Source organism: Gemmiger formicilis, assembly GCF_024462815.1.
Classification (GTDB): domain Bacteria; phylum Bacillota; class Clostridia; order Oscillospirales; family Ruminococcaceae; genus Gemmiger.
The window spans coordinates 57,672-103,201 of the sequence record NZ_JANGCG010000010.1 but is presented as its reverse complement, the minus strand read 5'-3'; the positions used below and the strand labels follow the sequence as shown (position 1 = coordinate 103,201).

Annotated in this window: 40 protein-coding genes and 1 pseudogene (1 of these 41 only partly in view); 31 read left to right on the top strand and 10 right to left on the bottom strand. The window is 56.5% G+C overall.

What is annotated here, in order from left to right; all coding sequences use genetic code 11:
• The 11 genes from NE623_RS09890 to trxB all read left to right on the top strand — a co-directional run.
• Window positions 1–442: helix-turn-helix transcriptional regulator (locus NE623_RS09890; RefSeq protein ID WP_256273007.1), on the top strand; the 442-nt coding region annotated here is incomplete at its 5' end.
• Window positions 429–614, top strand: a complete 186-nt coding sequence (locus tag NE623_RS09885; RefSeq protein ID WP_256273006.1) for a helix-turn-helix domain-containing protein — start codon at window positions 429–431, stop codon at window positions 612–614. The genes NE623_RS09890 and NE623_RS09885, both read left to right, overlap by 14 nt.
• Window positions 615–944: 330 nt before the next feature.
• Window positions 945–1,724: a DUF134 domain-containing protein gene (locus NE623_RS09880; protein WP_256273005.1), complete on the top strand. Its 780-nt coding sequence runs from the start codon at window positions 945–947 to the stop codon at window positions 1,722–1,724.
• Window positions 1,636–2,382, top strand: coding sequence for a Crp/Fnr family transcriptional regulator (locus NE623_RS09875; protein WP_370866730.1), 747 nt, complete (start codon window positions 1,636–1,638; stop codon window positions 2,380–2,382). Before NE623_RS09880 ends, NE623_RS09875 begins: the two co-directional genes overlap by 89 nt.
• A gap of 79 nt (window positions 2,383–2,461) precedes the next feature.
• Window positions 2,462–3,004, top strand: a complete 543-nt coding sequence (rbr, locus tag NE623_RS09870; RefSeq protein ID WP_147609331.1) for a rubrerythrin — start codon at window positions 2,462–2,464, stop codon at window positions 3,002–3,004.
• Between the two features lie 22 nt (window positions 3,005–3,026).
• The gene (locus tag NE623_RS09865) at window positions 3,027–3,401 is read left to right on the top strand and encodes a desulfoferrodoxin family protein (RefSeq protein ID WP_256273004.1); all 375 of its coding nucleotides are present in this window, start codon (window positions 3,027–3,029) and stop codon (window positions 3,399–3,401) included.
• Window positions 3,402–3,524: 123 nt separating this feature from the next.
• Window positions 3,525–3,728: a ferredoxin thioredoxin reductase catalytic beta chain gene (locus NE623_RS09860; protein WP_256273003.1), complete on the top strand. Its 204-nt coding sequence runs from the start codon at window positions 3,525–3,527 to the stop codon at window positions 3,726–3,728.
• 35 nt (window positions 3,729–3,763) lie between these two features.
• Complete coding sequence (locus tag NE623_RS09855; protein ID WP_256273002.1) at window positions 3,764–6,280, top strand: ribonucleoside-diphosphate reductase subunit alpha; 2,517 nt, start codon at window positions 3,764–3,766, stop codon at window positions 6,278–6,280.
• 10 nt (window positions 6,281–6,290) lie between these two features.
• A complete protein-coding gene (locus tag NE623_RS09850) occupies window positions 6,291–7,334 on the top strand; it encodes a ribonucleotide-diphosphate reductase subunit beta (RefSeq protein ID WP_098924544.1) in 1,044 nt (347 codons plus the stop codon).
• 27 nt (window positions 7,335–7,361) lie between these two features.
• Entirely contained in the window at window positions 7,362–7,685 is a 324-nt protein-coding gene (gene trxA, locus NE623_RS09845; protein WP_147609328.1) for a thioredoxin, read from the top strand.
• A 14-nt stretch (window positions 7,686–7,699) separates the two neighbouring features.
• Window positions 7,700–8,629, top strand: a complete 930-nt coding sequence (gene trxB, locus NE623_RS09840) for a thioredoxin-disulfide reductase (RefSeq protein WP_256273001.1) — start codon at window positions 7,700–7,702, stop codon at window positions 8,627–8,629.
• Between the two features lie 514 nt (window positions 8,630–9,143).
• Here the strand turns inward: trxB and NE623_RS09835 are convergent.
• A complete protein-coding gene (locus NE623_RS09835) occupies window positions 9,144–9,839 on the bottom strand; it encodes a Crp/Fnr family transcriptional regulator (RefSeq protein WP_256273000.1) in 696 nt (231 codons plus the stop codon).
• A gap of 87 nt (window positions 9,840–9,926) precedes the next feature.
• On the opposite strand from NE623_RS09835, the pseudogene NE623_RS09830 reads away from it, so the two are divergent.
• Window positions 9,927–10,070: pseudogene (locus NE623_RS09830) on the top strand (ATP-binding protein); the annotation flags it as partial.
• A gap of 211 nt (window positions 10,071–10,281) precedes the next feature.
• On the top strand, window positions 10,282–11,463 hold the full coding sequence (locus tag NE623_RS09825) for an FprA family A-type flavoprotein (RefSeq protein WP_256272999.1): 1,182 nt from the start codon (window positions 10,282–10,284) through the stop codon (window positions 11,461–11,463).
• 299 nt (window positions 11,464–11,762) lie between these two features.
• Here the strand turns inward: NE623_RS09825 and NE623_RS09820 are convergent, their stop codons facing one another.
• The 6 genes from NE623_RS09820 to trpS form a co-directional block, all read right to left on the bottom strand.
• On the bottom strand, window positions 11,763–13,892 hold the full coding sequence (locus NE623_RS09820) for a relaxase/mobilization nuclease domain-containing protein (protein WP_256272997.1): 2,130 nt from the start codon (window positions 13,890–13,892) through the stop codon (window positions 11,763–11,765).
• Window positions 13,893–13,956: 64 nt separating this feature from the next.
• Entirely contained in the window at window positions 13,957–14,976 is a 1,020-nt protein-coding gene (locus NE623_RS09815; protein WP_256272996.1) for a virulence RhuM family protein, read from the bottom strand.
• Window positions 14,977–15,071: 95 nt separating this feature from the next.
• Entirely contained in the window at window positions 15,072–15,332 is a 261-nt protein-coding gene (locus tag NE623_RS15005) for a DUF3846 domain-containing protein (RefSeq protein ID WP_442490236.1), read from the bottom strand.
• A 170-nt stretch (window positions 15,333–15,502) separates the two neighbouring features.
• Window positions 15,503–17,011: a lysine--tRNA ligase gene (gene lysS / locus NE623_RS09810; protein WP_256272995.1), complete on the bottom strand. Its 1,509-nt coding sequence runs from the start codon at window positions 17,009–17,011 to the stop codon at window positions 15,503–15,505.
• Between the two features lie 45 nt (window positions 17,012–17,056).
• Window positions 17,057–17,545, bottom strand: a complete 489-nt coding sequence (gene greA, locus NE623_RS09805; RefSeq protein WP_256272994.1) for a transcription elongation factor GreA — start codon at window positions 17,543–17,545, stop codon at window positions 17,057–17,059.
• Between the two features lie 111 nt (window positions 17,546–17,656).
• The gene (gene trpS / locus NE623_RS09800; protein ID WP_256272993.1) at window positions 17,657–18,664 is read right to left on the bottom strand and encodes a tryptophan--tRNA ligase; all 1,008 of its coding nucleotides are present in this window, start codon (window positions 18,662–18,664) and stop codon (window positions 17,657–17,659) included.
• 820 nt (window positions 18,665–19,484) lie between these two features.
• On the opposite strand from trpS, the gene NE623_RS09795 reads away from it, so the two are divergent.
• The 5 genes from NE623_RS09795 (at window position 19,485) to NE623_RS09775 (ending at window position 25,288) form a co-directional block, all read left to right on the top strand.
• A complete protein-coding gene (locus NE623_RS09795; protein ID WP_256272992.1) occupies window positions 19,485–20,951 on the top strand; it encodes an aminotransferase class I/II-fold pyridoxal phosphate-dependent enzyme in 1,467 nt (488 codons plus the stop codon).
• Window positions 20,952–20,967: 16 nt separating this feature from the next.
• Entirely contained in the window at window positions 20,968–21,825 is an 858-nt protein-coding gene (gene speE, locus NE623_RS09790) for a polyamine aminopropyltransferase (protein ID WP_256272991.1), read from the top strand.
• Complete coding sequence (speB, locus tag NE623_RS09785) at window positions 21,825–22,682, top strand: agmatinase (protein ID WP_256272990.1); 858 nt, start codon at window positions 21,825–21,827, stop codon at window positions 22,680–22,682. The genes speE and speB overlap by 1 nt, the downstream gene beginning before the upstream one ends.
• Window positions 22,683–22,814: 132 nt before the next feature.
• A complete protein-coding gene (locus NE623_RS09780) occupies window positions 22,815–24,074 on the top strand; it encodes a saccharopine dehydrogenase family protein (protein WP_256272989.1) in 1,260 nt (419 codons plus the stop codon).
• Window positions 24,074–25,288, top strand: coding sequence for a carboxynorspermidine decarboxylase (locus tag NE623_RS09775; RefSeq protein WP_256272988.1), 1,215 nt, complete (start codon window positions 24,074–24,076; stop codon window positions 25,286–25,288). The genes NE623_RS09780 and NE623_RS09775 overlap by 1 nt, the downstream gene beginning before the upstream one ends.
• Before the next feature lie 43 nt (window positions 25,289–25,331).
• On the opposite strand, the gene NE623_RS09770 is transcribed toward NE623_RS09775, so the two are convergent.
• Window positions 25,332–26,264 (bottom strand): helix-turn-helix transcriptional regulator, encoded by a 933-nt coding sequence (locus NE623_RS09770; RefSeq protein WP_256272987.1) that lies wholly within the window; start codon window positions 26,262–26,264, stop codon window positions 25,332–25,334.
• A 415-nt stretch (window positions 26,265–26,679) separates the two neighbouring features.
• On the opposite strand from NE623_RS09770, the gene NE623_RS09765 reads away from it, so the two are divergent.
• From NE623_RS09765 to NE623_RS09730, 8 genes are all read left to right on the top strand, one after another.
• The gene (locus tag NE623_RS09765; protein ID WP_256272986.1) at window positions 26,680–27,633 is read left to right on the top strand and encodes an ABC transporter permease; all 954 of its coding nucleotides are present in this window, start codon (window positions 26,680–26,682) and stop codon (window positions 27,631–27,633) included.
• 15 nt (window positions 27,634–27,648) lie between these two features.
• Entirely contained in the window at window positions 27,649–28,581 is a 933-nt protein-coding gene (locus NE623_RS09760; RefSeq protein ID WP_256272985.1) for a carbohydrate ABC transporter permease, read from the top strand.
• A 52-nt stretch (window positions 28,582–28,633) separates the two neighbouring features.
• Window positions 28,634–30,292: an extracellular solute-binding protein gene (locus NE623_RS09755; RefSeq protein ID WP_256272984.1), complete on the top strand. Its 1,659-nt coding sequence runs from the start codon at window positions 28,634–28,636 to the stop codon at window positions 30,290–30,292.
• Between the two features lie 98 nt (window positions 30,293–30,390).
• Complete coding sequence (locus NE623_RS09750) at window positions 30,391–32,064, top strand: rhamnogalacturonan acetylesterase (protein ID WP_256272983.1); 1,674 nt, start codon at window positions 30,391–30,393, stop codon at window positions 32,062–32,064.
• A gap of 14 nt (window positions 32,065–32,078) precedes the next feature.
• Window positions 32,079–34,241, top strand: a complete 2,163-nt coding sequence (gnpA, locus tag NE623_RS09745; protein ID WP_256272981.1) for a 1,3-beta-galactosyl-N-acetylhexosamine phosphorylase — start codon at window positions 32,079–32,081, stop codon at window positions 34,239–34,241.
• Window positions 34,242–34,257: 16 nt separating this feature from the next.
• On the top strand, window positions 34,258–35,739 hold the full coding sequence (locus tag NE623_RS09740; protein WP_256272980.1) for an alpha-N-arabinofuranosidase: 1,482 nt from the start codon (window positions 34,258–34,260) through the stop codon (window positions 35,737–35,739).
• Window positions 35,736–35,993, top strand: coding sequence for a DUF6171 family protein (locus NE623_RS09735; protein ID WP_256272979.1), 258 nt, complete (start codon window positions 35,736–35,738; stop codon window positions 35,991–35,993). Before NE623_RS09740 ends, NE623_RS09735 begins: the two co-directional genes overlap by 4 nt.
• A gap of 4 nt (window positions 35,994–35,997) precedes the next feature.
• Window positions 35,998–37,362 (top strand): MATE family efflux transporter, encoded by a 1,365-nt coding sequence (locus NE623_RS09730; RefSeq protein WP_256272978.1) that lies wholly within the window; start codon window positions 35,998–36,000, stop codon window positions 37,360–37,362.
• A gap of 45 nt (window positions 37,363–37,407) precedes the next feature.
• On the opposite strand, the gene NE623_RS09725 is transcribed toward NE623_RS09730, so the two are convergent.
• On the bottom strand, window positions 37,408–38,760 hold the full coding sequence (locus NE623_RS09725) for a glycoside hydrolase family 28 protein (RefSeq protein WP_256272977.1): 1,353 nt from the start codon (window positions 38,758–38,760) through the stop codon (window positions 37,408–37,410).
• Window positions 38,761–38,874: 114 nt separating this feature from the next.
• Between NE623_RS09725 and NE623_RS09720 the strand changes: the two genes are divergently transcribed.
• From NE623_RS09720 to NE623_RS09700, 5 genes are all read left to right on the top strand, one after another.
• Window positions 38,875–39,579, top strand: a complete 705-nt coding sequence (locus tag NE623_RS09720) for a hypothetical protein (protein ID WP_256272976.1) — start codon at window positions 38,875–38,877, stop codon at window positions 39,577–39,579.
• A gap of 12 nt (window positions 39,580–39,591) precedes the next feature.
• Entirely contained in the window at window positions 39,592–40,434 is an 843-nt protein-coding gene (locus NE623_RS09715; RefSeq protein WP_256272975.1) for a sugar phosphate isomerase/epimerase family protein, read from the top strand.
• Between the two features lie 30 nt (window positions 40,435–40,464).
• Window positions 40,465–41,514 carry a glycoside hydrolase family 88/105 protein gene (locus tag NE623_RS09710; protein ID WP_256272974.1) on the top strand — a complete coding sequence of 350 codons (1,050 nt, stop codon included), beginning with the start codon at window positions 40,465–40,467 and terminating at the stop codon, window positions 41,512–41,514.
• 171 nt (window positions 41,515–41,685) lie between these two features.
• A complete protein-coding gene (locus tag NE623_RS09705) occupies window positions 41,686–42,285 on the top strand; it encodes a recombinase family protein (RefSeq protein ID WP_256272973.1) in 600 nt (199 codons plus the stop codon).
• A gap of 277 nt (window positions 42,286–42,562) precedes the next feature.
• Window positions 42,563–44,608 (top strand): InlB B-repeat-containing protein, encoded by a 2,046-nt coding sequence (locus tag NE623_RS09700; RefSeq protein WP_256272972.1) that lies wholly within the window; start codon window positions 42,563–42,565, stop codon window positions 44,606–44,608.
• Between the two features lie 251 nt (window positions 44,609–44,859).
• Here the strand turns inward: NE623_RS09700 and NE623_RS09695 are convergent, their stop codons facing one another.
• Window positions 44,860–45,530: the 3' portion of a rhamnogalacturonan acetylesterase gene (locus NE623_RS09695; RefSeq protein WP_256272832.1), read on the bottom strand. The gene runs 37 nt beyond the window's last position; the window shows 671 of its 708 coding nt (coding positions 38–708); the start codon falls outside the window, past its right edge; it ends in the stop codon at window positions 44,860–44,862.

Here is a 45,530-nt window from a genome sequence, read left to right as displayed (position 1 = left end):
GCGCTCCGATATGGCGGCTTTGCCGCAACAAGGGGCTGCACCCCTTGCGCCGCTTTGCGGCTATCCCTGCACACCCACAAAAACAGTACACCCGCCGTTGGCGTCTGTACCATTTTTGCGGGTTTTATTATCCTATCCGGGAGGTGATGAGATTTCCATTGAGGAATGCCGCGACGAGGTGGACACAGTGTACAGGCGGCTGATGAACCCGATTGAGGAAAGCGTCGAGTCCAAGCTGATGTGGGAAGGAATCAAAAAGTATCTGCACAAGCTGACGCCGAAAGAGTGCGAGGTTATGATCTCTTTATATGTAGAGCATCTTTCTGTGCGAGAAACCGCAGTCAAGCTGAAAGTAGAAGATAGTACCGTAAGCACGCATCGCAAGAATGCTTGCGACAAGATCCGCAATGCAATGGAGGAACAATACTATGGAGAGTTTTAAGGATTTGCTTCTGCGCGCAAAGCGCGGTGATGAGGACGCTGTGGAAAAGTTGTTTGTTCGGTATGAATCGCTCCTGAACAAATGCAGCCGCGTGAACGGTCGCGTGGATGAAGATCTCTATCAGGTCTTGCTGATTGAGTTCTGGAGAGCAATTTCAGAATTCAAGGTCTAAGCATTTTGGGCGGTGGAGCTTGTTCTCCACCGCTTTTTTGCACCATTCCAAAAGAATTGCGCTTTGGTTATTGCTAACCAGCAAGTGACGCAGAGATGACGGAGGCAAGATGAATTGAGGGAGACAATCTTTGGAGTGTTAATGAACCACTGTCTCCGCAACAGATATTAATCTGACAATACGAACATGCCTCACATGTAGTCTTTGACACCGAATATCAGCCAGTACACATATGAGGACGGAAAATGCAGCAGCTTTTGAAAAAATTGTTTTTTTCTGCTCAAAGTGCTATAATCGGAATATACCGAATACAAAGGGAGGAAAGCTCCCATGCCAAGACCGCCACGGTGCCGTCGAATTTGTGGCGTACCACAGGTCGATGCATTCTGTCCCAACGAGTGCGAGAATACCGAGCCGATCCTGCTGACGCTGGACGAATACGAGGTCATTCGGCTGGTTGACTTGGAGCAGCAAAACCACGAGCAGTGTGCCGCGCAGATGGACATTTCCCGCTCTACCGTGCAGGAGATTTACGAAAGCGCACGGAGCAAGATCGCAGCGTGTCTTGTCCACGGGAAATCGCTGCACATCACCGGGGGAAACTACCGCATCTGCGGAGGACAGGAGGCAGCTCACTGCGGCCGTTGCTGCCGGATGCAGAGAGCCAACATGGAAAAATCAGGCAAAACTTGCAAAGGAGATTCCATTATGAAAATTGCAGTTACCTATGAAAACGGTCAAATCTTTCAGCATTTCGGTCACACCGAGCAGTTCAAGCTTTATGAAGTTACGGACGGCAAAATCGTCCATGCGGAAATTGTTGACACCAACGGCAGCGGTCACGGCGCACTGGCAGGTTTCCTAATGCAGCACGGTGTGGACACTTTGGTTTGCGGAGGCATCGGCGGCGGTGCGCAGGCAGCACTCGCCGAAGCGGGCATCAAGCTCTATGGCGGTGTCAGCGGGGACGCTGATGCGGCGGTGAGCGCATTGCTCAACGGAAGTTTGGGCTACGATCCCCATGTTCACTGTGACCACCATGACCATGAGCGCGGCGAGGCTGGTCGCTCCTGCGGTGACCACGGCTGCGGCAAGCACAGTTGCCATTGATATGGAACGCACACTGACACAACTTCCGTTCTGGTCATCCTTGACCGAACAGGAGCAAGAAACGCTACGCCGAAGTGCCTTTGTCCGTCATTATAAAAAGGGTGCGTTCGTTCACAGCAGCGACAATGAATGTCTCGGAATGCTGCTTATTCTTTCCGGCGAGATCCGCACCTATCTTCTCTCTGATGAGGGGCGGGAGGTAACGCTGTTCCGCCTGTATCCGGGCGAACTATGCGTGCTTTCCGCCTCCTGCGTGATCAGTCAGATCACCTTTGATACGCAAATGACTGCCGGAATGGATACGGACGTTCTGATTATCCCTGCAATTGTCATTGCTGCACTCAAGGAGAAAAATCTCCATGTCCGCTGTTTTCTCTATGAACTGGCAACGAAACGGTTTTCTGATGTGATGTGGGCGATGCAGCAGATTATGTTCAAGGGATTGGATCAGCGGCTGGCAGAATTTCTCCTTGCCGAAGCGGAACGTACCGGCTCCGACACGATACGCATGACCCATGAGCAGATCGCCCAGCACATCAGCTCGGCACGGGAGGCAGTGGCACGGATGCTCAAAAGCTTCTCGGAGGACGGGCTGGTGGAGCTGAAGCGTGGTGCAATCACGCTGCGGGATAAGAACAGACTAAATCGTCTAAAATAAAAAGAAATGTGACTTCGTTACAGAAGAAAATCATAGATTTGCTACAATAAAGGCAGAAAAACAGGAAGGAGTATCCACCATGAAAGAAACGAAATACGCAGGAACTCAAACCGAAAAAAACCTGATGGCTGCCTTTGCCGGTGAGTCCGAGGCGCGCAACAAGTACACCTATTTTGCATCCAAGGCCAAGAAGGAAGGCTACGAGCAGATTGCGGCACTGTTCCTCAAAACCGCTGATAATGAGAAGGAACACGCCAAGCTGTGGTTCAAAGAGCTGAACGGCATTGGCGACACCGCCGAAAACCTTCTCTCTGCCGCTGAGGGCGAGAACTACGAGTGGACGGATATGTACGACGGCTTTGCCAAAACTGCCGATGAGGAAGGTTTCCATGAGCTGGCGCAGCGTTTCCGCCTGGTCGCCGCCATTGAAAAGCACCACGAGGAGCGCTACCGTGCCCTGCTGCACAATGTGGAGATGGCGGAGGTCTTCGCTAAGAGCGAGGTCAAGGTGTGGGAGTGCCGCAACTGCGGTCACATTGTGATCGGTGAGAAAGCGCCGGAGGTCTGCCCTGCCTGCAACCATCCCCAGAGCTATTTTGAAATTCACGCAGAAAACTATTAAAGTAAAGAAAAGGAGAATTATCATGGATCAGAAGTTTTACATTTGCAAGCATTGCGGTAACATCATTGCCAAAGTTAAGGACGTAGGCGTCCCTGTCGTCTGCTGCGGCAAGCCGATGAGCGAGATCGTTCCCGGCACCACCGACGCCGCCGTGGAGAAGCACGTCCCTGTCTGGACGGTGGAAAACGGCATCGTCCATGTCAAGGTCGGCTCCGTGGAGCACCCCATGCTGCCGGAGCACTACATCGAATGGGTATCTCTCCAGACCAAGCAGGGCAATCAGCGTAAGGAACTGCATCCCGGCGAAAAGCCGGAGGTCTGCTTCGCGCTCTGCGAGGGCGACGAGGTCGAGGCGGTCTACGCCTACTGCAACCTCCACAGTCTGTGGAAAGCGTAATTCATCTTTCAAAAATCCGGTGCTTTTTTGAGCACCGGATTTTTTTATTAATGTGACCTCGTCACAGAAAAAGACTTTGTCCTGCGGTATGATAAAGCCACAATCAAGAAAGGGGTGGCGAACATGAAAATCAAGCTCAATCCCGATCAGGAGTTTGTCAGCACCATCAGAGAAGGACTCAAGCGCACCGGCGAGTACAGCCCCTGCCGCAGGGAGCGCACAGAGGCAACCAAATGTATGTGCCAGGAGTTTAAGGTTCAAATTGCAGATCCGGGCTTCGAGGGATTCTGCCACTGTATGCTCTATTACAAATCCTTACAGGATTAAGAGAGGAAGTGACCGGAGAAGAGGAGAGAATCGAAATGGAGATCAGAAAACGAAACGGGGAGTCTGTTCCCTTTCAACAGGAGAAAATTTTCAACGCCATGAAAAAAGCGTTTGACGGACAGGGCAAGGAGATCGGGAGCAGAGAGCTGGATGAGATCCTCGCCACCGTTCTCGACAATCTCTCCGTCACAGTGCCGCTCACCGTGGAACGTGTGCAGGACGAGGTGGAGCGAACGCTCATGGAGCGCGGACACTATGAGGTGGCCAAGGCGTACATCCTCTACCGCGAAAAGCGGTCTGCGCTGCGCCGTGTCCGGCATACCATCGCTCGGACGGTGGGGGATGACTCGCTTGACGAGGTGCTGCGCCGCATCCAGATGGATTTTACCGAGGAAGTCTACTCCCTCGCGGCGCTTCAAATGAAGTTTGAGAGTTTCTGTCGCCCGGGCATGACGGAGGATGAGCGGGCTGAGGCACTGACCAAGGCGGCGGTAGAGCTGACTACGGCAGAGGCACCCAAGTGGGAGTTCATCGCGGCGCGGCTTCTGAACCACTCCTTTCGCTGTCGCAACGCACAGGAATGGGAGGGGCGCGGCGTCGGCGACCTCTATGGCAGGCTTCGCTATCTGACGGATAAGGGACTCTACGGTGACTATATCCTTGCCCACTATACCCACGAGGAGATTGCCATGGCGGAGGACTTTCTCTGCCCGGAACGGGACGAGCTGTTCACCTACTCCGGCCTTGACCTGCTGCTCAAACGCTATGTGATCCAGTCACGCAGCCGCGTGCCGCTGGAAACACCGCAGGAGATGTTTTTGGGCATCGCGCTGCATCTTGCTATGAACGAAGGCTCTGACCGCATGGGGTGGGTAAAACGCTTTTACGATATGCTCAGCCGTATGGAGGTCACGATGGCGACACCTACCATGTCCAACGCACGAAAGCCCTACCATCAGCTTTCAAGCTGCTTTGTGGACACTGTGCCGGACAGTCTGGACGGCATCTACCGCTCGCTGGACAACTTCGCAAAGGTCTCTAAATTCGGCGGTGGAATGGGGATGTACTTCGGCAAGGTGCGCGCTGCAGGCAGCACCATCCGCGGCTTTCAAGGGGCGGCGGGTGGTGTTATCCGCTGGATTCGGCTGGTCAACGACACCGCCGTGGCGGTGGATCAGTTGGGGATGCGGCAGGGCGCTGTGGCGGTTTACTTAGACGCATGGCACCGGGATCTACCGGAATTCCTTCAACTGCGCACCAACAACGGCGACGACCGCATGAAGGCGCATGATGTGTTTCCCGCCGTGTGCTATCCGGATCTCTTCTGGCGACTGGCGGAGGAGAACATAGACGCGCCGTGGCATCTCATGTGTCCGTATGAGATCCTCACGGTCAAGGGCTACGCTCTGGAGGATTACTGGGGTACGGAATGGGAGAAGCGGTATCTGGACTGCGTCAATGACCCGCGCATCGAAAAGCGCAGCGTCACCGTCAAGGACATCGTGCGGCTGGTGCTTCGCTCGGCAGTGGAGACCGGCACACCCTTCGCCTTCAACCGTGACAGCGTAAATCGTATGAACCCAAACGGCCACACGGGAATGATCTATTGCTCCAATCTCTGCACGGAGATCGCACAGAACATGGCGCCCATCGAGCATATCAGCACTGAGGTGCACACGGAGAACGGCGACACAGTGGTGGTGACGGCCACACGCCCCGGTGAGTTTGTGGTCTGCAATCTGGCGAGTCTGTCTCTCGGTAATCTGCCGGTGGAGGACGAGGCCTATATGGAACGCACGGTGGAAACGGCCATCCGCGCACTGGATAATGTGATCGACCTCAACTTCTACCCGTTGGAATGCGCGCGGCTTACCAATCAGAAGTACCGCAGCATCGGTCTGGGCGTCAGCGGCTACCACCACCTGCTGGCAAAGCGCGGCATCCGATGGGAGAGCGATGAGCACCTTGCCTTCACCGATGCGGTATTCGAGCATATCAACTACGCCGCCGTCAAGGCGGACACAGCACTGGCACAGGAAAAGGGCCGCTACGCGCTCTTTGAGGGCAGCGACTGGCAGACAGGCGCGTATTTTGAAAAGCGAGGTTATACCTCAGAAAAGTGGCGGGCGCTTGCGGAAACGGTGGCCGTGCAGGGAATGCGCAACGCCTATCTGCTGGCGGTCGCACCGACCTCCAGCACATCTATCCTCTCCGGCACGTCGGCGGGCATCGATCCAATTATGAAGAAATTCTTCTTAGAGGAGAAAAAAGGCAGCATGCTGCCCCGCGTTGCCCCGGAGCTTTCTATGGATACATGGTGGTACTATAAGGCGGCGCATCTGATCGACCAAACCTGGTCGGTGCGCGCCGCGGGCCTTCGCCAGAGACATATTGACCAGGCGCAGAGCATGAATCTCTATATCACCAATGACTATTCCATGCGTCAGGTGCTCAGACTGTATTTAGAGGCGTGGAGGGCCGGCGTCAAGACAATTTACTATGTCCGCAGCAAGGCCCTTGAGGTCGAGGACTGCGAAAGCTGCTCGTCATAAGGAGGATAGCATGATGGAACTCAAGAAAAAGCCCCTCTTTAACCCGGAGGGCGACCCTGATGTGCGCCTGCGGCGCATGATCGGCGGCAATACCACCAACCTCAACGACTTCAACAATATGAAGTACGCTTGGGTCAGCGACTGGTACCGGCAGGCCATGAACAACTTTTGGATTCCTGAGGAGATCAATCTCTCGCAGGATGTGAAGGACTATCCCCGCCTGCTGTCAGCCGAGCGCAGCGCCTACGATAAAATTTTGAGTTTCCTTGTCTTTTTGGATTCCATTCAGACAGCGAACCTGCCTAATATCGGCGCCTACATTACCGCCAACGAGGTCAATCTCTGCCTGTCCATTCAGGCGTTTCAGGAGTGTGTCCACTCACAGAGCTACAGCTATATGCTCGACACCATCTGTTCCCCCGTGGAGCGCAATGACATCCTCTACCAATGGAAAACGGACGAGCATCTGCTGCGCCGCAACACCTTCATTGGGGACTGCTACAACGAGTTTCAGGAGCGGAAGGATGCTCCCACGCTGCTGCGCGTGATGATGGCGAACTATATTTTGGAGGGCATCTATTTTTACAGCGGCTTTATGTTCTTCTACAATCTCTCCCGAAACGGGAAGATGCCCGGCTCGGCGCAGGAGATCCGCTATATCAACCGCGACGAGAACACGCACTTGTGGCTGTTCCGCAATATAATCACGGAGCTGCAAAAGGAGCAGCCGGAGTTGTTCACCGCCGAGAGCGTACAAGCGCTGCGCGAGATGATGCGTGAGGGCGTGGAGCAGGAGATCGCATGGGGGCATTATGTGATCGGCGACGACATCCCGGGACTGAACCGGCAGATGATCAGCGATTACATCCGCTATCTCGGCAATCTTCGCTGGACGAGCCTTGGCTATCCGGCATTGTATCCGGGCTTTGAGAGCGAACCGGAGAGCATGGAATGGGTCAGCCAGTATGCCGACGCCAACATGGTCAAGACCGATTTCTTTGAGGCACGCAGTACCGCCTACGCCAAGAGTACCGCACTAATAGACGATTTATAAGAAAACAAAGGAAAGGAGCTGGCAGATATGGCAGCTATGAACATGAATCAGGAGCAGTTTAAGCAGTTGATCCGGGAGGAAAAGCCTGTTTTGGTGGATTTCTGGGCGCCCTGGTGCAGCTATTGCCGGAGGATCGGCCCTGCGTATGAGAAGATTGGAGAGGAATACGCGGACAGCCTTGCCGTCGGCAAGATCAATATTGACGAGGAGCCGCAGTTGGCGGGGGCCGAGGGGATCAAGGTCATCCCAACTCTGGTGCTGTTCCGGAACGGAAAGGCCGTGGGTTCCATCACCGCGCCCGGCTCAAAGGCAGAGATCGACCGTTTCATTCAGGAAACCTTGGCGAAATAACGGAGGGTTCAGATATGAACAACAATCATGTTTATGCTATGATTGTGGTGGGCGGCGGACCGGGCGGCTACACCGCCGCCCTGTACGCCGCACGGGCGGGGCTGGACACCATCGTGCTGGAAAAACTGTCCGCTGGTGGGCAGATTGCCCTGACCGAGCAGATCGACAACTACCCCGGCTTTGAGAACGGGATCGACGGCTTCTCTCTGGCGGAGAAGATGCAAAAGCAGGCGGAGCGTTTTGGGGCACGCAGCGAATACGCAGAAGTCCTCCGCATGGATCTGACGGCGGTTCCCAAGCTCGTGGAGACCAGCGAGGGGATCTTCCGGGGGAAAACCGTGGTGCTGGCCACCGGTGCGGAACCCAGAACGCTGGGCGTGGCCGGAGAGTCGGAACTGGTGGGCCGGGGCGTGGCCTACTGCGCCGCCTGCGACGGGATGTTTTACAAGGGCAAAACGGTGGTCGTGGTGGGCGGCGGCAATTCCGCCGCGGCAGATGCCCTCCTTCTCAGCCGCGTGGCAAAAAAAGTGATCCTCGTCCACCGCAGAGACACCCTGCGGGCCACCAAGATCTATCACGAGCCGCTGGCACAGGCCGAAAACGTGGAATTCCGTTGGAACAGCGTCGTTTCCGCACTGCTTTCCGGGGACAGGCTGACCGGCGTCCGCCTGCGGGACACCGTCACCGGTGAGGAAAGCGTGGTGGACTGCGACGGCGTATTTGTCAGCGTGGGCCGACAGCCCGCCACGGCGCTGGCGGTGGGTCAACTGGCGCTGGACGACGGCGGCTATATCGTGGCCGGAGAGACCACGGAAACCAGTATTCCCGGCGTTTACGCCGTGGGCGATGTGCGGACGAAGCCCCTCCGTCAGGTGGTCACCGCCGTGGCGGACGGCGCGGTGGCAGTCCACATGGCGGAGAAATATATCGCGGAAAACCGATAAGGGAGGTGGATTGAAAAAGCCATGTTTAAGGTCAGGCCGGATACGACCGCAGTGGGGATGCCGACATATCTGCAAGGCAAACTGCCAGAGTGATGGCAGATAAGATAACCCATGTAAGATCGGGAGATATGTTGTCTCTCCATATCCAGTCCACGCAACAGTGAGCAACTGAACACAAAACACAGCCACAGATGTACTCTGCGGCTGTGTTTTTATGCGTAGTATACCGCGTGACAAGCGGTTTTACTGTGATGGCGTCACATAATTTGAGAAAATCGGCGCGGCGCTGCTCCGGTTGTACGATTAGGCTCCTTGAGCTCTGCATAGCTTTTGGAGTTCAAACAGAAAATACCCACAGCCAAAGCGGCTGTGGGTATGATCAAATCAGATTGTACGAGCTGACGCTGTCCTGCCGATCTCTACAGACCGTAGCTGCTTCTTCCATCTGCAAAACCCCGACGCTCCGTGGCTGACGGGGTTATCCGCACTTGCTAATACGCCCAAAGGGGGCTCCTTAACGCGCAGAAGGAAAGGGACGGTCAGCCTCCGGCGTTTTGAGAAGGAAATGGCTTTTGTGAAAGTCGAGCAGGCCCTCATCCCGCATTTTTCCAAGCTCCACGGACAGCCCGCTGCGCTCCACACCGAGGTAATCCGCAAGCTGCTGCCTTGAAAACGGAATGTCGAACTCATAGACCCCGCGCCGCAGTGCCTCAGCGGAAAAATAGGACATCAGCTTTGCACGCGTCGTGCGCTGGCCCATGTGGGTGAGCTTTTCGTTGAGCCGCAGGTTCTTCTCCGCTAACTCGCCCAGCAGATTGCGGATGAACCGGCTATGGTGGGAGCAGGCGGAGGGGCACACGCTCAAAACGCGCCTTATGTGTAGAAACATCACCGTCATCGTGCTCTCCGCCTCCACGCTCACGTTCAGCACCGCTCCCGGCGCGCAGGCAAACACATCCGCGAAGGTCTGCCCCGGCCCGGTCTTGGAGAGGATGTTGCGGTTTCCCCAGATATCCTCCTGCATAATGAGGGCGCTGCCCGCCAACACAAGACCCACCTCCTCCACCTGCTCCCCGGCGCGGAGCAGGCGTGTGCCTTTGGGGAAGGTGTCGATCCTCGCCCCAAGGCAGGAGAGCATGACGGCAAGCTCGTCGTCGGAAATACCGGAGAAAAGCGCCGCGGCGTGGAGCACTGGGAAAAATTCTTTCATAAAAAGTTCTCTTTCGTTGAAAATTCAACCGACTTGTTGCTTTTAGTATAGTACAATGAACGCACAAAAGCAACAAGAGAATCGAACATGAAACGACGGATCATTGAAATCAATCAGGATAAATGCAACGGCTGCGGCGCCTGCGCCGAGGCGTGTCATGAGGATGCCATCGCCATGGTGGACGGCAAGGCGCAGCTCATGCGGGACGATTACTGCGACGGTTTGGGCGACGTGTTCGAGCTGCTGGCATGGAATCAGGACATCGGTTTTTTCAGCAGCGAGATCGGCCCCTCGGCGCTGTTTCAGGCGTACAAGCTCATTAAAAACGGTGAGAAGCAGGGCAAGTCCCGGGAGGATATCTGCAGTGCGCTGCGCGAGAAATTTGGGGAGAAGAACCCGGAGATGCAGGTCCTGAACAAATGATAAGGAGTTGTTTTGTATTATGACCATTCAAACGGTAACAGATGCCATCCGCTATGTAGGGGTGGATGATAACACATTGGCACTCTTTGAAAACCAGTACCCCGTCCAGCCTATGGGAGTGAGCTACAACTCCTATGTTATTCTGGATGAGAAGATCGCCGTGATGGACAGCGTGGACGCACGGGCGGCGGAAGAATGGCTTTCCAATGTGGCGCGGGTGTTGGAGGGGCGCAGCCCCCACTATCTTGTGGTCACACACATGGAGCCGGATCATTCCGGCAGCCTCATGCGGCTGGCACAAAAGTACCCGGAGATGAAGATCGTGGGAAACGCGAAAACATTTACCATGATCCAGCAGTTCTTCGGCACAGGTGCATTGTCGGAAGACCGTATGCTGGAGGTTGGCGAAAGAGATACGCTTTCCTTGGGTTTGCACCGGCTGCGCTTTCTGCTGGCGCCGATGGTACACTGGCCGGAGGTGATGGCAGCGTATGAAGAGGAGGAAAAGATCCTGTTCTCGGCGGATGCCTTCGGCCGCTTCGGCTCACTGGAACGGACTGCCCGTGCCCCCTGGGCGCCGCAGGCCCGGCGGTATTATTACAACATCGTCGGAAAGTATGGCGCACAGGTGCAGGCGCTGCTGAAAAAAATCTCCGCGCTGGAGATCAAAACGATCTGCCCGCTCCATGGCCCCATGCTCACAGAAGACTTGGGGGAGTATCTGCGGCTCTATGATCTCTGGTCACAATGGAAACCAGAAAAACCGGAGGGCATCCTGATCGCTCACGCATCCATCCATGGAAATACCGCATATGCATCGGAGGCCCTCAAGAGCAAGCTGAAGGGAAAAGGTGCGCAAGTCACCATGTGCGATCTGACGGCAACAGACCTTTCCTATGCCGTGACCAGCGCATTCTACTGTGGGAAACTGGTGTTGGCCTGCTCCACTTATGACGGAGGACTGTTCCCGCCCATGAAGGCCTTTTTGGATCATTTACAGACAAAGGGATTCCGAAACCGCCGAATCGGCCTCATGGAAAACGGCTCATGGGCCCCTGCTGCCGCGCGGCTGATGCGCGCCGAGTTGGAAAAGATGAAGGAACTCCGACTGTGTGAAACAGATGTATCGCTGCGCGGCGCACTGAACCAAACCAGCGAAGCGCAGATGGACGCTCTGGTGGCGGAGCTCTGCGCGGAGTAGGCGGCGAGTCTGGCTTCGTCTGTCCGCCCGATGCCTCAAAAGCAAAACATCGTCGCTGATTTATTTAGACAACAATATGGCGTTGAGTGATGCCGAAGCTTTGAAAATGGATCGAAGCGCAGCCGCAGATGTTCTCTGCGGCTGCGCTTTTTGCATTTTGACCACGGTGTAAACGGATGGCTTTGACCGTTGCCCTCGGTTTCTACAAGCGCATAGTATCGCCAACTCTATTATAAATCCTCGCTTGTCCGATAATTTGTACTTTGAACTTTCTATAAGAATTTGTACAAGTCAGGTATTCATTCAACCAAATCCGATCGGATTTCAGCAAGAGTTTGCCGTTCCTGACGGACTTTCTGTTCCTGCAAATTTACGTCTCTTAATTGTTCCACTAATTCATCCATCCGATGCCCCATTTCTTGTGCGAGGACATTTACCTTATCAATCTCTACCGATTGGTCGATGCCCTCTTTTTCGAGGTATGCTGCTACATTGCGGTATGCTTGAAGTTCCGTACTATGTTGATTGAAATATTCCATCTTTTGATTTAAGGGTTTTGCTGCATACTCCATCCATACAGGCTTATAAGTCTTGCATATCTGCAAATGTTTTGCAGCAGCTGCGTAGGTAGTTCGCTTCTGCTTCACCTCTGCCAGTTCATTTGTAAGTCCAATCTGCGTTTTTCCAAGATTATGTATAACTTTATCGTAATCGCCGGTGGTATGGATTCGACTATCGGTCATGCCTTGCAGCATTTTGCCGAGGAACTTCGCATTTTCAATTCCTGCGCGCCGTTCTACCGCAGCAATTTTACGCTTTAGTCCAGTGCTTTCCGTTATAGGATTAATTGAACTTCCCAGAAATTCAGAGAGACGGTCGCCTTGTATGTTCAGCCTTTTCTTTGAATCTCCGATGGGGACATAACTATATTGCTGGTTGGGATATAAAAGCACTGTACACTGCCCGGCATCCAAATCACGAAGCACATATTTTTCAGGTATGAATAGTCGTTCAATGCCATTCTGCGGTAGATGGAGCGTCACGCCTCGAATAGACATAGCTTTTATCTGATTTTCCGAAAGGATGACTTGCACAGGCTCTACATGGTTTTCCTCGTCAATCTGCTGGATCAGCTTCGCGCCTCGGATCGTGCCGTGGGTTCCGTCCTCATAAACCAAGTCATAAGAGAAGTCGTTTCCGACGTTGAAAGTGATTTTGCCATCCGGCGAAGTCGTCACTTCGCTTTTGTTGACCATTAGTTTGGCGGGGTTTCCATTGTCATCGTGAGCCTGAAGAACCAAACCATTTTTTCCCGCAGACAGAATTTGGCGGCTGCTTAACTTCACCGCTGCCGTACAAACTTCTGGATACTGAATCGTCAATTTTTGATAGCGGTCGAGCAGCGAATTCTCTGCCCCATCAGAAAGCTGCATTTTTCCATTCTTCAGCGCATACTCAATTCCTGCACTGGTGAATTCGGAACCGAGGGCATCTTCGGGAATCCATGCACCATCCAACGCCGTGGACCGGTACAGTACCTGCCCGGTCGATTTTTTCACTTTGGTTTCGATGCCTGCAGTTTTCAGTTTATCTGCAAAGTCCGCCATACCAGTTGCCGAACGGAGGATACCTGTAATTGTCTTTCTCAGGTATTTCTGCTCTTGTGCATTGTCAGACAGTCTGGCGCAGATACCGGCATAAGTAAATGTATCAGTATCAGATAAGCTATTATCCCGGACTGCTCGACCCGCACCCTCCAGCAAATAGCTCATATGCTTACCGCAAATTGTAGGTGTGATTTCCAGTCCCTCTACCATAGAAAGAAACTGACTATAATCTGTTGCTCGCTCCAAGCAAAAATCCAGCCTCTTTCGGATTTCCGTCCGGTTGGATACAGATTTCTTTTTCCCTGCGTTTTCAGGGTACAGTTGCCCAATCTTTTGTGGATCATCAATTACGGATAAATGCGCTTCCATGCACAAGCGATCGGAAATATCCCGTATCTGACGTGCCGTGCGGTAAGGCACCGTCCTCAGTTTCTTATAGTCGTAAAAGGAAACTGCATTGAGCATGATGTGGTTATGGATATGACCTTTATCAATGTGGGTTGCCACCACATACTCGTACTTGCCGCCTGTGTATTCAAATGCCAGTTTCTTCCCCAGCTCATGTGCCTGCTCAGGCGTGACAGCATCTTCTGGAGAAAAAGACTGTATCAGGTGATAGGCAAGATTTGTGGAACGCTTTCTTTTCAGATTTCGTGCCTTGTGTGCAAGTACCGCAGTCATTTCAAAGTCGATTGAAGCCGTCTGCGGTTCACAGTTGTAACCCGATACCAGCATCTGTCCATCGGTCTTGTCCGGGTTTTCAATATAAGCCAGTGCCTTGCCGAGAGTAGATTTTATCGCGTGGATTTTTGTTATAGCCATAGAAGCTCCCTAAAAGAAAAATGCCCTATGTGAAATGAATCTCACATAGGGCATCTGCCTGTAATTATTGTTTTGTTGATTCCGCCTCCATCATAAGGCGGTCAAAATCGCTTTGGTACTGCCTGTCCTGTATAACGCGGTACTTTTCAAATTCACTTTCTGCGAAAGCCTTTGCGATTGCTGCTGTAACCTTTCCTTTATCTTTTAGAATTTCGGCATCGTTGAATTGCAGGAAAGCGTCCAGTTTCTCTGCCCAGTCCTGCATCGTCATAGGAATATGCCGCCGTGCTTGGCGCGTTGCATAATCAAGGTACATTGTTACAATCTCATTCAGTTCTTGTAACTCATCTTGCTGCAAATAGTTCTTTGCAACAGAAACATCGGCTTTGACTATCTTCCCGTTTGGGGCATTCTTCCATGAGGTCAACCCCATGTGGTCTTTTGTGTGGTCTGCCCGTTGCACAATGACCTCTGCGGCAGTACTGCCGTGAACAGCGTAGTGCATTTTATTCTGAACGGTTGCAAAGAAGTCTTTGGTCGTTTTGCTGTCTACCGAGTAATCTACGGCAGTAGCATAAATATCCGTAATTTTCTGGTAAAAGCGACGCTCGCTGGCGCGGATTTCCTGTATTTCGGAAACCAAATGGTCGAAGTAATCTTCATCAAAGATTTGCCCATTAATAAGCCGATCCTTATCCAGAACATATCCCTGCCGGGTAAATGTATCCAGCACTTTGGTTGCCCATTGACGGAATTGTGTGGCACGGGTGGAATTGGTGCGGTAGCCAACAGCAATAATGGCGGGCAGGGAGTAGAATTTGTAGTGATAGGTCTTGCCATTATCTGCAACTTGTGCAAATTTTGCACAAGTTGTACTTTCGGATAATTCATTTTCCGCAAAAATATTCCGCAGATGTTTGGCAACAACACTGCGGTCAACATCAAACAGTTGTCCAATGCCTTTTTGCGTCAGCCAGACCTCGTGATCCTGAACGCGAACTTCTATGCCATCTGTCTCTGAATCTTTCGTGAACACAAGAAAATCTGCTGTGCTGTTACGAACATACCGTTCTGTGCCTGCCATCGCTGCTCTCCTTACATCAGTACAATGTAAGAATAGTATATCATGCTTTTCAATAAGAGCAAAGCCCATTTTCACGATTTTCCATACAAATGGACTTATCTCTCATCATGTTCATTTTCTTGTGTATCATGCTGATGTTCCTCTCCCATGCATTTAGCATACAATTCTGGCGTGCATTTGAGAGTAATCGGCTTCGGATATAGCTCAAGGAAAATCAGGGGTGAGTGATATTTTTTCTCATATTTTGTAATTTGATTATCCGTCAAACTTATCAGATCTTCACCACCGTCTCCGCATATCAGAAACGGACCTGCGAAGAAATCCGTTGGACCATATAAGCGGTTCGGTGGTATCACCTCATTGCTTCCGCGCAGAAATGCACAACTACATAAACAAAAAAGCAGAGAGTCATCCGTAAGAGGATAACTCTCTGCTTTCTTGTAAAGCCTTTTCTGCACAAGTTTGGTGTCAATGTGGTGTCAAATCATCCAAACGCGGTTGATAAAAGGCGTGGAATCAATGCTTTTTAGTCGATGGGCTTCATCGTGGGGAACAAAATCACATCGCGGATGGAGTCGGAGTTGGTCAGCATCATGACACAGCGGTCGATGCCGATGCCCATGCCGCCTGTGGGAGGCATGCCATACTCCATAGCGGTCAGGAAATCCTCATCAATCATCTCGGCCTCGTCATCGCCGCGGTCGCGCTGCTCGGCCTGCTTCACAAAGCGCTCGCGCTGGTCCAGAGGGTCATTCAGTTCGCTGTAGGCGTTGCCCATCTCGGCGTGGTTGATGAAGAACTCAAAGCGCTCGGTCAGGCGCGGGTCCTCGGGGCTGCGCTTGGTCAGCGGGCTGACCTCGACCGGATACATCGTGATGAAGGTGGGCTGAATCAGGTGCTCTTCCACCTTCTGGTCAAAACAGGCGTACAGCGCGTTGCCCCAGGTCGGCTCGGCGGCGGGGTTCAACTCCACGCCCTTCGCCTTGGCGGCGGCAACAGCCTCGGCGTCATCGCTGATGGCGTCAAAGTCAATGCCCACGTACTCACGCACAGCCTCAATCATCGTCATGCGCTTCCAGCCGGGGGTCAGGTCAATCTTGTTGCCCAGCCACTCAATCTCGTAGGTGCCCAGAATCTCCTTGGCGGCGCTGGAAAGCAGACCCTCGGCAATGTCCATCATGCCGTGGAAATCGGTGTAGGCTTGGTACAGCTCAACGGTGGTGAACTCGGGGTTGTGCTTGGGATCCATGCCCTCGTTGCGGAAGATACGGCCCACCTCGTACACGCGGTCAATGCCGCCGATAATCAGTCGCTTCAAGGGCAGCTCGGTGGCAATGCGCAGGTACATATCAATGTCCAGCGTGTTGTGGTGGGTGATGAACGGGCGGGCTGCGGCGCCGCCGGCAATCGTGTTCAGCACGGGGGTCTCGACCTCCATGTAGCCCATGCTGTCGAGGTAGTTGCGCAGGTGCTTGATGAACTGGCTGCGCACCTCAAAGGCGCGGCGGACGCCGGGGTTCATAATCAAGTCAACATAGCGCTGACGGTAGCGGGCCTCGCGGTCGGTCAGGCCGTGGAACTTCTCCGGCAGGGGCAGCAGGCTCTTGGAGAGCAGCGTCAACTCGGACACGCGAACGGAAATCTCGCCCATCTTGGTGCGGAAAACCTCGCCCTTGACGCCGATAATGTCGCCGATGTCCAGCTTCTTGAAGGCGGCATAGGCCTCATCGCCCAGCAAATCGCGCTTGACGAAAATCTGGATGTCACCCTTCTGGTCGCGCAGATGGGCAAAGCTGGCCTTGCCCATGACGCGCTTGGACATCATACGGCCGGCCAGAGAGACGATCTTGCCGGTCTCGGCTTCGGCAGGCAGCTCGGCAAATTCCTGTTTGAGGTCGGCCGAGTACGCGTCCTGCGCATATTTGGTGATGACAAAGGGGTTATGACCGGCTTCGCACAGGTCTGCCAGCTTCTGGCGGCGCACAGCGGCCTGCTGGGTCAGCTCCTGCTCGGTCTGGGGCTTATTCTGCTCCATGTGAGATCGTCCTTTCGTGGTTTTTGATTCTACAGCGTGTTTTTCTTACTTGGAACGGGAGACTTCCAGCAGCTTGTAGGTGATGATGTTGCCGTTGGGCAGGGTGACGTCAAAGCTGTCGCCCACCTTGCAGCCAATCAGGGCAGCGCCCACAGGGCTCTCGTCGCTGATGCGGTTCAGATCCATATCGGCCTCGGTGGAGCCGGTCAGGTCATACTCCTCGGCGTCCTCCAAATCATCGCCCTCGGCCAGAATCTTGACGTGCATACCGATGGAGGCGGTGTCATTGGACAGCTCGCTCTCGTCCATGATGCGGGCCAGCTTCAGGGTGGCCTCCAAGTCGGCGATGCGGGCCTCGACAGAAGCCTGCTCCTCCTTGGCAGCATCATACTCGGCATTCTCGCTCAGGTCACCGTAGCCACGGGCTACCTTGATTTTGTCGGCAACCTCCTTACGCTTGACGGTGCGCAGATTTTCGAGCTCCTGCTCGAGTTTATTATAGCCCTCGCGGGTAACGACAACTTCTTTAGCCATAGCTGTGTCTCCTAACATGATTTGGATAGTAAAAGTTGTGCGGCACCAACTGGGGAGCCGCACTAACTTAAATATTATATAGGTTTATCCGGGATTTGTCAAGTCACAACGTCATTTATCCAGCTGCAGCAGGCCAACCTTGCGGTACACCTTGCTGACGGTGCGGTTGGCAATGCGCGCAGCGCGCTCTGCGCCGCTCTTGAGGACCTCGTCCACGTAGGCCTTGTCAGCAAGAATCTTGTCGTACTCGGCCTGCACGGGGGCCAGCGCGTCGGCAGTCACCTCGGCCACGGCCAGCTTGAAATCGCCGTAGCCCTTGCCCTCAAACTCGGCGGAAATCTCCTCGTTGGATTTGCCGGTGAAGGTGCTGTAAATGCACATCAGGTTGGACACACCGGGCTTGGCCTCGCGGTCAAAGCGGACAACGCCGTCGGAGTCGGTCACGGCGCGCTTGAACTTGCGCACGATGGTGTCCTTGTCATCGGTCATCAGGATGAAGCTGTTGACGTTCGTGTCGGACTTGCTCATCTTCTTGGTGGGCTCGGCCAGCGACATAATCTTAGCGCCGGAAGCAGGCACATAGCCTTCGGGCAGGGTGAAAGTATCGCCGTAGATGCCGTTGAAGCGGCCGGCAATGTCGCGGGCAATTTCAAGGTGCTGGGTCTGATCCTGCCCCACGGGGACGAGGTCGGCGTTATAAATCAGGATGTCGGCCGCCATCAGCACCGGGTAGGTGAAGAGGCCGCCGTTGACGTTGTCAGGGTGCTTGGCGCTCTTGTCCTTGAACTGGGTCATGCGGGAGAGCTCGCCGAACTGAGTGTTGCAGGCCAGCACCCAGCTAAGCTCGGTGTGGGCGGGCACGTGGCTCTGCACAAACAGCACATGGTTTTTGGGGTCAATGCCGACTGCCAGCAGCAGGGCGGCCAGCTCGCGGGTGCGGCGGCGCAGCTCCGCGGGAACCTGACGCACGGTCAGGCTGTGCAGGTCGGCAACCATATACAGGCAGTCATAGTCAGACTGCAGCAATGCCCAGTTGCGCACGGCACCGATATAATTGCCCAGCGTCGGCGTGCCGGTGGGCTGGATGCCGGAAAGAATCCGTTTGCGTTTTTCTTCCATACTTATTCACCTACAACTCTATCATTCTATAGTGTTTTTCACTATAGCACAAAACGTGGGAAAAGTAAAGCGATAGGAGCGCGGGAAAGCGGGAGATGAGACGCCCGGAGGTTGCCCGGTAAATGGCGTTTGTGGGAGACTGCCGGGCCGGGCGTGCCCGGCCCCTACAGGGCAAAGGATGGGGGAGAGGAGTCTATTGGAGAACGGCGGAGGGGTCAAGACCCCTCCCTACAGACCGAGCGAAAACAGCGCTGTAATGATTGGCGGTACGTAGGGCGGGGTGACCTCACCCAGCCGGAACCGTGCGGTAAAATGCCGCTTGCGGGCAACAACGGCAGCCGAACTTTTCTCTTTGAAAAAAATATTGACAGCGCAAAATGTTTGTGTTATACTTCTTCACGATTTTGAAAGACGAATCGTGTTTGTAAGAGTTTTTCAAAGCAATTTACCTACGGACCGCCCGCCAGGGGCTAAGGCCATACGGACAGCCGGGTCCACTGCCGATCGGCAACTTAGGTTGCCTTATTGATTGAGTTAAAAGCTCAAATTTTATAAGTTGGTTCCTTTACATACAACCATGAAATTGCACGTTTTGACGTGCAGACTTGTGAAACGGTCAATAAGAGTAGTAAAAGTATAATTGCTATATAGACTCTGACACGCTCAGCCTTTTTGAATCATATGGTAAAAATGCTCTCTCGGTGCAAGACCGGGGGTATTTCTGCCTGTGCAAAAAATGCTGAATTTAAGCGCAAGCCTGTACATCTGTGCATGGCTTGCGCTTTTTTTGTTTGCAAAGGAACCGCGAACGGAGGAAAAAATGAACGGAGAGGGAAAACGCCCCCGCCTCGACCAGCGGCGTGCACCGATTCATGAAGCGCTGGAGACGTTCCGCAAAATGCGCGTGGTGCCGTTTGATGTGCCGGGCCACAAGCGCGGGCGCGGCAACCCGGAGCTGACGGCTTTTCTGGGGGAACAGTGCGTCGGCGTGGACGTCAACAGCATGAAGCCGCTGGACAATCTCTGCCACCCGGTTTCGGTCATCCGCGAGGCAGAGGAGCTGGCAGCTGACGCCTTTGGCGCGGCACACGCGTTTCTGATGGTGGGCGGCACAACCAGCTCGGTGCAGAGCATGGTGCTGACGGCCTGCAAGCGCGGGGACGAAATCATCCTGCCGCGCAACGTCCACCGCAGTGTGCTGAATGCGCTGGTGCTCTGCGGCGCTGTGCCGGTCTACGTCAACCCGGAGGTCGATAACCGGCTGGGTATCAGCCTGGGCATGAAGCGTGAGCAGGTGGCCAAGGCGATTGCTGAGCACCCTAACGCGGTGGCCGTGCTGGTGAATAACCCCACTTACTACGGTATCTGCAGTGACCTGCGCGCCATTGTGCGGATGGCCCATGACGCCGGGATGCTCTGCCTTGCGGACGAGGCCCACGGCACGCACTTCTATTTCGGCGGCGGGCTGCCGGTTTCCGCCATGGCGGCGGGGGCGGATATGGCCTCGGTTTCGATGCACAAAAGCGGAGGCAGCCTGACGCAGTCGAGCCTGCTGCTGACCGGCCCCAATGTCCACGCCGGATATGTGCGGCAGATTATCAACCTGACGCAGACCACCTCCGGCAGCTATTTGCTTATGTCCAGTCTGGACATTTCCCGCCGCAATCTGGCGCTGCGCGGGCGGCAGGTGTTCCATCAGGTGGCCGATATGGCCGAGTACGCCCGCGAGGAAATCAACGCGGTGGGCGGCTATTACGCCTTCGGCAAGGAGCTCTGCAACGGCAACTCCGTCTTTGATTTTGACACAACCAAGCTCAGTGTTCACACGCTGGACATCGGCCTTGCGGGCATCGAGGTCTATGATATCCTGCGCGATGAATACGACATTCAGATTGAATTTGGCGATATCGGCAACATTCTGGCGTACCTCTCCATCGGCGACCGCCCACAGGAGGTCGAGCGCCTTGTCAGCGCGCTTGCCGAAATCAAGCGCCGCTACCACACCGACGGCGCAGGCCTTTTGAGCCAAGAGTACATTGACCCCGAGGTGGCCGCCAGCCCGCAGGAGGCCTTCTACGCGCCCAAAAAGAGCCTGCCCCTGCGCGAGACCGAGGGGATGGTCTGCAGCGAATTTGTGATGTGCTACCCGCCGGGCATCCCGATTCTGGCCCCGGGCGAGCGTATCACCGCTGAAATTCTGGATTATATTGAGTACGCCAAGGCGAAGGGCTGCAGCATGACGGGACCCGAGGACCCCGACATCCTGCGCCTGAACGTGCTGGCCTGACAGGGAGGTTTGCAGAATGGAAATGTGGTTTTCTGAATTTCACACGCCCGATGTCAAGCACAGCATCCGGGTCAACCGCCAGCTTTACTCCAAACAGAGCGATTACCAGCGCATTGACATTTTTGACACGCCGGAGTTTGGCCGTGTGCTGACGCTGGACGGCAATGTTATGCTGACCGAGCGCGACGAGTTCATCTACGATGAGATGATTACCCATGTGCCGATGGCCGTGCACCGCACCGCCAAGGATATTCTGGTCATCGGTGCCGGGGACGGCGGCGTTGTGCGGGAGCTGACCCGCTATGACCGTGTGGAGCGCATCGACCTTGTGGAGATGGACCCGCAGGTGATTGAAGCCTGCCGCGCCTATCTGCCCGGTAACGCCTGCAGGATGGATGACCGCCGCGTGCATATCTACTACGAGAACGCGCTCAAATTCATCCGCCGGTGCGAGGATGAGTATGATCTTATCATCGTGGATTCCTCCGACCCGTTCGGCCCGTCGGAGGGACTCTTCACCCGCGAGTTTTACGGCAACTGCTACAATGCCCTGCGCGACGATGGTATTATGGTGAACCAGCAGGGAAGCCCCTTCTATGCCGAGGACGCCACCGCCATGCAGCGCAGCCACAAGCGCATTGCCAGCACCTTTCCCATCAGCAAGGTGTATCAGGCGCACATCCCCACCTTTGCGGCGGGATATTGGCTGTTCGGCTTTGCCAGCAAAAAATATCATCCCATCAACGATATGGACAGCGCTGCGTGGGAGGTGCTGAATATGCGCACCCGCTATTATACGACCCGGCTGCACGTCGGGGCATTCTATCTGCCGGCGTTTCTGGAAGAAATGCTGCGCGAAGTGGAGGATCGCTGATGTTGCACCGCAACGTAGAAAATTTCATCGGCTGCGACAGCAGCTACCGAACGGCAAGCATTGTTCTGTATGGTGCGCCGTTTGATTCCACCACCAGCTACCGCCCCGGCGCACGGTTCGGCCCTGCGGCCATGCGGCATGAAAGCTATGGGCTGGAAACCTACAGCCCCTATCAGGACAAGGACCTGACAGATGGCAACGTGTTTGACAGCGGCGATTTGGAGCTCTGCTTTGGCTCCAGCGAGAGCGCGCTGGTGGATATTGAATCCCGCGCTGCGGAAATCCTGCGGGATGGCAAGCTGCCGCTGCTGCTGGGCGGCGAGCACCTTGTGACCTTGGGCGCGGTGCGGGCGGCCGTGCGCAACTACCCGGATCTGCACATCGTTCACTTTGACGCCCATGCCGATTTGCGCGATGACTACCTTGGTGCACAGCTGAGCCATGCCTGCGTGCTGCGCCGCTGCCATGACCTGATTGGGGATGGGCGGATTCACCAGTTCTGCATCCGCAGCGGCGAGCGCGAGGAGTTCCAGTTTGCCGCCCGCCACACCGATATGCACAAATTTGACTTTACCGGCCTTGAGGAGTTGACCGATTGGCTGTGCAAGACAAACGTGCCGGTCTATCTGACGATCGACCTTGACTGCCTTGACCCCTCGGCGTTCCCCGGCACCGGCACGCCGGAGGCGGGCGGCGTGAGCTTTTTGCAGCTGCTGGGAGCCATCCGCACCGTGACAAAGGCCAATATTATCGCTGCAGACGTCAACGAGCTGGCCCCGATGCTGGACCAGAGCGGCGTTTCCACGGCCACGGCCTGCAAAGTCCTGCGTGAGCTGCTGCTGGCGCTGGAAAAGTGAACGACGTCCCCGACGCCCCGGGAGGTTAAACCGGGAACGAACGGTACATTTTACGTTGCGGGCCGGGCAATGCCCGGCCTCTACAGGCAATGATAGAAAAACATAATAGAATCAATAAAAGGAGTATTTACTATGAGCAAGGTTCTTGTTATCGGCTGCGGCGGCGTGGCCAGTGTTGCTATCTCCAAGTGCTGCCAGGTCAGCGAAGTCTTTACCGAGCTGTGCATTGCCAGCCGCACCAAGTCCAAGTGCGATGCACTGGCCGCCAAGCTGGCTCCCAACACCAAGACGGTTATCACCACTGCACAGGTGGACGCGGATGACGTGCAGCAGCTGTGCGACCTTATCAACAGTTATAAGCCTGATCTGGTTATGAACATCGCCCTGCCGTATCAGGATTTGACCATTATGGACGCCTGCCTTGCCTGTGGCGTCAACTACATGGACACCGCCAACTATGAACCGGAAAACACCGATGACCCCGCGTGGCGTGCTATCTATGAAAAGCGCTGCAAGGAGGCCGGCTTCTCCGCCTACTTTGACTACAGCTGGCAGTGGGCCTACAAGAAAAAGTTTGAGGATGCCGGTCTGACCGCCCTGCTGGGCTGCGGTTTTGACCCGGGTGTGACGCAGGCCTACTGCGCCTACGCGGCCAAGCATGAGTTTGACACCATCGACACGATTGACATTCTGGACTGCAACGGCGGCGACCACGGCTATGCGTTCGCTACCAACTTCAACCCCGAAATCAATCTGCGCGAGGTTTCCGCTCCCGGCAGCTATATGGAAAACGGCAAGTGGGTCGAAATCCCGCCGATGAGTATCAAGCGCGAGTATGACTTTGACCAGGTCGGCCATAAGGATATGTATCTGCTCCACCACGAGGAAATTGAGTCTCTGGGCAAAAACCTGCCCGACGTCAAGCGGATTCGCTTCTTTATGACCTTCGGCCAGAGCTACCTTGACCATATGCGTTGCTTAGAGGATGTGGGTATGCTCTCGACCACGCCCATCAACTACAATGGGCAGGAAATTGTCCCCATCCAGTTCCTGAAGGCACTGCTGCCCGACCCCGCCAGCCTCGGCCCCCGCACCAAGGGCAAGACCAACATTGGCTGCATCTTCACCGGTACCAAGGACGGCAAGCCCAAGAGCTACTATATTTATAATGTCTGCGACCATCAGGCGTGCTACCGCGAGGTCGGCAGTCAGGCCATCAGCTACACCACCGGCGTCCCGGCCATGTGCGGCGCGCTGATGATGCTTACGGGAGAGTGGACCAAGCCCGGCGTCTACACGGTCGAGGAGTTCAACCCAGACCCGTTCCTGGACGCACTGGACAAATACGGCCTGCCCCGCAGCGAGAACCACAGCCCTGTGCTGGTGGACTGATGGCGCAGCGCGATACGCGGCCGCCGTTTGCGGCACTCGGTGGGTATGCCGGGCCGGAGCTTGCCGCCCTGCCGACCCCCTGTTACCTGATAGACGAGGGCGCGCTGACGCAGAATGCCGAAATCCTTGGCGCGCTGGCGGCGCGCACCGGCTGCAAGGTGCTGCTGGCGCAGAAGGCGTTCAGCAACTATGATTTTTACCCGCTGTTGGCAAAGCATCTGGCGGGCACCGAGGCCAGCGGCCTGTTTGAGGCGCGGCTGGGCGCGGAGGAAATGCCCGGCGGGGAGGTGCACGTGTTCTGCGCCGCCTACCGTGCGGACGAGATGGATGAGCTGCTGCGGTATGCCGACCACATTGTGTTTAACTCCCCGGCACAGCTTGCAAAATTCGGTCCCGCGGCCAAAGCGGCGGGGAAAAGCGTAGGGCTGCGCATCAACCCGGAATGTTCGACGCAGGACGGCCACGCCATCTATGACCCCTGCGCGCCGGGCAGCCGCCTTGGCACCACCCGCGCCCAGTGGGAGGCCGCGCTGGTGCAGAATCCGGCACTGCTGGATTTGTTGGATGGGCTGCATTTCCACACCCTGTGTGAGCAGGACGCGGATGCGCTGGCTGTCACGCTGGACGCTGTCGCGGAAAAATTCGGGGATATTCTGCCCCGGATGCGGTGGCTGAACTTCGGCGGCGGGCACCACATCACCCGCCCGGGCTACGATATGCAGACGCTGGAACGCTGCATCCGCCGCGCCCGGAATGACTGGGGCGTGACGGTGTATCTCGAGCCCGGCGAGGCGTGCGCCCTGAACGCAGGGTATCTGCTGACCCGCGTGCTGGATGTTGTGCAGAACGGCGATACAACGGTAGCCATTCTGGACGCAAGCGCCGCCTGCCATATGCCCGATGTGATTGAAATGCCCTACCGCCCGCCGCTGCTGGCGGCAGGGGAGAAGGACGAGCGCTCCTGCACCGTGCGGCTGGCCGGGCCGACCTGTCTGGCCGGGGACGTCATCGGCGATTACAGCTTTGACGCCGTCCCGGCGGTGGGGGATTTGCTGGTATTTGGCGATGTGGCCATCTACACCACCTGCAAGAACAACACCTTCAACGGTATGCCGCTGCCGGCTATCTTTGCCCGCCGTGCGGACGGTACGATTCACAAAACGGTTTCCTTCGGCTATGAGGATTTCAAGCGCCGACTGGGAAGCCCACAATAAATAAGCGCCCGGAGGCACCTTGTACTGATGCCTCCGGGCATTTTTATTTGTCCCGCGGCGGGGTCAGCCAGCCGTTGTATTTGAGGATGGAGGTGCTGCGTCCGGTGCCGACACTGCGCCGCCACTCGGAGGGGGAGCAGCCCATCGCCTCGGCAAAGTGGCGGTTGAAGCTCGACATCGACCGGAAGCCCACCTGTTCGCCGATGGTCAGGATGGATTCATCGGTCATACGCAGCAGGCTGCACGCCTTTGTGATGCGGGTGCGGTTTAGGTGCTCCAGCGGGCCAATGCCCATCAGCTCATGAAAGACCCGGCGGAAGTGGGACTGGCTCATATTGCAGACATCGGCCAGATCGCAGATGGTGAAATTGTCCATATAGTGGTTGTTAATGTAGGTCAGCGCCGGGGCAATGACCATGCTGCCCATCGGCGTACCGGTGCTGCCCTGGGCTGGCTGGCGCATCAGCTCTGTTATAAAGGAAACAAACAGCCCGCGGACGCTGATTTCATAATTCAGCTTGCGGTCGGCCATCTCCTGCATCATCTGGCGCACGCAGTAGGCGAGGTTGGGATTGTCTGCGGCGGGGAAGATGCCGTACCAGCCGTTCAGCAGACCGCTTAGCAGTCGGGTGTTGGGCAGCTTGTCAATCGCAAAGAAGGGGCGCAGCAGCTCCTCGGCGTCGGTAAAAAGGTACCGCCATTTGCTCGAACAGCCCGGGTCGGACCAGGTGGTGTGCAGCACATCGCCCGCCACCACGGTGACATCGCCGCTTTTGAAGGGCAGCACCGTGCCCGCAAAATCCATCTTGCCGCTGTCACTCTCACACAGGCCGATTTCCAGGCAGTTGTGAAAGTGCAGCACGCCGGAGGGCACATCGGAAATATGCCAGTCATCGCCTGCAATCAGACGGATGGGAAAGTGCGGCGGCAGGTCATAACTGCGGTATTCAATGACATTGGCGGCGTGTCGACCCATAAATAATCCCCCTAGCAGGCAATCTTTTTGACATATATACCATTAAATGTTAAAATATGACTGCCCATATTGGCTTGTTACCCTTATTGTAGCACAAATTGCGCAAAATGCCAGTGCAAACGCGCAAAAATGACCATCATTGTGCAGTCTGCATAAGAAAGTGGCGGCTAGCTTGTGAAAATGCACCAACAAAACGCCCCATAATATGGACAAATGATGCCGAAACAGCACTAAATGTTCCTTTCCACAAAAAGTTACAGAAAAATTACTGAGCGTTTTTGCATAATAATGATGAAAAATTCGATAGAAATTGCAGTTGGCAAAGTGCATAATAGAATCAGCAAACGAGAAGAAAAACTGGTACAAACGGCAACGTTGCCGCTGCGCACGCAAGCTAAAGGAGGAAATACGCACTATGGCAAAACAAAAAAGTACGGCGGTGCAGCCTTCAGCCAATACGCTGAAGAAAAAAGGCCCGATGTACTACCTCAAGCGCGACTGGCAGCTTTACGCTCTGATGCTGCTGCCCATGCTGTTTATCATCGTTTTCAAGTATCTTGCCTACACCGGCCTGTCGGTTGCCTTTCTGGATTACAAAATCGGCAAGGGCTACGCCGGCAGCAAGTTTGTAGGGCTGGAAATCTTCAAGAAGGTTTTCAAGCACCGCGACTTCACCAAGGCCGTTGTCAACACCCTGTTGCTCAACGTGCTGGATTTGCTGTTCAGCTTCCCGATGCCGATTATTCTGGCGCTGCTGCTCAATGAAATCCGCGTCAAGTGGTTCAAGCGCGTCACCCAGACGCTGCTTTATCTGCCGCACTTCCTGTCATGGGTTGTCATCGGCGCCACGGCCTACGCGATGTTCGCCACCAACACCGGCGTTGTCAACACGCTGATTGCCAACGCGGGCCACAGCCCGATTCCCTTCCTGCAGGAGGACGCATGGTGGCTGTTCAGCTACGTGCTGATTGGTATCTGGCAGACAATGGGCTGGGGCACCATCATCTATCTGGCCGCCATTACCAACGTCAATGCCGAGCTCTACGAGGCCGCCAAGGTCGACGGCGCCAACCGCTGGCAGCAATGCCTGCACGTCACGCTGCCCTGCATCCGTTCCACCATCGTGGTTATGCTGATTATGCAGCTGGGCAAGCTCATGGGCGGTAGCTTCGAGCGTATCGTGGCTTTGTCCAACGCCAAGGCGACCGAGTTCACCACCACGATTCCCGTGCTGGTCTACAAATGGTTCCAGGGCAACAAATTCAGCGAGTCCACCGCGCTGGGCCTGTTCCAGTCCGTTATCGGTGTCATTCTCGTCATTCTCTCTGACAAAATCGCCAAGAAGCTCGGCGAGGATGGTCTGCTGTAAGGAGGGCACACAGATATGACTACTACCGCAGCAACTGCTGTTGAAAAACACAAAAAGCCGTGGACGAAGGCCCGCGTCATTGATTTGCTCATTGATATCCTCTGCATTGTGGTTGTCGGTGTGGCGTCCCTGACCTGCATCCTGCCCTTCATTCACATTCTGGCAAAATCCCTTTCCGATAATGCCTACGTTGTGGCCAACAAGGTTATCCTTCTGCCGCTGAGCGACACCGGCATCAATCTGGAGGCCTACAACAAGGTTTTCCATGACCCCAGCATTATGCAGTCCCTGTGGGTCACGGTGCTGGTCACGGTGGTGTTCACCGCCATCGGTATGTTCCTGACGGTCTGCGCCGCCTACGCGCTGACCCGCCCGGAGTTCCACGGCCGCAAGGTTATGACCTTTATGATTATGTTCACGATGTACTTCACCGCCGGTACGATTCCTGACTACCTGCTGATGAACCAGCTGCATATGCTGGACACCATCTGGTGCCTGATTCTGCCGCTGTGCTTTGCACCGTACAATCTGCTGATTATGAAGAACAACTTCCAGGGCTCCATCCCCGAAAGCCTGATTGAGTCCGCCCGTCTGGACGGTGCCTCCCACTTCACGATTCTGGGCAAGATTGTGGTGCCGCTGTCCAAGCCCATTATGGCAACCATCGCCCTGTTCTACGCCGTCGGCCGCTGGAACGCCTACTCCGATGCGCTGTACTACATCAAGCAGAATGTGGCCCTGCGCCCGCTGCAGCTCAAGCTCTACTACCTGATTGTCGCCGCAAGCGAGAGCTTCCAGACCGAGGGTGTGGCCACCGTCTCGATGACCAACCCCGAGGTGCTGAAGGCCGCCTGTATCATCTTCGCCGCCGTGCCCATCATCTGCGTGTACCCCTTCATCCAGAAGTACTTCGTGCAGGGCACCATGGTCGGTGCTGTCAAGGGCTGATAACGACCCCAACCGTAGTTAAACAATTTGTTTTTCAATAAGGAGGAAAACAATGAAAAAGACACTTGCATTGGGCATGGCCGCTGCCATGACCGCCACTCTGCTCGCCGGTTGCGGCGGGTCTGCCAGCTCCGCTGCCACCTCTACGGCAGAGAGCGCCGCTTCTTCCACCGAGGCTGCCGCCCCTGCCGAGAGCACCGGCAGCTACACCGATTATTCTGCGGGCTTCCCGGAAAATGTCACCATCCAGATTCCTGTGTATGACCGCGGCTTTGAGGGCTGGAACCCCACCGACAACTACTACACCAAGTGGGTGCAGTCCGAGTTCGGCGATAAGTACAACGTCACCGTCAAGTACGTTGCCATTGCCCGCTCCAACGAGGTGCAGGACTTCAACCAGATGATTGCTGCCGGCAACGCTCCCAGCATCATCTTCCACTATGATATGCCGCAGGCCGTCAACTACTGGTCCGAGGGTGCTATGCAGCCCATCGACCTTGACGAGGTGGCCTACTACGCCCCTACCTACTGGGACAAGATGAAGTCCACCATCGAGACCTATGGCAAGCTGGACGGCGAGAACGCCTTCATCTTTGCAGAGCGCGACCCCATCTACTACAACTGGGTTACGCTGATTCGCAAGGACTGGCTGGATCAGGTCGGTCTGGATGTGCCCACCACCAACGAGGAGCTGATTGCCGCCCTGCAGGCCTTCAAGGATGCCGGTCTGGGCGTTGAGAATGACCCGCTGATTACCAAGAGCTTTACCTACTTCTACAACTGGATTCCCGAGGGCACCAGCGAGGAGGATCTGGCCAAGTATCTGGACCTGAACGTTGCACCCTTCACCTGGGAGGCCACCAAGAACTTCCTGCAGGATGCCAACACCAAGTACAACGCCGGTCTGATGGACCCCGAGTTCTACCTGACCACCGATGACTCCCTGGCCAAGGGCAAGTTCGTCTCCGGCCAGTGCGCTACCTACAGCTTCTATATGTCCAACGGTACCGATGTGTTCGACAGTCTGAAGGCCAACGACCCCAACGCCGAGGTTGCTGTTCTGGGCTCCACCGTTTCCAACACCGTTGCGGACGGCTTCAGCGCACACTACTATGAGTACCCCAGCTACGGTATGATTATGGGTATCAACGCCAACGCTACCGATGAGGAGCGCGCCGCTACCTATATGTTCCTTGACTGGATGAGCCAGCCCGAGAACCTGACCTACCTGCAGCACGGCATTGAGGGCGAGACCTACACGGTTGACGCCGACGGCATTGCCACCCAGATTTCCGACTATGACGGTGAGGCCAAGCTGAGCCAGAACAACAACAAGGACTACTGGTGCCTCGTTCAGGAGGTTATGGGCTACGGCGACAAGGAGACCAACCTCAAGGCCAACAAGAGCCTGCTGGCGCCCGAGGGCTATGACTGGATTATCGACCAGACCTATGACATCTGCGAGAAGGGCTCCAACGACGGTCTGATTACCCCCATCTTCACCAAGGCAGTCGAGTCCACCGCTGAGTACAGCACCGACCTGAACAGCCTGTGGCAGGAAGCCTACGTAGACTGCATCACCTGCAGCCCCGACGAGTTTGAGGCCAAGTACGAGGAGTACTGCCAGGAGTATCTGGACGCCGGTTATCAGGAAATCCTTGACGAGAAGCAGAGCCTGATTGACGAGGGTGCCGTTCTGGTTGTCGAGTAATCACTACAATTTGAATCGCGTATAGTCTATGCGCTGTTGGGGCCGCTGCCGGGCAGCGGCCCCAATTTTTGTGAGCTACAGGGGGAGAGTGTAGAGCAATGCAATTCCGATGGACAAGCGCCGGGGGCGCTGCACCGTATGACCCAAAAACCGGGTACGGCTTTGTGACCGGGGAGGTCTACAACGCTGTGCCGGCGCTGCGGATTCCGGAGACGAACAGCGGCTTTTTGCCGCTGTGGTGGTACGCGGGCACGCCGATGCTGACGGTGGTCTGCACGCCATACGGTGCTGAGGCCCGCGCCACAGCCGCCGTGCGCGAAAGCGATCTGGCCGGGCGCAGCCTGCCGGTGTGGTTCCGAGCGGACACCCCTGCCGAGGGTGTTTACCGCGCCGAAATCACCGTCACCGGCACACAGGGCGGCGCGGTGCTGGTCTTTGCGGGCCGCCGCCGTCTTGTCTGGCGCGGCACGCTGGCCGCAGGCGAACGGCGGACGGTAACGGCCCTCTGCGATGTGTTCCCAATTGTGCCGCGTGGGCAGGGGGATGCCGTGCCCGGTACCGCGGTAAGCGTTGCGGTGGTGGGCGGCGCGCTGACGGCGCTCACCTTGACCGATGCCCCCGAAGCCCGCCGCGTCTGGGTCTGCGGGGACTCCACCGTCACAGACCAGACCGCTGAGCTGCCTTATGCGCCGGGCACCAGCTATTCCGGCTGGGGGCAGATGCTGCCCGTTTATCTGCCGGCGGAGTGCATTACGAACCACGCCCACAGCGGCCTTACCACCGAAAGCTTTTTGAGCGAGGGCCATTGGGCCATCGTCCGTTCGCGGCTGCGGGCAGGGGATATCTGCCTTTTCCAGTTCGGCCACAATGACCAGAAGCTGGCGCATCTGCAGGCGCAGGGCGGCTACACCGACCGGCTGCGTACCTATTTAAAAGAGACCCGCGCAGCGGGGGCTGTGCCGGTGCTCGTCACCCCCTTGGCCCGTAACAGCTGGCGCGACCCCGCGCACTACAATGACCTGCTGGCCGACTTTGCCGCCGCCGTCAAGACGCTGGGCGCGGAGGAGGCAGTGCCGGTGTTGGATTTGCACGGCTATGCCATGGAGCTGGTACGGCGCGATGGGCTGGAAACCGCCAAGCGGTGGTTCTACCCCGGGGATTTCACCCACACGAATGACTATGGCGCGTACAAGATGGCGGGCTTTGTGGCCCACGCGCTGGGCGAGGCCCTGCACCTTGCGGTGAACGATGCGCCCGACTGGACGCCCGCGCCGCCCAACCGGCCGCTGACGCCCCCGGCGGACTGCAGTATCCCGGCACCGGAGGGGGATCCCTTTGCCGACTATGACGTCACCCGCCCCAAGGAGACGCTGACCCGCGCCGAGGCGCTGGAGCTGGCCATCAAGGCGTTGAAGCTCTTTCCAATCAACGTCTACAACGATTTGTATGCGGATGTTGTCGGCCATGAAACCTACGCCGGGACGGTGCAGTGCGCCGCGCAGAACCATCTGATTCCGCCGGAATGGGTGGCGGACGGCTGCCTGTACCCGGCCAAGGCAGTGACCTGTGCCGATTTTCTGGCGGTACTGATGCCCGGTGCGGCGGGCCGCCGCCCGCTGGCAGAGCCTGTGCCTGTGCCCGATGCCGTACCGCCCTACGCAAGGCGCGCCGCCGGGCAGGCCGTGGCGGAGCAGCTTACCGCCGCCGAAGCCCTGAACGAGCCCTTGCGCCGCAGCGCTGCAGCAGCCATCTGCCGTGGCCTGCATATTTAAAGGAGGGAGTATTCATGAAATTCCAACACACAAGCGGCGGCTTCACGCTGCCGGGTGAAGCCGGGCAGGAGAAGCTGACGCTGGAGCTGGCCGAAAAATGGGGCGCGGATGTCATCCGCGACAGTGACGGCACCCAGCTTTCAGAGGAGATTCTTGACACCGGGTATGATATCTACTCCACCATCTGCATCATCCGCGACCACAACGTGTGGGCCAAACAGCACCCGGACTGCCTGCAGCAGACCTTTTTGAGCACCGACCCGGTTATTGCCACCGAGGGCCCGCTGACCGTGGCCCCAATGGCTGGCTTTTTTGCCGAGCAGTTTGCCGTCAATGACTGCCCCGCAGCACTGCGCTATTGGCAGGTCTGGGACCGCACGGCGGATAAGCCACTGCCCGCCGGAGCATGGACGTGGGATGCCGCGTCCGGCACGGTTACGGTGGAGCAGCCGGTGCCCTTCCACGCCTACACGGTCAGTTTTCTGGCATGGCGGCTCTGGGAAGAAATCAATATGTACAACCACGTGACCAACAGCTGGACCAGTGAGCATCTGTTGCCGGTCGACCCGCGCACGCCGCAGGCGCAGGAATATCTGTACGATTGGCTCAAAAAGTGGTGCGAGGCTCACCCGCAGACCAACGTGGTGCGGTTCACCAGTATGTTCTATAACTTTGTCTGGATCTGGGGCAGCGACAAGCGCAACCAGAACCTCTTCACCGACTGGGGCAGCTATGACTTTACCGTGTCCGAAAAGGCGCTGGACGATTTTGCCGCGCAGTACGGCTACGCCCTGACGGCGGAGGACTTCATCAACAAGGGCAATTTGCAGGTGACGCATATGCCGCCCACGGCCCATAAGCGGGATTATATGGCCTTTACCCAGCGGTTTGTGGCCGGGTACGGCAAACGGCTGGTGGATTTGGTACACAGCTACGGCAAGCGCGCCTATGTGTTCTATGATGACAGCTGGGTGGGCGTCGAGCCCTACGGCCCGCACTTCCAGGAATTTGGCTTTGACGGCATTATCAAGTGCGTGTTCTCCGGCTATGAGGCGCGGATGTGCGCCGGGGTTGAAGCCTCCGTGCATGAGCTGCGGTTCCATCCGTATCTGTTTCCGGTGGGGCTGGGCGGTGCGCCCACCTTTGCGCCGGGCGGCAACCCCACCCGCGATGCAGCCGAGTACTGGAACCACGTGCGTCGTGCTCTGCTGCGGGCCAAGATTGACCGCATCGGTCTGGGCGGGTATCTGCATCTTTTGAACGATTTCCCGGATTTTGTGGAATACATTGCCGATGTGGCCGATGAGTTCCGCGCCATCAAGGCCTTGCACACCCATGGCCCGGTGGCCATCCTGCCGCTGACGGTGGCGGTGCTGCACAGCTGGGGCGGCCTGCGCCCCTGGACGCTGTCCGGCCACTTCCATGAAACCTATATGCACACCCTCATTCACATCAACGAGGCACTGGCGGGCCTGCCGGTACAGGTGAAATTCCTGAGCTTTGACGATGTGAAAAACGGCGTGCCCGCGGACGTGGATGTTATCATCAACGCGGGCCGCGCCGGAACCGCATGGAGCGGCGGTGACGTGTGGCGGGACGAAAATCTGGTTGCCGCCCTGAACAAATGGGTGTACAATGGCGGTGTACTGCTGGGCGTCGAGGAACCGTCCGCCGTGAACGGCTGCGGCGATACCTTCCGCATGGCGCGGGTGCTGGGCGTGGACGAGGATATGGGCGCACGCGTCTGCCACGGCCGCTGGCCGGTGGAAGTGAAGCCCGTGGAGGGGCTGATACCCGACGGCGCCACGCTCAAAGCGCATGACCACCTCTACCTGACCGACGGCGATACCCGCGTGCTGGCTGCCGTGAACGGTACGCCCGCCCTTGCGGCGCACAACTTCGGCAAAGGGCGCGGCGTCTATATGGCCGGGTTCAGTTACAGCCCGGTGAACGCCCGGATGCTGCTGAACTTGCTGCTCTGGGCCAAGAGCCTGCCGCTGGACAGCGACTGGCTGACCGACAACCCGCACACCGAGGCCGCGTGGTTCCCGGCGGATAAGACGCTTGTGGTCATCAACAACAGCGAGGCCCCCTGCACCACCACCGTAAAAACACCCGAGGGCGTTGTTGCCGTGGAGCTGGAAGGGCTGGAAACCAAAATCCTGCCGCAGGAATAAAAAGGAGGGCGCACCTATGCCGTGTATCTTTATCAACACCAACCGTTCGGTCGGCACCATCAACCCGAATATCTACGGCCAATTCTCCGAGCATCTGGGCCGCTGCATCTATCAGGGACTTTACGTTGGCGAGGATTCCGATATTCCCAACGTCAACGGTATGCGCGTTGACGTGGTCAACGCGCTGAAGAAAATCCATATCCCGGTGCTGCGCTGGCCGGGCGGCTGCTTTGCCGATACCTACCACTGGCGGGACGGCATCGGCCCACAATCCCAGCGCAAGACGATTGTGAACACCAACTGGGGCGGCGTCAGCGAGGATAACTCCTTCGGCACACATGAGTTTATGGAGCTGGCCCGGCAGCTCGGGTGCGAGGCGTACTTCTCCGGCAACGTGGGCAGCGGCACCGTGCAGGAATTTTCCGACTGGGTGGAATACTGCAATATGGGCGGCGTCTCGCCGATGGCCTCGCTGCGCCGGGAAAACGGCAGGGAAGAGCCCTACAACGTCAAATACTGGGGCATCGGCAACGAGGCGTGGGGCTGCGGCGGCAATATGCGCGCCGAATACTACGCTGACCTGTGCCGCCAATATTCCACGTATCTGCGCAATTACTCGCCGGAGCATAAAATTTTTAAGATTGCATCGGGCGCCAATGTCGATGACTACCACTGGACCCGCACCGTGCTGGAGCGCGCAGGCCACGTGATTGACGCAGTTTCGCTGCACTACTACACACTGCCCCATCAGGACTGGCAGCACAAGGGCTCGGCGACCGACTTCACAGGTGAAGAATACTACACCACCCTGCACAAGACCCTGCGGATGGAAGAGCTGGTGGAAAACCACAGCCGCATCATCAAACAGTTTGCAGGCGGGCGCAGCATCGGGCTGGCCGTGGACGAGTGGGGTACCTGGTACGATGTGGAGCCGGGCACCAATCCGGGCTTCCTCTACCAGCAGAACACGATGCGTGACGCGCTTGTGGCGGCCATCAACCTGAACATCTTCAACAACCACTGCGACACCGTCTGCATGGCCAACATCGCCCAGATGGTCAATGTCCTGCAGGCGATGATTCTGACCGAGGGCAGCCGTATGGTACTGACCCCGACCTACCACGTCTTTGCGCTGTACGCGGCGCATCAGGGCGCACAGCAGCTGGAAAGCTACGCCGAGACGTCGATTCTGAACCATGACGAGCAGGCTGTGCCCACGCTGCACGTCAGCGCCAGCTGCGCCGCCGACGGCAAAATCCTTGTCACGGTGGCCAACCTTGACAGCGCCCGCGCCGCGGAAGCCAAAGTTATGCTGGGCGGCGTGAAGGCGTCCGGCGTGACCGGCACGGTGCTCACCGGCCCGGCTGCCGCCCACAACACCTTTGCTGCGCCAGACACCGTGACCCCGCAGCCGCTGCAGGCAACCCTGACCGCAGACGGCTTTACCGCCACTCTGCCCGCCTGCAGCGTGGCCGCCTTCACGGTGACGCCGCAGTGAGCGAGGCAAAAATCTGCCGCCGCTGCCTTTTGCAGGAGATGGCGGACGAAAACGATTACTACCAGAGTGTTGTGCGTTACCGCGCCACGCTGCCCGCCCAAAAGCGCACGCCGGACGATGCCTACGCTGCCCGGCTGGCCCGCTGCAAGGCCTGTGACCAGCTGAACGCCGGGACCTGTATGCAGTGCGGCTGCTATGTGGAAATGCGTGCGGCGCGGCTGGATATGCACTGCCCCAGGGAGGGGCAATGGTAAGCCTATGAGCATTACCGGAAGAATTTTGCGCTCCAATGTGGATATGACCCAGGGCAAGCCGCTGACAGTCATATTCTCCTTTGCATTGCCGCTGCTGGTTGGCAACCTGTTCAACCAACTGTACAACGTGGTGGATACCGCCATTGTGGGGCGCGCCCTTGGGGCGGACGCGCTGGCGGCGGTGGGCAGCACCGGCAACATCAACGCCTGCCTGTTCCTGCTGCTGGGCGGGCTTTCCACCGGCGTGGGGGTCATTGTGGCGCAGTATTGGGGTGCACAGCGCTATGAGGCGCTGCGCCGCCTGCTGGGTACGTTTTTCACCCTGCTGCTGGCGGGGTCTGTGCTGCTCTCGGTGTTGGGGGTGGCGCTGACCGCGCCGATACTGCGCCTTCTGCAGATACCCGCCGACCTGCTGGGTATGGGCGTGACCTATCTGCGCATCACGGCCGGGCTGCTGCTGGGCAATGCGCTGTACAACGCGGCCAGCGCCGTGCTGCGCAGCACCGGCGATTCCCGCACGCCGCTGGCGGCCATGGCGGCGTCCAGCCTGTGCAACATTGTGCTGGATTTGTGGTTCATTCTGGGGCTGCGTATGGGCGTGGCCGGGGCCGCGCTGGCCACGGTCGCCGCGCAGTTCCTCTCGGCGCTCATCTGCCTGTGGGTGCTCTGGCGGCGGAAAAAGCCGTTTGCGTTTGCCTCGGTGCGGCTCTGCTTCAACAGCGAGGATGCCGCGCTGATTCTGCGCTTCGGCCTGCCCACAGCGCTGCAAAGCTGTATGATTACGCTGGGCGGTATGACCGTGCAGGGCATTGTCAACAGCTTTGGCAGCGTGACGATGGCCGCCTACACCGCCGTGCAGCGTATCGACTCGCTGACGATTCAAGTCGTGGTGTCGGTCTCCAACGCGCTGGCCGTCTATACCGGGCAGAATATGGGCCGCCGCGATATTGACCGCGTGCGGCAGGGGCTGCGCGCCACGCTGAAGGCCCTCTGTGTAATTTGTCTGGGGCTGGCGCTGGCCGTGTTTGCCTCCCGTAGACTGCTGCTTTCCATCTTTCTGGACCCTGCCACCGATGCCGCCAGCATCGCGCAGGGCGCGGATTTTTTGAGCGTGATGGGCTTTGCCTATATCATCGCCGCCGTGATGAACAGCTACCTCAACGTGCTGCGCGGCGCGGGCGATGTGAACGTCAGCCTGATTGCGGGCCTGTTTGAGATGGGCGCGCGGCTGGCCTTTGCGGGCCTGCTGGCCCCGCGCCTCGGCGTATGGGGCATTTGGCTGGCCACGCCTTTAAGCTGGGCGTCCGGCTGCATCATCCCTGTGGCGCGGTATTACAGCAAGGAGTGGATGAAAAAGGCGCTGTTGTGAAAAATGAGCCTCCCCATCGTGGGGAGGCTCACAAATCGGCTTACTTTATACCAGCTTTTCCAGCTCTACGGCGGCGCGGCGGCAGTTTTCCAGTTCGGTCACGCGGCCGTCCCAGGCTTCGTTATCGCCGACAAAGCGTACTGTACTGTCCGTCACGGTCAGCCCATTCACGCATCGCGCATACAGTGCGGGAATCGCGTGCGGGTAGATGTGCCGGGCCGAGGGCTGCTCATCAAAGATGCCGCCTGGCTGCGTGCCCTGATGCTGTAAGGTCAAGTGCAGGTCGCGGATGCGTACATTCTCAAGCTCGCTGTCCGGCTCACCGGCGGCAAAAGCGCAGCTCTCGCTTGTCAGGTAGAGGTGGTCAAAGCTGACATCCCGGATGATACCCGCTGGCCCGGTCTTACCGGCGCGGGGCGTGGCGCTGATGAAAATCGGCTCGCCCTTGCCCCACCAGCCCGGCGCGCCGGGCAGCTGGTAGGCGTCCGCATAGCGGCGGGTGTTGCCGGTCAGGTGATGCACATGGATGTGCTCCACCGTGCCGCCGTCCCGCACCCAAACGCCGACTGCGCGGGAACAATCGTCCACCACGCAGTCGCTCAGCGTGATATTGCGGATGGTGCCGTGGGTCTCGGTGCCGATTTTCAGCGCAGAATCGCGGGAGTGAAGCACACAGCCTGTGATGACCACATTCTCGCTGGGGCCATAGCGGCGGGACATCGGCCCGGTGGATTTGACCACAATCGCGTCATCCCCGGTGCGCACAATGCTGTTGGAAATGACCACATCCCGGCAGCAGTCGGGGTCAATGCCGTCATTGTTGGCACCGCGGTCATCGTTCAGAATCATGATGTTCTGGATGCGCACGCGGCGGCAGCCCGCCATATGCAGCGTCCAGAAGGCCGCATCCTGCAGCGTCACGTCCCGCACGGTGAAATTCTCCACCGCCTCAAAGAGCATCATGCGCGGGCGGAACGCCTCGCAGGATTTCGGGCACTCATGAAAGCCGCTGTCCACATCCTTGTCCAGAAAGACCTTGTCGCCCTGCCCATAAATCGTGCCCATGCCGCTGATTGTGACATTGCGCACATGGGTGGCCCCCAGAAAAAAGCCGCCCTGCCAGCCGTCCGCGGTATCGTCCGGGTCGGCACCGTCCCCGCCCTGCGGGAAGGGCAGAATCTCCGCGGGGTTCAGGCTGCTGATGAGCACGGCACCGCTTTCCAGATGCAGCTCCACATTGCTTTTCAGCAACACCGAGCCGCTGAGGAACCGCCCCGCAGGCACTACCACGCGCCCGCCGCCCGCGGCGCTGGCCATGTCTACGGCCTGTTGGATGGCCGCCGCGCAGTTGGTCACACCGTCTGCCACGGCACCGTAGTCTAAAATGCTGTAATCCATAGTGCATCTCCTTTGCTGTGTTGGCTGTTTTCAGCTTAGCACAGCGGGCAGGGTGTGTAAAGTGCAGTTTCGCCAGAAAAATGTGCAATAACGCGCAGAAAAGAGGTCCTTTGTATGTCCTATACACTACCCGCCGCGCTGGCGGGGGCAAGGGTCTGCCGCGGGTCCTGCCATGCGGTGGTTGCGGGGCAGCCCGGCGCGGATACGCTGGCAGCGTTCTCCGCCGCGCTGGATGCCGCCCGGGCGGCGGGGCGGATTCTCACCGCCAGCCTTTACCGCTATGAAAACCAGCTCTTTTTCTATGCCGAGGGACTGGACGCACCCTTCACCCCGGAGGGGCTCTGCCCGGCGCTGGATGCACAGCTGATACCATGGCCGCCTGTGCTGGGCGACACCACGCCGCGCCTCTGGGCGGCCATGCAGCCCTATTTTTACCACGCAGTGCCCACCACCGCCGCGGACTGGCAGCGGAACCGCCACCCGGCCATGCGCCGGGGCCGCATTGCGCTGCTGCCGCCGGACAAATGGTGCAGCTATATGGAGCACCACCTGCGCCTTACCAGCGAGGGGCTGCTGGCGGGCGACCGCTGGCATTTGATCAGCGTGCACGAAAATCTGCTGTTTTCGTATCTCGAGGAACCACGCACTAACGTCAATCTGCGCGGCGTCCCCGGCGCGGAAAGCCCCGAGCTGGCCGCGTGGCTGGCGGCAGACCCCGAAAGCCACTTCGCCCGCTTCACGCCCGAGCAGCAGGCCCACCCGGATGCCGACCACAACTTTGTTTTTCTGCCCCGCGTTGCCGGGACTACAGAGGAATAGGAGGAACACAAGATGATACGTATTGGCTGCCGCGCCCACGATTACGGCAGGCACACCCCCGCCGCGCTGGCCGACACGCTGCACGCGCACGGCTACACCGCCGCCCAGCTGGCCATGCCCCGGGGCATCCTTGGCATTGACAGCTTTGCAGATATAACGCAGGCACAGCTGGAGGACATCCGCACTGCCTTTGATGCGGCAGGGGTGGAAATCACCGTGCTGAGCTGTTATCAGGATCTGACGGCCCCCGATGCGGACGCCCGCCGCGCTGCGGTGGGAAACGTCAAGCGCACACTGGGCTACGCCAAGCAGCTGGGCGCAAGGATGGTGGGCAGCGAAACCGCATGGGGCGCACTGCCGGAGGCGGAAAAAACGGCCCGCCGCCCGCTGATGCTGGATAGCATCGCCCGCATTTCGGAGGAGGCCGCCCGGCTGGACGCCGTCTTTGCGGTGGAGCCGGTGGCGGTGCATCCCCTCTGCACGCCGGAGCTGCTGCAGCAGCTGCTGGACACCGCGGACGCAGAGCATTTCCGGGTGATTTTTGACCCGGTGAACCTGTTTACCGCGCAGGACGGCCGCGATAAGGCCGCGCAGGCCGCCCACTGGCGGGCGTGGCTGACAGTCATCGGCGGCCAGCTGGGGGCTGTCCATGTAAAGGACTGCCGCACAGAGCCGGATGGTACCAAGACGATGACCGCGCTCGGGGCAGGGGAGATGGACTACACAACCCTCATCGACTGGCTGCGTGCCCATGCACCGGAAACCCCGCTGCTGCGGGATGAGGTGCTGCTGCCCTATGGCACAGCCGATGTTGCATTTTTGAACAGGATGGCGACAAAAATCGAAAACCGCTGAATAAAACACAGACAGTACAGGAGGTACAGTATGGCAAACCTGATTTATGACAGGGCACAGATTGAGACTGTGATTGATAAGATTGTGGACCGCACCATGCGGATGGATATGACGTGGGACTGGCCCTGCGGCGTGGCCTACTACGGCATCTGCGAGGCCTACGAGGTCACGAAAAACGAGCGCTATCTGCAGCTGGTCAAGGACCGTGTGGACGAGTACATCGAGTTGGGCCTGCCCAGCTGGACGGTCAACACCTGCTCAATGGGGCACTGCCTGATTACGCTCTACCAGCACACCGGGGATGAAAAGTATCTGGACATCGCCAAAAGCAAGGTGGAATATCTGGAAAAGCACGCGCTGCGCTTCGGCGATAACGTACTGCAGCACACGGTCTCGGTCAACAACGATTTCCCCGAGCAGGCGTGGGCCGACACGCTTTTTATGGCGGGCTTCTTCCTGCTGCGCATGGGTGTGCTGCTCAAAGACGAGCAGCTGATTGACGATGCCCTGAACCAGTATTACTGGCACATCAAGTACCTGCAGGACCCCGAAAGCGGCCTGTACTACCACGGCTATAACAATATCACCGGCGACCATATGTCGGGCATCAAGTGGGGCCGCGCCAACGCATGGGCCGCCTACACCATGTCCCAGGTGGGCGTGCGCCTGCCCCAGTGCTACCTCTACCCCAAATTCCTGGATGTGGTGGGCAGCCTGAATGACCAGCTGGCCGCGCTCAAGCTCTACCAGACCGAAAACGGCCTGTGGCGCACGATTGTGGACGATGAAACGTCCTATGAGGAGGTCAGCGCCAGCGCGGGCATTGCCGCCGCCATGATTACCAAGGGCAATCCCCTGCACATTAAGTACATCAACAAGTCGATTCCGGGTATGCTGGCAAACGTCAGCCCCGACGGCCGCGTGCTGAACGTCTCCGGCGGCACGGCAGTGATGAACAACGCCGACGGCTACCGCGGCATCAGCCGTGACTGGATTCAGGGCTGGGGGCAGGGCCTTGCGCTTGCCTTCTTTGCCGGTGTGCTGAACTATGACAACGTCCGTTCCGATGGTGCACTGTAAGAAAAACCGCGCACGGTAGGTGCCCAACCGTATGATTTTGTGATAAGCCTGTACAGACGCAGCAGAGCCCCTCTCCGCCGGAGAGGGGCTCTGCTGCATTTGTTTGGGACTATTTTGCAATAGCTCCATTTTTATGCTTATGTCATTGTGATGAAAGGAGAACTTGGATATATGAACACTTATGGATATGTCCGTGTCAGTAGTCGGGAACAGAATGAGAACCGTCAGCTAATCGCATTAAAAGAAGTTGGATTAACTGGGAATGTGATTTTTCTGGACAAACAATCTGGCAAGGATTTTAACAGACCACAGTATAAGAAACTGCTGAGAAAACTAAAAAAAGGTGATTCACTCTATGTCAAGAGTATTGATCGATTGGGCAGAAATTATGAAGAAATTCAGCAACAATGGCGCTTTCTGACGAAAGAAAAAGGGGTCGATATAGTGGTGTTAGATATGCCGTTGCTGGATACCCGACGAGGTAAAGACCTTATGGGAACTTTCTTAAGCGATATTGTTTTGCAGATCCTGTCTTTTGTTGCAGAAAACGAGCGCACCAACATTCGCCAACGACAAGCGGAAGGAATTGCTGCAGCAAAAGCAAAAGGCGTAAAATTTGGAAGACCGCCAAAACCATTGCCGCACAATTTTCACGAAGTCCATAGGGCATGGCGTGCGAAGAAAATGACGCTGAAACAAGCGGCAGAAGCTTGTAATATGCCTGTTGGAACATTCTATGACAAAGCTCGGAAATTTGAAAGCACCGTTTAAATAAAACGAATCAATAATTTGGGAAGGTGTACCATTACAAATTATTATAAAGATTCAATTTGGAACGGTACACATTTAATTATACACCAAAATTCAGGATTTGCAAGGGGAAACACGATTATTCTAAGGCAAAATTTCACTTCTCTTCGACCTTTGCAAAGGTACACTTTATCAAAATTAAAAAGGAGGGAGTAGGTAAAGCTCTTATGACGGATTGGGAGCTTGTGCCTGAAATGCAATGAAAAGAAACCCGAAAATGAGAGGAGTTCTCTCGTGTTTGTTGGCATTGGTGTTGGCGCTTTCAATCACACCGTGCGTATTTGCGGAGGAGCCTGCTGCTGTTGCTGGCAAAACAATCTACGTGGATGCGAAAAAAGGTAATGATACGCAGGAGTATGTCGGCACAACCAGTGACAAGGCTTATCAGACGGTAGCTGCGGCTGTGGCTGCTGCAAGCAGTGGCGATACCATCCAACTGGCTGAAGGCAACTACACACTGTACAATACTTCCATAAACGGTACTCCCATCAAGAAATACACCGAGGGTAAAGACCTGACCTTCATTGGTGCGGGGCCTGAAAACACCAAGTGGGGCATCGGTACGCCAACCGTCGATCAATCAGGTGAAGCTAATGGCGACTATAGTTTCGATGGCGCAGAACGGGTAACCTTTAAAAAGATGACGTTGCTTGCTTCTGTAACACCAGACGGTACGAAAGAGACCAGAAACTATACCGGCTTTATCCGTGCCAACAATACTATTGTTGAAAACTGCGAAATCAACGGCAGGACTTCCTACTGGGGTTATCAGACTGCAACATTCAGAAATACCACATTCAACTGCCCAAATGGAGATTACGCCATCTGGACATACTGCTCTCCCGTGATGACTTTCGATAACTGCACGTTTAATTCCACTGGCAAAGTCATCAATGTCTACACCGATTATAGTGCAGACAAGTTTGACATCACAGTAAATTTCAACGGTTGTACAGTCAATGATTCCGCTCCGTCTCCGAAGAAGCAGGTGCTGAACATCAATGACAGCAACAGGGGAAATCTTAAGTATATCATCAATATTTCCGGCAATAATGTTATAAACGGGGTAATAAATGCAGATGAAAAAACCTGCTCTCGTTTGTTTGGCTATGGCGGTAAATCCGACACAAATAATAAAGGCAAAACCATTGTAAAATTCGGTAACACTATCGTTTGGCAGGATGGCAAAATGGTTGATGCCCCGACATACCATAACAGCGGTGTGCCGGCAGAAGAGGGCGTTACCTACAACAACGGTGTTAATGGTTCCAATGATAGTCTGTATGCCGAAGGCTATAAGGATAATGCGTTTGCACCTACCTACGGTGAGTGGAGAACAAACGATGATGGCACGATAACCCGCACTGTAACAAAAGAATGCAAGTATTGTAAATATAAGGAAGAAATTAAGGAATATCAGGGCAAGTTAACTTATGATGCAAATGGCGGCGTAGGAACAATAAATTCAGCAACCGGTGCGGCAGGAGAAAGTGTGCCCGTTGCAGAAAATGTTTTTACCCGTGACAACTACACCTTTACCGGCTGGAATACACAGGCAGATGGCAAGGGTACTGCTTACGAACCGGGCGCTAGTTTTACGTTGACTGCCGAAAATACCGTACTTTATGCTCAGTGGAGCAAGAATGCGCCAGCACAGGTCAACGTTTCTTATGACGCCAATGGTGGAACGGGTACAATGGAGTCTGTAACCGGCGATGTAGGAAGCGAAATTGTTATCGAGCAGAACGGTTTTGCTCGGAGCGAATATACCTTTACCGGCTGGAATACACAGGCAGATGGCAAGGGTATTGCTTACAAAGCAGGCGATAGTTTTACGTTGACTGAGGATACCGTACTTTATGCTCAGTGGAGCAAGAATGCGCCAGCACAGGTCAAAGTTTCTTATAACGCCAACGGTGGTGCCGGTACAATGGAGTCTGTAACCGGCGATGTAGGAAGCAAAATTGTTATTCAGCAGAGCGGTTTTACTCGGAGCGAATATACCTTTACCGGCTGGAATACACAGGCAGATGGCAAAGGTACTGCGTATAAAGCAGGCGATAGTTTTACATTGACTGACAAAGATACCGTACTTTATGCTCAATGGAGTAAGAACAGCGTTAGTGCTGGCACTGGTACAAAAGGAACAGCCAAACCAACGGATATTCCGAAAACCGGTGATAATAGCAACCTTACCTTATGGTTTGCTCTGCTGATTGTCAGCGGTGGTGCAGTAATCGCAACAGCCGTTATCAGCAGTAAGAAAAAGCGCAGTGAAAAATAAAGTCAAATAATCAAGCAAAAGTCGGCTGCCGGAAACGGCAGCCGACTTTTCTGCAACAGTACGTTAAAATCGATTAACGGCGTATACGGCGAAGTATCCCGCACACTGCCGCCTGACGGACGATGATGAGTGCGGCTGCCTGACCTTTGCGCAGGCGGAATATGCCAGCCCCTATGTCCGGCTGCCCATCGAGTGGCAGGGCGATAAGCCCACCATCCGCTGGCAGGATGCTTGCCCGCAAGCGCAAAGCGTTATTTTTCGTACTGTTTACCGTCATATTTATCGGCAATGGGGCCCTGCAGCAGGAAGTCTGCATACACGCCGCCCAGTGCCTTCAGGCCGTCGGCGAGCAGGCCGCAGAACTTCACTGCGCCGAGGTAGCGCAGATGAGTGTTGTCCTCCTTGCCCTCGGGGTAATTGTCATACACACCGGCAGGAAACACCATATAAAATTCGCGGCTCTTTTCCTCTGGCAGGGACTCCACCAGTGCGCGGCTTGCGGTGGTAAGGTCTATTAAAGGCAGCTTTTCCCGCACAGCCAGCATCCGCACGGTATCGGGGTAGACGCCGTGGCTGTTTTCCAGCTTGCCGTTCGGCAACAGGTGACGGCGCGTCAGCGGCGTGACCAACACGGGATGGGCACCCTTCTCCTTGGCAAGGCGGGCGTAATCCAGAAGGAGCCGTGCAAACTCCTCCGGCGCGGCGTAGCGCTCTGGGTCATATTCCTTTTCATCGTTGTGGCCAAACTGAATCAGCAGCAAATCTCCCGGCTGCAGGGCCCGATATACCGGCTCCCACAGGCCCTCGGCCCGGAAGCTCTTGGCACTGCGGCCATTTTTGGCGTGGTCATGCACCGTGATGCCGGGGCGCAGGTAAAGGTCCAGCACCTGCCCCATGCCGCACTGTGGCCATGTGTCCATAT

Excerpts from the sequence above, each read along its gene's own strand:
- NE623_RS09885 (WP_256273006.1), top strand. The coding sequence starts at position 429 with ATGGAGAGTTTTAAGGATTTGCTTCTGCGCGCAAAGCGCGGTGATGAG.
- NE623_RS09880 (WP_256273005.1), top strand. The coding sequence starts at position 945 with ATGCCAAGACCGCCACGGTGCCGTCGAATTTGTGGCGTACCACAGGTC.
- NE623_RS09875 (WP_370866730.1), top strand. The coding sequence starts at position 1,636 with ATGTTCACTGTGACCACCATGACCATGAGCGCGGCGAGGCTGGTCGCT.
- rbr (WP_147609331.1), top strand. The coding sequence starts at position 2,462 with ATGAAAGAAACGAAATACGCAGGAACTCAAACCGAAAAAAACCTGATG.
- NE623_RS09865 (WP_256273004.1), top strand. The coding sequence starts at position 3,027 with ATGGATCAGAAGTTTTACATTTGCAAGCATTGCGGTAACATCATTGCC.
- NE623_RS09860 (WP_256273003.1), top strand. The coding sequence starts at position 3,525 with ATGAAAATCAAGCTCAATCCCGATCAGGAGTTTGTCAGCACCATCAGA.
- NE623_RS09855 (WP_256273002.1), top strand. The coding sequence starts at position 3,764 with ATGGAGATCAGAAAACGAAACGGGGAGTCTGTTCCCTTTCAACAGGAG.
- NE623_RS09850 (WP_098924544.1), top strand. The coding sequence starts at position 6,291 with ATGATGGAACTCAAGAAAAAGCCCCTCTTTAACCCGGAGGGCGACCCT.
- trxA (WP_147609328.1), top strand. The coding sequence starts at position 7,362 with ATGGCAGCTATGAACATGAATCAGGAGCAGTTTAAGCAGTTGATCCGG.
- trxB (WP_256273001.1), top strand. The coding sequence starts at position 7,700 with ATGAACAACAATCATGTTTATGCTATGATTGTGGTGGGCGGCGGACCG.
- NE623_RS09835 (WP_256273000.1), bottom strand. The coding sequence starts at position 9,839 with ATGAAAGAATTTTTCCCAGTGCTCCACGCCGCGGCGCTTTTCTCCGGT.
- NE623_RS09825 (WP_256272999.1), top strand. The coding sequence starts at position 10,282 with ATGACCATTCAAACGGTAACAGATGCCATCCGCTATGTAGGGGTGGAT.
- NE623_RS09820 (WP_256272997.1), bottom strand. The coding sequence starts at position 13,892 with ATGGCTATAACAAAAATCCACGCGATAAAATCTACTCTCGGCAAGGCA.
- NE623_RS09815 (WP_256272996.1), bottom strand. The coding sequence starts at position 14,976 with ATGGCAGGCACAGAACGGTATGTTCGTAACAGCACAGCAGATTTTCTT.
- lysS (WP_256272995.1), bottom strand. The coding sequence starts at position 17,011 with ATGGAGCAGAATAAGCCCCAGACCGAGCAGGAGCTGACCCAGCAGGCC.
- greA (WP_256272994.1), bottom strand. The coding sequence starts at position 17,545 with ATGGCTAAAGAAGTTGTCGTTACCCGCGAGGGCTATAATAAACTCGAG.
- trpS (WP_256272993.1), bottom strand. The coding sequence starts at position 18,664 with ATGGAAGAAAAACGCAAACGGATTCTTTCCGGCATCCAGCCCACCGGC.
- NE623_RS09795 (WP_256272992.1), top strand. The coding sequence starts at position 19,485 with ATGAACGGAGAGGGAAAACGCCCCCGCCTCGACCAGCGGCGTGCACCG.
- speE (WP_256272991.1), top strand. The coding sequence starts at position 20,968 with ATGGAAATGTGGTTTTCTGAATTTCACACGCCCGATGTCAAGCACAGC.
- speB (WP_256272990.1), top strand. The coding sequence starts at position 21,825 with ATGTTGCACCGCAACGTAGAAAATTTCATCGGCTGCGACAGCAGCTAC.
- NE623_RS09780 (WP_256272989.1), top strand. The coding sequence starts at position 22,815 with ATGAGCAAGGTTCTTGTTATCGGCTGCGGCGGCGTGGCCAGTGTTGCT.
- NE623_RS09775 (WP_256272988.1), top strand. The coding sequence starts at position 24,074 with ATGGCGCAGCGCGATACGCGGCCGCCGTTTGCGGCACTCGGTGGGTAT.
- NE623_RS09770 (WP_256272987.1), bottom strand. The coding sequence starts at position 26,264 with ATGGGTCGACACGCCGCCAATGTCATTGAATACCGCAGTTATGACCTG.
- NE623_RS09765 (WP_256272986.1), top strand. The coding sequence starts at position 26,680 with ATGGCAAAACAAAAAAGTACGGCGGTGCAGCCTTCAGCCAATACGCTG.
- NE623_RS09760 (WP_256272985.1), top strand. The coding sequence starts at position 27,649 with ATGACTACTACCGCAGCAACTGCTGTTGAAAAACACAAAAAGCCGTGG.
- NE623_RS09755 (WP_256272984.1), top strand. The coding sequence starts at position 28,634 with ATGAAAAAGACACTTGCATTGGGCATGGCCGCTGCCATGACCGCCACT.
- NE623_RS09750 (WP_256272983.1), top strand. The coding sequence starts at position 30,391 with ATGCAATTCCGATGGACAAGCGCCGGGGGCGCTGCACCGTATGACCCA.
- gnpA (WP_256272981.1), top strand. The coding sequence starts at position 32,079 with ATGAAATTCCAACACACAAGCGGCGGCTTCACGCTGCCGGGTGAAGCC.
- NE623_RS09740 (WP_256272980.1), top strand. The coding sequence starts at position 34,258 with ATGCCGTGTATCTTTATCAACACCAACCGTTCGGTCGGCACCATCAAC.
- NE623_RS09730 (WP_256272978.1), top strand. The coding sequence starts at position 35,998 with ATGAGCATTACCGGAAGAATTTTGCGCTCCAATGTGGATATGACCCAG.
- NE623_RS09725 (WP_256272977.1), bottom strand. The coding sequence starts at position 38,760 with ATGGATTACAGCATTTTAGACTACGGTGCCGTGGCAGACGGTGTGACC.
- NE623_RS09720 (WP_256272976.1), top strand. The coding sequence starts at position 38,875 with ATGTCCTATACACTACCCGCCGCGCTGGCGGGGGCAAGGGTCTGCCGC.
- NE623_RS09715 (WP_256272975.1), top strand. The coding sequence starts at position 39,592 with ATGATACGTATTGGCTGCCGCGCCCACGATTACGGCAGGCACACCCCC.
- NE623_RS09710 (WP_256272974.1), top strand. The coding sequence starts at position 40,465 with ATGGCAAACCTGATTTATGACAGGGCACAGATTGAGACTGTGATTGAT.
- NE623_RS09705 (WP_256272973.1), top strand. The coding sequence starts at position 41,686 with ATGAACACTTATGGATATGTCCGTGTCAGTAGTCGGGAACAGAATGAG.